The sequence below is a fragment of the Microbacterium sp. LMI1-1-1.1 genome, from assembly GCF_040815675.1.
Taxonomy (GTDB): Bacteria; Actinomycetota; Actinomycetes; order Actinomycetales; family Microbacteriaceae; genus Microbacterium.
Genome location: NZ_JBFPNN010000008.1, coordinates 113,014 through 169,168, shown reverse-complemented (window position 1 = coordinate 169,168; position 56,155 = coordinate 113,014). Strand labels below are relative to the sequence as shown.

General features: G+C 71.9%; 54 protein-coding genes and 1 tRNA gene (2 of these 55 running past the window's edge). 16 read left to right on the top strand and 39 right to left on the bottom strand.

Annotation, left to right across the window (positions count from 1 at the left end; genetic code table 11):
- Positions 1-551 carry the 5' end (the start) of an MFS transporter gene (locus MRBLMI1_RS10485; RefSeq protein WP_367732253.1) on the bottom strand. Its footprint begins 958 nt before the window's first position, so 551 of the gene's 1,509 nt are visible here — the first part of the coding sequence; it begins with the start codon at positions 549-551; its stop codon lies beyond the left edge, outside the window.
- A 96-nt stretch (positions 552-647) separates the two neighbouring features.
- On the opposite strand from MRBLMI1_RS10485, the gene MRBLMI1_RS10480 reads away from it, so the two are divergent.
- Positions 648-1,715, top strand: coding sequence for a threonine aldolase family protein (locus MRBLMI1_RS10480; protein WP_367732244.1), 1,068 nt, complete (start codon positions 648-650; stop codon positions 1,713-1,715).
- 58 nt (positions 1,716-1,773) lie between these two features.
- Here the strand turns inward: MRBLMI1_RS10480 and MRBLMI1_RS10475 are convergent, their stop codons facing one another.
- On the bottom strand, positions 1,774-3,696 hold the full coding sequence (locus MRBLMI1_RS10475) for a M3 family metallopeptidase (RefSeq protein ID WP_367732242.1): 1,923 nt from the start codon (positions 3,694-3,696) through the stop codon (positions 1,774-1,776).
- Between the two features lie 71 nt (positions 3,697-3,767).
- Positions 3,768-4,382, bottom strand: a complete 615-nt coding sequence (locus MRBLMI1_RS10470; protein ID WP_367732234.1) for an NUDIX hydrolase family protein — start codon at positions 4,380-4,382, stop codon at positions 3,768-3,770.
- A 186-nt stretch (positions 4,383-4,568) separates the two neighbouring features.
- Here MRBLMI1_RS10470 and MRBLMI1_RS10465 point away from each other — a divergent pair, with 186 nt between their 5' ends.
- From MRBLMI1_RS10465 to MRBLMI1_RS10450, 4 genes are all read left to right on the top strand, one after another.
- Positions 4,569-5,228 (top strand): alpha/beta hydrolase, encoded by a 660-nt coding sequence (locus MRBLMI1_RS10465; protein WP_367732232.1) that lies wholly within the window; start codon positions 4,569-4,571, stop codon positions 5,226-5,228.
- 69 nt (positions 5,229-5,297) lie between these two features.
- Positions 5,298-9,986, top strand: coding sequence for an ATP-dependent helicase (locus MRBLMI1_RS10460; protein ID WP_367732230.1), 4,689 nt, complete (start codon positions 5,298-5,300; stop codon positions 9,984-9,986).
- Entirely contained in the window at positions 9,979-10,755 is a 777-nt protein-coding gene (locus MRBLMI1_RS10455; protein ID WP_367732228.1) for a DNA-formamidopyrimidine glycosylase family protein, read from the top strand. The genes MRBLMI1_RS10460 and MRBLMI1_RS10455 overlap by 8 nt, the downstream gene beginning before the upstream one ends.
- A 238-nt stretch (positions 10,756-10,993) precedes the next feature.
- Positions 10,994-11,401: a transferase gene (locus MRBLMI1_RS10450; protein ID WP_076673580.1), complete on the top strand. Its 408-nt coding sequence runs from the start codon at positions 10,994-10,996 to the stop codon at positions 11,399-11,401.
- A gap of 159 nt (positions 11,402-11,560) precedes the next feature.
- Here the strand turns inward: MRBLMI1_RS10450 and MRBLMI1_RS10445 are convergent, their stop codons facing one another.
- Positions 11,561-11,950 (bottom strand): DUF1304 domain-containing protein, encoded by a 390-nt coding sequence (locus tag MRBLMI1_RS10445; protein WP_367732225.1) that lies wholly within the window; start codon positions 11,948-11,950, stop codon positions 11,561-11,563.
- 32 nt (positions 11,951-11,982) lie between these two features.
- Here MRBLMI1_RS10445 and MRBLMI1_RS10440 point away from each other — a divergent pair, with 32 nt between their 5' ends.
- Positions 11,983-12,705, top strand: coding sequence for a LysR substrate-binding domain-containing protein (locus MRBLMI1_RS10440; protein WP_367732223.1), 723 nt, complete (start codon positions 11,983-11,985; stop codon positions 12,703-12,705).
- A gap of 8 nt (positions 12,706-12,713) precedes the next feature.
- Here MRBLMI1_RS10440 and MRBLMI1_RS10435 read toward each other — a convergent pair whose 3' ends face one another.
- Positions 12,714-13,034, bottom strand: coding sequence for a hypothetical protein (locus MRBLMI1_RS10435; protein ID WP_367732221.1), 321 nt, complete (start codon positions 13,032-13,034; stop codon positions 12,714-12,716).
- A gap of 63 nt (positions 13,035-13,097) precedes the next feature.
- On the opposite strand from MRBLMI1_RS10435, the gene MRBLMI1_RS10430 reads away from it, so the two are divergent.
- Both MRBLMI1_RS10430 and MRBLMI1_RS10425 read left to right on the top strand, forming a co-directional pair.
- Positions 13,098-13,823: a glutamine amidotransferase-related protein gene (locus MRBLMI1_RS10430; RefSeq protein ID WP_367732219.1), complete on the top strand. Its 726-nt coding sequence runs from the start codon at positions 13,098-13,100 to the stop codon at positions 13,821-13,823.
- A gap of 185 nt (positions 13,824-14,008) precedes the next feature.
- The gene (locus tag MRBLMI1_RS10425; protein WP_367732217.1) at positions 14,009-14,824 is read left to right on the top strand and encodes a tryptophan-rich sensory protein; all 816 of its coding nucleotides are present in this window, start codon (positions 14,009-14,011) and stop codon (positions 14,822-14,824) included.
- A gap of 61 nt (positions 14,825-14,885) precedes the next feature.
- Here MRBLMI1_RS10425 and treZ read toward each other — a convergent pair whose 3' ends face one another.
- The 8 genes from treZ to MRBLMI1_RS10385 all read right to left on the bottom strand — a co-directional run bounded on the left by treZ (position 14,886) and on the right by MRBLMI1_RS10385 (position 24,239).
- Positions 14,886-16,637, bottom strand: coding sequence for a malto-oligosyltrehalose trehalohydrolase (gene treZ, locus MRBLMI1_RS10420; protein WP_367732215.1), 1,752 nt, complete (start codon positions 16,635-16,637; stop codon positions 14,886-14,888).
- Between the two features lie 77 nt (positions 16,638-16,714).
- On the bottom strand, positions 16,715-19,120 hold the full coding sequence (gene treY / locus MRBLMI1_RS10415) for a malto-oligosyltrehalose synthase (RefSeq protein WP_367732213.1): 2,406 nt from the start codon (positions 19,118-19,120) through the stop codon (positions 16,715-16,717).
- A gap of 3 nt (positions 19,121-19,123) precedes the next feature.
- On the bottom strand, positions 19,124-21,346 hold the full coding sequence (glgX, locus tag MRBLMI1_RS10410; protein WP_367732210.1) for a glycogen debranching protein GlgX: 2,223 nt from the start codon (positions 21,344-21,346) through the stop codon (positions 19,124-19,126).
- A gap of 147 nt (positions 21,347-21,493) precedes the next feature.
- Positions 21,494-21,979, bottom strand: a complete 486-nt coding sequence (locus MRBLMI1_RS10405) for a glutaminase (RefSeq protein WP_367732208.1) — start codon at positions 21,977-21,979, stop codon at positions 21,494-21,496.
- On the bottom strand, positions 21,976-22,827 hold the full coding sequence (locus MRBLMI1_RS10400; protein ID WP_367732178.1) for a transposase: 852 nt from the start codon (positions 22,825-22,827) through the stop codon (positions 21,976-21,978). The genes MRBLMI1_RS10405 and MRBLMI1_RS10400 overlap by 4 nt, the downstream gene beginning before the upstream one ends.
- Positions 22,828-22,909: 82 nt before the next feature.
- On the bottom strand, positions 22,910-23,587 hold the full coding sequence (locus tag MRBLMI1_RS10395) for a GTP pyrophosphokinase (RefSeq protein WP_367732176.1): 678 nt from the start codon (positions 23,585-23,587) through the stop codon (positions 22,910-22,912).
- Between the two features lie 60 nt (positions 23,588-23,647).
- Positions 23,648-23,791: a hypothetical protein gene (locus MRBLMI1_RS10390; protein ID WP_367732174.1), complete on the bottom strand. Its 144-nt coding sequence runs from the start codon at positions 23,789-23,791 to the stop codon at positions 23,648-23,650.
- A gap of 130 nt (positions 23,792-23,921) precedes the next feature.
- Positions 23,922-24,239 carry a hypothetical protein gene (locus tag MRBLMI1_RS10385; RefSeq protein WP_055959437.1) on the bottom strand — a complete coding sequence of 106 codons (318 nt, stop codon included), beginning with the start codon at positions 24,237-24,239 and terminating at the stop codon, positions 23,922-23,924.
- Between the two features lie 107 nt (positions 24,240-24,346).
- Here MRBLMI1_RS10385 and MRBLMI1_RS10380 point away from each other — a divergent pair, with 107 nt between their 5' ends.
- Positions 24,347-24,670: a hypothetical protein gene (locus MRBLMI1_RS10380; RefSeq protein WP_367732172.1), complete on the top strand. Its 324-nt coding sequence runs from the start codon at positions 24,347-24,349 to the stop codon at positions 24,668-24,670.
- On the opposite strand, the gene MRBLMI1_RS10375 is transcribed toward MRBLMI1_RS10380, so the two are convergent.
- Entirely contained in the window at positions 24,671-24,928 is a 258-nt protein-coding gene (locus tag MRBLMI1_RS10375) for a hypothetical protein (protein WP_367732170.1), read from the bottom strand. It abuts the gene before it with no gap.
- An 89-nt stretch (positions 24,929-25,017) separates the two neighbouring features.
- Positions 25,018-25,551, bottom strand: coding sequence for a MarR family winged helix-turn-helix transcriptional regulator (locus MRBLMI1_RS10370; protein WP_367732168.1), 534 nt, complete (start codon positions 25,549-25,551; stop codon positions 25,018-25,020).
- A gap of 147 nt (positions 25,552-25,698) precedes the next feature.
- Here MRBLMI1_RS10370 and MRBLMI1_RS10365 point away from each other — a divergent pair, with 147 nt between their 5' ends.
- Positions 25,699-26,187 carry a MarR family winged helix-turn-helix transcriptional regulator gene (locus MRBLMI1_RS10365; protein WP_367732164.1) on the top strand — a complete coding sequence of 163 codons (489 nt, stop codon included), beginning with the start codon at positions 25,699-25,701 and terminating at the stop codon, positions 26,185-26,187.
- Between the two features lie 24 nt (positions 26,188-26,211).
- Here the strand turns inward: MRBLMI1_RS10365 and MRBLMI1_RS10360 are convergent, their stop codons facing one another.
- Positions 26,212-26,451 (bottom strand): DUF3072 domain-containing protein, encoded by a 240-nt coding sequence (locus MRBLMI1_RS10360; protein ID WP_367732156.1) that lies wholly within the window; start codon positions 26,449-26,451, stop codon positions 26,212-26,214.
- 107 nt (positions 26,452-26,558) lie between these two features.
- On the opposite strand from MRBLMI1_RS10360, the gene MRBLMI1_RS10355 reads away from it, so the two are divergent.
- Positions 26,559-27,521 carry an alpha/beta fold hydrolase gene (locus MRBLMI1_RS10355; RefSeq protein WP_367732154.1) on the top strand — a complete coding sequence of 321 codons (963 nt, stop codon included), beginning with the start codon at positions 26,559-26,561 and terminating at the stop codon, positions 27,519-27,521.
- Positions 27,522-27,635: 114 nt separating this feature from the next.
- Here MRBLMI1_RS10355 and MRBLMI1_RS10350 read toward each other — a convergent pair whose 3' ends face one another.
- Positions 27,636-28,751: a PQQ-dependent sugar dehydrogenase gene (locus MRBLMI1_RS10350; RefSeq protein ID WP_367732152.1), complete on the bottom strand. Its 1,116-nt coding sequence runs from the start codon at positions 28,749-28,751 to the stop codon at positions 27,636-27,638.
- Positions 28,752-28,931: 180 nt separating this feature from the next.
- Between MRBLMI1_RS10350 and MRBLMI1_RS10345 the strand changes: the two genes are divergently transcribed.
- Entirely contained in the window at positions 28,932-30,014 is a 1,083-nt protein-coding gene (locus MRBLMI1_RS10345) for an FUSC family protein (protein ID WP_367732150.1), read from the top strand.
- Between the two features lie 99 nt (positions 30,015-30,113).
- Here the strand turns inward: MRBLMI1_RS10345 and MRBLMI1_RS10340 are convergent, their stop codons facing one another.
- The 3 genes from MRBLMI1_RS10340 to MRBLMI1_RS10330 all read right to left on the bottom strand — a co-directional run bounded on the left by MRBLMI1_RS10340 (position 30,114) and on the right by MRBLMI1_RS10330 (position 32,002).
- Positions 30,114-30,923: a DUF1206 domain-containing protein gene (locus MRBLMI1_RS10340; protein ID WP_367732148.1), complete on the bottom strand. Its 810-nt coding sequence runs from the start codon at positions 30,921-30,923 to the stop codon at positions 30,114-30,116.
- Between the two features lie 4 nt (positions 30,924-30,927).
- A complete protein-coding gene (locus tag MRBLMI1_RS10335; protein WP_367732146.1) occupies positions 30,928-31,740 on the bottom strand; it encodes a phosphatase PAP2 family protein in 813 nt (270 codons plus the stop codon).
- Positions 31,741-31,912: 172 nt separating this feature from the next.
- Positions 31,913-32,002: transfer RNA gene (locus tag MRBLMI1_RS10330), tRNA-Ser, on the bottom strand.
- A gap of 289 nt (positions 32,003-32,291) precedes the next feature.
- Between MRBLMI1_RS10330 and MRBLMI1_RS10325 the strand changes: the two genes are divergently transcribed.
- From MRBLMI1_RS10325 to MRBLMI1_RS10315, 3 genes are all read left to right on the top strand, one after another.
- The gene (locus MRBLMI1_RS10325) at positions 32,292-33,242 is read left to right on the top strand and encodes an L-lactate dehydrogenase (protein ID WP_367732144.1); all 951 of its coding nucleotides are present in this window, start codon (positions 32,292-32,294) and stop codon (positions 33,240-33,242) included.
- A 156-nt stretch (positions 33,243-33,398) separates the two neighbouring features.
- The gene (gene radA / locus MRBLMI1_RS10320) at positions 33,399-34,763 is read left to right on the top strand and encodes a DNA repair protein RadA (RefSeq protein WP_367732142.1); all 1,365 of its coding nucleotides are present in this window, start codon (positions 33,399-33,401) and stop codon (positions 34,761-34,763) included.
- A 1,037-nt stretch (positions 34,764-35,800) separates the two neighbouring features.
- Positions 35,801-36,205, top strand: coding sequence for a dehydrogenase (locus MRBLMI1_RS10315; RefSeq protein ID WP_367732140.1), 405 nt, complete (start codon positions 35,801-35,803; stop codon positions 36,203-36,205).
- Positions 36,206-36,743: 538 nt separating this feature from the next.
- On the opposite strand, the gene MRBLMI1_RS10310 is transcribed toward MRBLMI1_RS10315, so the two are convergent.
- From MRBLMI1_RS10310 to MRBLMI1_RS10285, 6 genes are all read right to left on the bottom strand, one after another.
- On the bottom strand, positions 36,744-37,406 hold the full coding sequence (locus MRBLMI1_RS10310; protein WP_367732138.1) for a hypothetical protein: 663 nt from the start codon (positions 37,404-37,406) through the stop codon (positions 36,744-36,746).
- 46 nt (positions 37,407-37,452) lie between these two features.
- The gene (locus tag MRBLMI1_RS10305; protein WP_367732136.1) at positions 37,453-37,962 is read right to left on the bottom strand and encodes an amino-acid N-acetyltransferase; all 510 of its coding nucleotides are present in this window, start codon (positions 37,960-37,962) and stop codon (positions 37,453-37,455) included.
- Between the two features lie 71 nt (positions 37,963-38,033).
- Positions 38,034-40,559 carry an ATP-dependent Clp protease ATP-binding subunit gene (locus MRBLMI1_RS10300; RefSeq protein WP_367732134.1) on the bottom strand — a complete coding sequence of 842 codons (2,526 nt, stop codon included), beginning with the start codon at positions 40,557-40,559 and terminating at the stop codon, positions 38,034-38,036.
- Between the two features lie 177 nt (positions 40,560-40,736).
- Positions 40,737-41,447 carry a hypothetical protein gene (locus MRBLMI1_RS10295; RefSeq protein ID WP_367732131.1) on the bottom strand — a complete coding sequence of 237 codons (711 nt, stop codon included), beginning with the start codon at positions 41,445-41,447 and terminating at the stop codon, positions 40,737-40,739.
- A 71-nt stretch (positions 41,448-41,518) separates the two neighbouring features.
- Positions 41,519-42,985 carry a cardiolipin synthase gene (cls, locus tag MRBLMI1_RS10290; RefSeq protein WP_367732129.1) on the bottom strand — a complete coding sequence of 489 codons (1,467 nt, stop codon included), beginning with the start codon at positions 42,983-42,985 and terminating at the stop codon, positions 41,519-41,521.
- Between the two features lie 63 nt (positions 42,986-43,048).
- Positions 43,049-43,246 (bottom strand): hypothetical protein, encoded by a 198-nt coding sequence (locus MRBLMI1_RS10285; RefSeq protein WP_367732127.1) that lies wholly within the window; start codon positions 43,244-43,246, stop codon positions 43,049-43,051.
- A 131-nt stretch (positions 43,247-43,377) separates the two neighbouring features.
- On the opposite strand from MRBLMI1_RS10285, the gene MRBLMI1_RS10280 reads away from it, so the two are divergent.
- The gene (locus MRBLMI1_RS10280) at positions 43,378-44,511 is read left to right on the top strand and encodes a DUF4192 family protein (protein WP_367732126.1); all 1,134 of its coding nucleotides are present in this window, start codon (positions 43,378-43,380) and stop codon (positions 44,509-44,511) included.
- Here the strand turns inward: MRBLMI1_RS10280 and lysS are convergent.
- The 13 genes from lysS to tilS form a co-directional block, all read right to left on the bottom strand.
- On the bottom strand, positions 44,462-45,982 hold the full coding sequence (lysS, locus tag MRBLMI1_RS10275; RefSeq protein WP_367732125.1) for a lysine--tRNA ligase: 1,521 nt from the start codon (positions 45,980-45,982) through the stop codon (positions 44,462-44,464). The two genes, MRBLMI1_RS10280 and lysS, sit on opposite strands and share 50 nt — an antisense overlap.
- Before the next feature lie 114 nt (positions 45,983-46,096).
- On the bottom strand, positions 46,097-46,951 hold the full coding sequence (panC, locus tag MRBLMI1_RS10270) for a pantoate--beta-alanine ligase (RefSeq protein WP_367732124.1): 855 nt from the start codon (positions 46,949-46,951) through the stop codon (positions 46,097-46,099).
- A complete protein-coding gene (locus MRBLMI1_RS10265; protein ID WP_367732066.1) occupies positions 46,948-47,667 on the bottom strand; it encodes a DUF2520 domain-containing protein in 720 nt (239 codons plus the stop codon). Before MRBLMI1_RS10265 ends, panC begins: the two co-directional genes overlap by 4 nt.
- Entirely contained in the window at positions 47,664-49,403 is a 1,740-nt protein-coding gene (locus MRBLMI1_RS10260) for a PH domain-containing protein (RefSeq protein WP_367732064.1), read from the bottom strand. Before MRBLMI1_RS10260 ends, MRBLMI1_RS10265 begins: the two co-directional genes overlap by 4 nt.
- Positions 49,400-49,984, bottom strand: coding sequence for a PH domain-containing protein (locus MRBLMI1_RS10255; RefSeq protein WP_367732062.1), 585 nt, complete (start codon positions 49,982-49,984; stop codon positions 49,400-49,402). Before MRBLMI1_RS10255 ends, MRBLMI1_RS10260 begins: the two co-directional genes overlap by 4 nt.
- A gap of 76 nt (positions 49,985-50,060) precedes the next feature.
- A complete protein-coding gene (locus tag MRBLMI1_RS10250) occupies positions 50,061-50,558 on the bottom strand; it encodes a DUF3180 domain-containing protein (protein WP_367732060.1) in 498 nt (165 codons plus the stop codon).
- Positions 50,555-51,082 carry a 2-amino-4-hydroxy-6-hydroxymethyldihydropteridine diphosphokinase gene (gene folK / locus MRBLMI1_RS10245; RefSeq protein WP_367732057.1) on the bottom strand — a complete coding sequence of 176 codons (528 nt, stop codon included), beginning with the start codon at positions 51,080-51,082 and terminating at the stop codon, positions 50,555-50,557. Before folK ends, MRBLMI1_RS10250 begins: the two co-directional genes overlap by 4 nt.
- Positions 51,079-51,447, bottom strand: coding sequence for a dihydroneopterin aldolase (folB, locus tag MRBLMI1_RS10240; RefSeq protein WP_367732055.1), 369 nt, complete (start codon positions 51,445-51,447; stop codon positions 51,079-51,081). Before folB ends, folK begins: the two co-directional genes overlap by 4 nt.
- Entirely contained in the window at positions 51,447-52,247 is an 801-nt protein-coding gene (gene folP / locus MRBLMI1_RS10235) for a dihydropteroate synthase (RefSeq protein WP_367732053.1), read from the bottom strand. The genes folB and folP overlap by 1 nt, the downstream gene beginning before the upstream one ends.
- A complete protein-coding gene (gene folE, locus MRBLMI1_RS10230) occupies positions 52,244-52,831 on the bottom strand; it encodes a GTP cyclohydrolase I (protein WP_367732050.1) in 588 nt (195 codons plus the stop codon). Before folE ends, folP begins: the two co-directional genes overlap by 4 nt.
- 6 nt (positions 52,832-52,837) lie before the next feature.
- Positions 52,838-54,841, bottom strand: a complete 2,004-nt coding sequence (gene ftsH / locus MRBLMI1_RS10225) for an ATP-dependent zinc metalloprotease FtsH (RefSeq protein WP_367732048.1) — start codon at positions 54,839-54,841, stop codon at positions 52,838-52,840.
- A 188-nt stretch (positions 54,842-55,029) separates the two neighbouring features.
- Positions 55,030-55,581 (bottom strand): hypoxanthine phosphoribosyltransferase, encoded by a 552-nt coding sequence (gene hpt, locus MRBLMI1_RS10220; RefSeq protein ID WP_367732046.1) that lies wholly within the window; start codon positions 55,579-55,581, stop codon positions 55,030-55,032.
- 9 nt (positions 55,582-55,590) lie between these two features.
- A protein-coding gene (tilS, locus tag MRBLMI1_RS10215) for a tRNA lysidine(34) synthetase TilS (protein WP_367732044.1) crosses the window boundary here: on the bottom strand, positions 55,591-56,155 show its 3' portion. It continues 458 nt past the right edge of the window; 565 of the gene's 1,023 nt are visible here — the last part of the coding sequence; its start codon lies beyond the right edge, outside the window — the gene reads right to left on this strand; it ends in the stop codon at positions 55,591-55,593.

The window sequence follows — 56,155 nt, the reverse complement described above, 5'->3', positions numbered from 1 at the left end:
CCGAGGAACCCGACGGACAGCCCGCTGAAGACGCTCGTGACCACGAAGGCGAGTCCCTGCACGGTGCCGACGAGCCCGTTGGCGTTGGCGTGCCGTTCCACCGGGACGAGCAGCGTCACGGTGGTGGACAAGGCGATGTTGCGCATGTTCTCGACGACCGCGCCGGCCAGGATGATCCCCGCGAAGAGCCAGAACCACGGCGCCCCGAGGTCGAGGAGGACCGCCTCCGGGAACGACAGCCACAGCGCTCCCGCCAGGAGGAACGCCGTGAGGGTCACCAGGCCCGAGAAGACCATCACCCGGTGCTTACGATGCCGGTCGACGAGGGAGCCGAAGACCATCGCGAAGACGGCGAGCAGCAGCATGTAGGCGCCGCCGACGATGCCCGTCGCCAGGACCGACCGGGTCTCCAGGTACACCCAGAAGGTCAGCGCGAACCAGAGGAAGCTCGTCGTGACGTTCGCCGCCGCCGTGTTGACGAGCACCGCGAGGAACGTGCGCCCTCCGCCGGCGGGGGCCGTGCGCGCCTCGGCGTGTTGCGGATCGGTCATGGGGCCCAAGGTAGACCCGGGCTCCGACATTGGCGAGGCCCCCGGCGCTCCCCGGCTCGCGGCGGCGACGTCCGCGGCCGTGACTACGCTGGAACCGTGACCTCCCTGCATGACACCGCGGTGCGCGGCTTCGCCTCCGACAACTACTCCGGCATCCATCCCGACGTCCTCGCGGCGATCGCGGCGGCCAACGAAGGCCACCAGGTGGCCTACGGCGAGGACGTCTACACCGCGCGCCTGCAGGAGCTCTTCGTCTCCCTCCTCGGCGACGGCGTCGAGGCCTACCCGGTGTTCAACGGCACCGGCGCGAACGTCGTGGGCCTGCAGTCGATGCTCCCCCGGTGGGGTGCGGTCATCTCGGCGTCGACCGCGCACATCAACGTCGACGAGGGTGGAGCGCCGGAGCGCGTCGGCGGCATCAAGCTCCTCACCGTGCCGACGGACGACGGCAAGCTCACCCCCGAGCTCGTCGACCGCGAGGCGTGGGGCTGGGGCGACGAGCACCGCGCCCAGCCGCTGGTCGTCTCCATCACGCAGTCGACGGAGCTCGGCACCCTCTATTCGGTCGAGGAGATCCGCGCCCTGGCGGACCACGCGCACGGGCACGGCATGCGCCTGCACATGGACGGCGCCCGCATCTCCAACGCGGCCGCCGCGCTCGACGTCCCGCTGCGGGCGTTCACCCGCGATGCGGGCGTCGACGTCCTCAGCTTCGGCGGCACGAAGAACGGCGCGATGATCGGCGAGGCCATCGTCGTGCTGGACCCGGCGGCATCCACTGGTCTCACCTACTTGCGCAAGCTCGACATGCAGCTCTCGAGCAAGATGCGGTTCGTGTCCGCGCAGCTGGTCGCGCTCCTCGAGGACGACCTGTGGCTCCGCAACGCCCGCCACTCCAACGCGATGGCGCAGCGCCTGCGCGGGGGCGTCGAGGCGGGCCTGGCCGACGGCTCCATCCGGGGCGTCGAGTTCACCCAGCCGACGCAGGCCAACGGCGTCTTCGCGATCCTCCCGCCCGGCGTCGCGGACCGGCTGCGCGAGAGCTTCCGCTTCTACGACTGGGACGAGCTGCGCCGCGAGGTGCGCTGGATGTGCTCGTTCGACACGACCGAGGACGACATCGACGCCTTCGTCGCCGCTCTGGCCCGCGAGACCGCGGCCTGAGCCCGACGCACGGCAGGGGGCCGCGGCATCCGATCCGGGATGCCGCGGCCCCGTCGTCTCAGGACCCGGCGAGCCAGTCCCGGTAGGCCTCGAAGCGAGTCGGGCGGCCGAGGAACGCCTCGACGAGGTCGACGGCGTCGCGGGACCCGCCCTGCTCGAGGATCTCGGTGCGGTAGCGGCGGGCGACCTCGGCGTCCATCAGATCCCCGGCGAAAGCGGTCAGCAGGTCCCGCGCGATCACCAGGCTCCACTGGTACGTGTAGTAGCAGGCGCCGTAGCCGGTGAGGTGGCCGAAGCCGGCGTAGGAATGCGAGCCGGGCAGGGGCTGGACCGGGCTGGTCTCACGGTAGTACCGCTCGGTGGCGGCGGCGATGTCGTCGGGGCGGTCGACGTGCAGGTGGTACGAGGTCTTGGCGTGACCGAGCTGACGCCGGACCTCGAGCGCGCGCCCGAACGCGTCGGCGGTGCGCATGCGGGCGACGAGGTCGGCGGGGATGGGCTCTCCCGCGGCGTTGACCGCGAAGGACGCGAGCACGTCGGCATCCCACGCCCACTCCTCGAGGAGCTGGCTCGGCGCCTCGACGAAGTCCCACTCCGTCTCGATGCCGGTGAACCGCGCCCACCGCTGGTGCCCGCCGAGGATGTCGTGCACCAGGTGCCCGAACTCGTGGAAGAACGTGACCACCTGATCGTGCTCGAGCAGGCCCCGGGGGAGGTTGCACAGCAGCACGGCCTCGGGCAGGGTGCGGCCACGGACGCCCGGGACCAGGCCGAAGCAGGCGGCGTGGTTGTATTTGCCGTCGCGGGGGTGCAGATCGAGGTGGATGCGGCCGAGCCGTCGTCCGTCCCGGACCACGTCGTAGGTCCGCACGTCTTCGTGCCAGGACGGCGCCGAGACGGGCACGTAGTCGATCTCCAGCAGCCGGCCCGTGACCCCGAGCACGCCGTCGAGCACGCGCGGGAACGGGAAGTACGACCGGACCTCCTGGGCGTCGACGTCGTACTCCTCGCGCTTGAGCGTGCCGAGCAGGTACCAGAAGTCGGCGATCGCGACCTCGGATGCCGCCGGCTCGTCCTGCTGCAGACGTCGCAGGACCCGCGTGTACTCGTCCTGCGCGGCCGCGGCCGAGGCCTCGTCGACCTGTGCGAGGAAGGCGGGGATCGCCGCACCGGAACCGATCATGCGGGTGTCGGCCTCGTAGTCGGCCCAGTCGGTGAAGCCGAGCAGGCGGGACAGCTCTTCCCGCACCGCGAGCAGCTCGGCGAGGACCGCCTCGTTCTCGGGCCAGGCGAGGTCGTTGTAGGCGGACACGAGCGCCGTGCGCGTCCGGCGGTCGCGTGCGTATTCCCGCACCGGCATGAGGTCGGTGTACTCCGTCGTCAGCGTCACCATGCCCTCCTCGTCGGCGGGGTGCGCGGCGCGGAAGTCGTCGGGGAGGCCGCCCAGGCCGTCGACCGGGACGCGGATCTCACGGCGTCCCTCCCGGATGTTGCGCGAGAAGGCCTGCGAGAGCTCGGTGTCGCGCTCGGTGAGGAGACGGACCCGCTCCCGCGCGTCGTCATCGAGGTCCACACCGCCGCGCCGGAAGTCGCGGCGGATCTTCTCGAGCAGCCGCAGCTCGTCCGCGGCGAGCCCGGCGGGGTCGGCGTCCGCGAAGGCCCGCCAGAGCGCGCGGTCGAGCAGGCGGCCGGCCTGCAGCGCCTCGAGCTCGCGGACCTCCGCCTCGGCCGCCGCGCGGATCTCGGCGTCCGGGTGGGACTCGCTCACCAGATGCGACGGCGCCAGCGCCTCGCCGAGCGCCAGGTCGGCGTCGTTCCACAGCTGCAGGCGCTCGGACGTCGACAGGTCGTCCGCGCGGGACAGGCGCTCGTCGATCGCCGCCACCCGGGCGCGACGCTCGGCCGGCCGGTCCGTGACGAAGGTCCGCCAGCCGGCGGCGTCGGCGGGGAGCGGAAGAGGGGCGGGCTCGGAACTGGTCATGCCTCGACCCTAGGCAGGGCCCGCGACACCGGCAACGACGACGGGGCGGGTGCCCGTGGCATCCGTCCGCGTCAGCGCAGCGCGCCCACGGACGCCAGCGCGAGGCGGATGAGCGTGCCGCGGCCGCCCTCCATCTCTTCGGCCAGAGCGTCGGATGCCGCCTCCTGAGGCGACAGCCAGGTGACCTCGAGCGCATCCTGGCGCGGCTCGCACGTGCCGGTGACAGGGACGACGTACGCCAGCGAGACCGCGTGCTGGCGATCGTCGTGGAAGGCGCTCACGCCGGGGAGCGGGAAGTACTCGGCGACCGTGAACGGGGTCGGCTGCGCAGGCAGCAGCGGGAACGCCATCGGACCGAGGTCGTTCTCGACATGGCGGAAGAGGGCGTCGCGGACCGTCTCGCCGTAGCGCACGCGGCCGGAGACCAGCGTCCGCGTCATCTCGCCCAGCGGCGTGGCTCGCAGGAGGATGCCGACCTGCGTCACGATGCCCATGCCGTCCGTGCGGACGGGCAGGGCCTCGACGTAGAGCATCGGCAGGCGCCGCCGGGCCTCGGCGAGCTCGACCTCGCTGAGCCACCCCGGGTTGCTGTTGGAGCTCCGCGCCCCCGCGGGGAAGGACGCGGCGAGCGGGTCGCGCTCCTCGCCGTCGTCGGCGGGATCGGGATCGGGGGTGCGGACGGCCATGCGTCCTGTATATCAACGGACGACCCCGGATGCCGCATGTACGCGGCGGTCCGGTCCGCGGGGAGGGGAGGAGATGTCGCGGAGGGAGGACGTCAGGAGGCCGGGGCGCCCTCCGCCGGCGGCATCCCCTCCCCCGGCCCCGGACGGCGCCGCGCCGATGTCGGGGGTCGCTGCCACAATGGCCGCATGAGCGCGCTCCCCCCGATCGACTCCGCCGTCGTGCAATGGTCGGCGCCGCCCGGGGAACGCGACGACCGGCCCGTCCTGATCCTCCTGCACGGCTACGCCGCCGACGAGCGCGACCTCTTCGGGCTCGTCCCGTACCTCCCCGACGACTTCGTCGTCGCGAGCGTCCGAGCCCCCCTCACCCCGCCGTGGCCGACGCCCGGGGCCTCCTGGTACCCCATCGAGGGTCTGAACGGCCGCGATCCCGCCGCGGTCACGCGCGCGGCGGAGACACTGCTGACCTGGATCCGGGATGCCGTCGGCGAACGCCCCGTCGGCCTCCTGGGGTTCTCGCAGGGCGGCGCCGTGGCCCTGCAGACCCTGCGCGCCGACCCGGACGCGGTGTCGTTCGTCGTCGTGCTCGCGGGCTACGCCGCCGGCGGCGACCTCCCCGGCGACGCGGTGCTCGCCGAGCGGCGCCCGCCCGTGTTCTGGGGGCGCGGCTCGCGCGACGACGTCATCCCGCCCGCCCTCGTCGACATGACGGCGCAGTGGCTCCCCGCCCACAGCGATCTCAGCGGGCGCGTCTACGCGGGCCTCACGCACTCGGTGTCGGAGGAGGAGCTCGCCGACGTGCGCGCCTTCCTCGACGCGCGCCTGACCGCCGCCACGGCCGGCTAGCGCACCCCGTCCGCGGCGGGCGAACGTCAACCCCGGCCCGATGTCGGAGGGGCGGGCCAGGATGGAAACATGGCGGACGTGCTGGAGCGTTTCGGTCCTGCGACGCAGGACTGGTTCCGTGGCGCCTTCGCGAGCCCCACCACCGCGCAGAAGGGCGCCTGGGAGGCCGTCTCGTCCGGGCGGAACGCCCTCGTCGTCGCACCGACCGGGTCGGGCAAGACGCTGTCCGCGTTCCTCTTCGCCATCGACCGCGTCTTCCGCGAGAAGGCGCCCGAAACGCCGGATGCCGCCCCCGCCCGCCGCGGCCGCCGTTCCACCCCCGCGGCCCCCTCCACGCGGACGCGCATCCTCTACATTTCGCCGCTGAAGGCCCTCGGCGTCGACGTGGAGCGCAACCTCCGCTCACCGCTCGTGGGCATCGGCCAGTCGGCCCGCCGTCTCGGCATCGACGTGCCCGCGGTCACGGTGGGCGTCCGCTCGGGCGACACCAGCTCCAGCGACCGCCGCAAGCTCGTCACCGACCCGCCCGACATCCTCATCACGACGCCCGAGTCGCTCTACCTGATGCTCACGAGCCAGGCGGCCGAGACGCTGCGGGGCGTCCACACCGTCATCATCGACGAGGTGCACGCCGTGGCCGCCACCAAGCGCGGCGCGCACCTCGCCGTCAGCCTCGAGCGGCTCGACGCCCTGCTGGAGCAGCCCGCGCAGCGCATCGGGCTCTCGGCGACCGTCCGACCCATCGACGAAGTCGCCCGGTTCCTCGGCGGGGCGCAGCCGGTCGACATCGTCGCGCCCAAGGCCACGAAGGCCTTCGACCTGTCCGTGGTCGTCCCGGTCGACGACATGCTCAACCCGCCTCCGCCGCCGGGCTCCCCCGCCCCCGACGAGGCGGTCGACGGCGAGTGGTTCTCGGAACGCCCCGAGAGCACCGAGATGGCCGGCTCGGTGTGGCCGCACGTCGAGGAGGCGATCGTCGACCGCATCCTCGAGCGACGCTCCACCATCGTGTTCTCCAACTCCCGTCGCCTGGCGGAACGCCTGACCGGCCGGCTCAACGAGATCTACGCCGAGCGGCAGGGCATCGACGTGCCGGAGCCGACCGTGCCCGCGGGGATGATGGCCCAGGCCGGGTCGTCCGCCGGCGTGCCCGCGATCCTGGCCAAGGCGCACCACGGCTCGGTATCGAAGGAGCAGCGCGCCCAAGTGGAGGACGAGCTCAAGTCGGGCACGCTGCGGTGCGTGGTCGCCACGAGCAGCCTCGAGCTCGGTATCGACATGGGCTCGGTCGACCTGGTCATCCAGGTCGAGGCCCCGCCGAGTGCGGCATCCGGACTCCAACGCGTCGGACGCGCCGGGCACCAGGTCGGCGAGGTCAGCCGCGCCGCCCTCTTCCCGAAGCACCGCAGCGACGTCCTGCACACCGCGGTCGTCACGGAGCGCATGCTGTCGGGGCGGATCGAGGCGATCTCGGTCCCGCAGAACCCGCTCGACATCCTCGCGCAGCAGACGGTGGCGGCCTCCGCGCTCGGCTCGATCGACGTCGAGGAGTGGTTCGAGACGGTCAAGCGGAGCGCGCCGTTCCGCTCCCTGCCCCGGTCCGCCTACGAGGCCACCCTCGACCTCTTGTCGGGCCGCTACCCGTCGGACGAGTTCGCCGAGCTCCGCCCGCGCCTGGTGTGGGACCGCGACGCGGGCACGCTCACCGGGCGACCGGGCGCCCAGCGGGTGGCCGTCACCAGCGGCGGCACGATCCCCGACCGCGGCCTCTTCGGCGTCTTCGTGGCGGGCGAGTCGCAGAACGCCCGCGTCGGCGAGCTCGACGAGGAGATGGTCTACGAGTCGCGCGTCAACGACGTCTTCACGCTCGGAACCACCAGCTGGCGGATCGTCGAGATCACCCATGACCGCGTGAACGTCGTCCCGGCCTTCGGGCAGCCCGGCAAGCTGCCCTTCTGGCACGGCGACGGCATCGGCCGCCCGGCCGAGCTGGGCGAGGCGCTCGGCAGGTTCTCGCGCGACATCGCCGCCGCCGACCCCGCCAAGGCGGAGGACCGTCTGCGCGAGTCGGGTCTCGACGACAACGCCATCACCAACCTGCTCGCCTACCTCGCCGAGCAGCGCGAGGCCACCGGCAGCCTCCCGACCGACCGGACCCTCACCGTGGAGCGCAGCCGCGACGAGGTCGGGGACTGGCGCATCATCCTGCACTCCCCCTACGGCATGCAGGTCCACTCGCCGTGGGCGCTCGCGGTCAACGCCCGCATCCGGGAACGACTGGGCGTCGAGGGTGCCGCCGTCGCCAGCGACGACGGCATCATCGCGCGAGTCCCGGATGCCGCCGCCGAACCGCCCGGCGCCGACCTCTTCGTCTTCGAGCCGGACGAGCTCGAGCAGATCGTCACCGACGAGGTCGGCGGCTCGGCGCTGTTCGCCTCGCGGTTCCGCGAGTGCGCCGCGCGGGCGCTCCTGCTCCCGCGCCTGAACCCCAACCGCCGCTCGCCGCTCTGGCAGCAGCGGCAGCGCTCGGCGCAGCTGCTCGAGGTGGCCCGGCGGCATCCGGCCTTCCCGATCATCCTCGAGACGCTGCGCGAGGTCCTGCAGGACGTCTACGACCTGCCCGCGCTGCTGCGCGTCGCGCGGTCGATCGGCGATCGACGGATCCGGCTGGTGGAGACCACCACGAGCCAACCGTCGCCGTTCGCGCGCGACCTGCTCTTCGGGTACGTCGGCGCGTTCATGTACGAGGGCGACTCGCCGCTGGCCGAGCGCCGCGCCGCCGCGCTGTCGGTCGATCCCGCGCTGCTCAGCGAGCTGCTGGGCAAGGTCGAGATGCGGGAACTGCTCGACCCCGACGTCATCGCCCAGTTCGAGCGCGAGGCGCAGCGACTGGACCCCGAGCGTCGCGTGCGCGGTGTCGAGGGCGTGGCCGACCTGCTGCGGCTGCTCGGCCCGCTGGACGCCGGCGAGGTCGCCCTGCGCCTGGACACCGACGGGGATGCCGCCGTCGAGGCCGCCCGGCACCTGCAGACCCTCATCGAGGACCGCCGCGCCATCCCCCTCACCATCGCCGGGGTGTCCCGCGTGGCCGGCATCGAGGACGCGGGACGACTGCGCGACGCCCTCGGCGCGGCCCTGCCCGTCGGCATCCCGAACGCCTTCCTCGAACCCCTCGCCGACCCCCTGGGCGACCTCGTGGCCCGGTACGCCCGCACGCACGGGCCGTTCCCGACCGAGGCTCTGGCCGAGCGGCTCGGCGTCGGCGTGGCCGTCGCGCGCCTGACCCTGCAGCGCCTCGAGTCGCAAGGCCGGCTGTCGAGCGGGTTCTTCCTGCCGGAGGCGGCGAACGGCGGTCGGACCGGCGACGCGCGCGGCGACGACACGGAGTGGTGCGACACCGAGGTGCTGCGGCGCCTGCGCATGCGCTCGCTCGCAGCGATCCGCGGCAGCGTCGAGCCGGTCTCCCCCGCCGCCTACGCCCGCTTCCTCCCCGTCTGGCAGCACCTCGGCCGCCCGTTGGAAGGCGTCGACGGTGTGCTCGCCGTCGTCGAGCAGCTCGCGGGCGTCCCCATCCCCGCGAGCGCCTGGGAGTCTCTCGTGCTCCCCTCGCGCGTCGCCGACTACACGCCCGCCATGCTCGACGAACTCACCGCGACGGGCGAGGTGGTCTGGTCCGGACACGGCACGCTCCCCGGCCGTGACGGATGGATCGCCCTCCACCCGGCGGAGGCCGCCCCGTTCACGTTGCAGGATCCGGACGATCCCGACGACCCCGCCCCCGACTCGCTCGAGGCGCGCGTCCTCGCCGCCCTCGCGGGAGGCGGAGCGTACTTCGCCGCCCAGCTGAAACAGCTCGCCGGGGCCGAGAACGAGCAGTCCGTCAACGACGCGCTCTGGGCGCTGACGTGGGCGGGCCGGGTCACCAACGACACGTTCTCCCCCGTCCGGACGCTTCTGGGCGGAGGAGGACAGGCCCACCGCACCGCGCGCCGTGCGCCACGTGCCCGTATGTACCGCGGCGCCACGATGCCCCGCGCGGTCTCGGCGCCCCGACCCCCGTCGCTCGGCGGACGGTGGTCGCTCCTGCCGGAGCGGGAGCCGGATGCCGCGGCTCGGGCGACCGCCACCGCCAGCCTGCTGCTCGACCGGTACGGCGTCGTCACGCGCGGCGCCGTCCAGTCCGAGGGCGTCCCCGGCGGGTTCGCGCAGGTCTACCGGATCCTCGCCGGCTTCGAGGAGGCCGGACACTGCCGCCGCGGCTATGTGATCGAGAAGCTCGGCGCCGCGCAGTTCGCGGCATCCACGACGGTCGACCGCCTGCGGGAGTTCGCCGCCGTCGCGGACCCGCCGCCGCTCCGCGCGGTGACCCTCGCGGCCACGGATCCTGCGAACCCGTACGGGGCCGCGCTGGGATGGCCCTCGCTGGAGGGGGTGTCCCATCGACCCGGGCGGAAGGCCGGCGGCCTCGTCGTCCTCGTCGACGGCGAGCTCACCCTCTATCTCGAACGCGGCGGACGCACCGCCCTGGCGTTCACCGACGACGAGGCGCGCCTCACCGCGGCGACCGCGCACCTCGCCGAGACGGCCAAGCGCCGCCGGCTGGACACCCTGACGGTCGAGCAGGTGAACGGGGAGTTCGTGTACGGCACCCCCGTCGGCCGGGCCCTCCGCGCCGCCGGGTTCGTCGAGTCGCCCAAGGGGCTCACCCTCCGTCGTGTCACGGCCGGCGACGCCCTGCGGGAGGCCGCCCGTGCCTGAGGGCGACACCGTCTACCGCGCCGCCGCCAAGCTCACCGCGGCCTTGACCGGGCACACCGTGACCCGCTTCGACATCCGCGTGCCGGGCAGTGCCACGGCCGACCTTCGCGGCGAGAAGGTGCACGAGGTCGCCGCCCGCGGCAAGCACCTGCTGCACCGGATCGGCGAGTACACCCTCCACTCGCACCTGAAGATGGAGGGCCGGTGGGACGTCTACCGGCCTGGCGAGCGGTGGCGGCGCCCGGCCTTCAAGGCCCGGGCCATCGTCGGGGTCCGCGGGGCGGATGCCGTCGGGTTCGACCTCGCCATGGTGGAGGTCCTGCCCACGCGCGAGGAGGACCGGGTCATCGGCCATCTCGGCCCCGACCTGCTCGCCGACGACTGGGACGAGGCGGAGGCCGTCCGCCGGGTCTCGGCCGACGACCGCCCCGCGCACGTCGCCCTCCTCGACCAGCGGAACGTCGCCGGGTTCGGGAACGTCTACGCCAACGAGCTGCTGTTCGTGCGCGGCATCGCCCCGACCACGCCCGCGTCGGCGATCGACGTGCAGGCCACCATCGCGCTCGGCGAGCGCATGATCCGGGCCAACCTGCCACGGCCGGAGCGCACCTTCACCGGCGACAGCCGCCCGGGCCGGCGGTTCTGGGTGTACGGCCGCGAGGGCGCACCCTGTCGACGCTGCGGCACGCCCATCCGCGCCACGACGCTCGGCGCCTCGGCCACGAGCGAGCGCAACGTCTTCTGGTGCCCGCGCTGCCAGCCCGAGTGATGCGCCGCGCGCGCCGGCGATGAAGTCCCGCGGACCAGGCTGTCAACCCATGAGTTCCGATCGGTCGCGCATGCGAGAACGGTCGTACACAAACACGGCGAACAGCGAGCATCCCCCTCCCGCGGGCTGAGGAATCCGAAGCGGCAGGGGCGACGAACAACCATGCGAGGGAATGAGAACCGTCCCTCGACGGTTGTCACATATGTCGGCCCGACCCGTTGGCCGACCGGAGGGGATCGTGGGAAAGAACTACATCGACATCGAGAACGACCACGGCGAGACGCTGCGCTACCGCAAGCACGTCAACGGTCGCGGACTCGTCGCGCACGGCGCGAAGGTCCACCCGTCCGCGCTGGTCGAGAACGGCGCGTACGTCGAACCCGGCGTGCAGATCGCGGCGGGTGTTCGAGTCGGTCGCGGCGCCTGGATCGAGTCGGATGCCGTCATCGGACCCGAGGCCCGCATCGAGCCGCACGCGCACATCTGCGCGGGCGCGGTGATCGGGGCCGGCGCGCACATCGGCGTCCGCACGCAGGTCGGCCACAACGCGCGGATCGCGGTCGGCTCGCTCATCGGCGACGACGAGATCATCAACGACGGCGAGGCCGTCGCCACCGACCGTCGGGGTCTTCGCCTGGCCGCCTGACGCGTCATCATCCACGACCCGCACGTCTCCTCGGAGCGTGCGGGTTTTTCCTTGCTCGCTGCACGTCCGTAGGGCGCTGACTTGCCGCGAATGCACGCTCACCACCCCCGCCGGCGTACATTCGCGCCAACTCACGGCACGCAGAGGGGCAGGGATGCCTCAGGCCAGCAGCACCAGAACCACCCCGAGCAGCGGCAGCGTCCCCTGGACGGCCGCCGGCCGCACGTACTTCCTCCCCGAGGTCACCAGCACCAGCGCCGCGGCGAGCATCGAACCGAGCGAGAACAGCAGCAGGGTGCGGCCCGCGACGTCGCCGGTGCCGTTCACGGCCCAGAGCACGACGCCGAGCAACGCGCCCACCGCGAGGAACAGGTTGTAGAACCCCTGGTTGTACGCCATCGGACGGGTGATGTCGGCGGCATCCTGGCTGGCCACGCCGAACCGCCGCCACACCGCCGGACGCGTCCACCGGATGCTCTCCATCACGAAGATGAGGACGTGCAGCACGGCGGCGAGCGCCGCCACGATCAGAGCGAGGATGCCGGGCATGCCCCCACGCTAGCCCCGGATACCCTGGATCCATGGCCTCCGGAAAGAGCTCCCGCGGACGCGCCCCGCGCGGCGGACGTCCGGCCGCCTCGCGGACGTCCAAGCCGGCACCGGCGCGACGCCCCGCCCCCGCCAAGAAGCCGGCCGCGGTCTCGCCGGCGGAGGAGCCGCGCGACTTCGTCCTCGGGGCGGTTCCGGGCGCGACGCCGGGCAAGTGGATCGGCCTGTGGCGGGAACGGATGCCGCACGTCGCCCTCGACCTGCGCGCGATCACCGTGGCCGAGCAGCGCGAGGCCCTCGACGGTCTCGATGCAGCCCTCGTCCGTCTGCCCGTGGCAGCGCCCGACGACCTGCACCTGATCCCGCTCTACGACGAGCTCCCGGTGGTCGTGATGGCGGCCGAGAGCGACCTGACCGCGGGCGAGGACCTGGAGCTGGCCGACCTGGCGGGCGAGGTCGTCATCACGCCCCTCGACGACACGCTCGGACTGAGGATCCCGGATGCCGCGGAGCCGCGCTTCGCGCCTCCGGCCGACGCGGCCGAGGCCATCGCGACGGTGGCCGCGGGGGTGGGGGTCGTCGTCGTCCCGATGTCGATCGCCCGGGCGAACCCGCGGCGCGACGTGGAGTTCCGCGTGCTGCGCGACGGACCGACCTCGACGGTCGCCCTCGCCTGGCTGCGGGAGCGGACGACGCCGGACGTCGAGGCGTTCGTCGGGATCGTCCGCGGCCGCACCGCCCGCTCGTCCCGGTAGCGGCCGCCTCAGCGCTTGTGCGTGCGGCGCACCTCGTCGACGGTCGCGCCGCCACGGAGACCCTGCGCCCGCGCCGCCCGCAGGACGGCCTCCGCGTCGGCCCTCGCCTCCTCCGTCCGCGCGGTGAGGTCGACGCGGACGGGGGTGGGGAGCCGCTTGCGCTCCCGGTCGCGCACCGCCGCCGCCATCACCTCGGCGACATCGACGGGGTCCCCGGCCAGGCTGCGCACGTCGGCGCCGCAGCCGAGCTCGTCGGCGGCGGCCCGCAGCGCGGTCATCACCTCGTCGAGGTGTTCGACGTCGGTCACGAGCAGCGTGGCGGAGGTCATATCTCCATTGTCCGCCCGACGCCACCGCCGGGGGGCCGGCCGGGCCGCGCATAGAATTTCGGGGTGTCCGGTCGTCTGCTCTACGTCTGCGCGCGCCCGCAGCGCGACGCCGCCGTCGCCGAGTGGGCGTCCTTCCGGGACGGATTGGGCGTCTCCGACGAGGACCTCGTCCACCACGACCTCGTGCGCGAGCCGCTTCCGGACGACCTCGAGCGCTTCTCCGGCGTCGTCGTCGGCGGAAGCCCCTTCAACGTGACGGACCCGGACAAGACGCCGACGCAACTCCGCCTGGAGGGCGACCTGGAGCGTCTCGCCGCCGCGGCGATCGACGGCCGGACGTCGGCGATGTTCACCTGCTTCGGCATCGGCGTGGTCACGCGCCTCCTCGGCGGCGACGTCACCCTGGACCACCCCGAAGACACCGGCCCGACCGACGTCGAGCTGACCCCGGAGGGGCGCACCGACGACCTCTTCGGCCTGCTCACGCCGCGGTTCCAGGCCCTGACCGCCCACAAGGAGGCCTCGGCATCCGTCCCGCCCGGCGCGACCCTCCTCGCCTCGAACGACCTGTGCCCCGTGCAGGCGTATCGCGCAGGCGACGCGCTGTGGGCGACGCAGTTCCACCCCGAGCCGACGACCGACGCGTTCGTCGCGCGGATGGCGGTGTACCGCGAGGCGGGGTACTTCGACGCCGACGCCTTCGACGAGGTGTCGGCCTTCGTCCGGACGGCCTCCATCGAGCAGCCGACGCTCCTGCTCCGGTCATTCGCCGCGCGCGTCCTCGCCTGAGCGGACCGGCAGCCACGTCGGCAGGGCGCGGCCCCGCCGCCTCCCCAGACGGGCGCAGCCCCGCCGCCTCCTCCGGCGGGCGCGGCCCCGCCGCCTCCCCGGCTGGGCTCGGGGCCGTCCCCGGACGGGATGCCGCCGTGTCAAGCCCTCCACCCCAAACTCGCTAGCTTTTCTAGTGTTCTCGCATGAGTGCAACAGGGAAGGCGCGGGGCGCGGACCTCGCGCGGCAGATCGTCGTCCTCTCCGCCGTGTCGTTCATGCTCATCGCGGCGGTCGTCGGGGCCGGGGCGTTCAACAGCACCGCGGTGCAGGATCAGCAGGGCGGCGCTCTCGACACGGACGGCTCCTACCTCGCCCCCGCCGGTCCGGCGTTCTCGATCTGGTCGGTCATCTACGCCGGGCTCATCGCCTACGCCGTCTGGCAGGCGCTCCCGCGCCAGCGCGCGAACCCTCGCCAGCGCGCCCTCGGCTGGCCGATCGCGCTGACCATGGCGCTGAACGGCCTGTGGCTGGTCGCAGCACGCTTCGGGACCCTGTTCCTCACCGTCGTCGTCATCGTCCTGCTCCTCGCGGCGCTGGGCTACGCCTTCCGGATCGCGGTGATCACGCGCGAGCCGCGGGGCGGCGTGCTCGACTCCGTCCTCATCGACGGCGTCACGGGCCTCCACCTCGGCTGGGTGACCCTCGCGACCGTCGCCAACATCGCGGCGTGGCTGACCACGGTCGTCCCCGCGGAGTGGGAGCAGGGGGCGGATGCCATCGGCATCGCCGTCCTCCTGGTCGTGGCGGTCGTGGGTCTGGCCATCGCGTGGCGGAGCGGCTGGCGCGTGACCCCCGCGATCGCCCTGGCGTGGGGCCTGTCGTGGCTCGCGGTCGAACGGTTCACGGGCGAGCCGCAGAGCGGACCCATCGGCGTGGTCGCGATCATCGTCGCCGCCGTCGTCCTGCTCCCGCCCCTCACGGTCTCGACTCTCCGCCTCCTCCGTCCCGGCGGGGACTGATCGCGCCCGCACGACCGACGGCCCCCGCTCCGTGGAGCGGGGGCCGTCGGTCGTGTCGAGGTCAGAGCGGCGGTGCGGCGATCGCGCTCGCCCCGGCCGGCACGGTGACCGACCCGTCCTCGAGCGTCACGCCGTCCGCGGTCGCGAGCAGGACGCGGACCCCGGATGCCACCGGCACCGACGCCGCGGCCTCAGACAGGTTCACGATGACGACCAGGTCCTGACGGCGCAGCTCGTAGACCCGCCCGCCGTCGCCCTCCGTCGTCCGCGCCGACAGTCCGTCGCGGGAGGGGTCGGTCAGCTCGGGACGCGTCCGCCGCAGCTTCGCCAGCTCGCGGTAAAGCGCCAGCAGCGTCGCATGCCCGTCCTGGTCCGGCTCGTCCCAGTCCAGCTTGGAGCGCTCGAACGTCGCCGGGTCCTGCGGGTCGGGGACCGTCGACTCGTCCCAGCCCATCTTCGCGAACTCGGCGATGCGCCCCTCGGCCGTCACCTTGCCGAGCTCGGGCTCCGGGTGCGAAGTGAAGAACTGCCACGGCGTCTTCGCCCCCCACTCCTCGCCCATGAAGAGCATGGGCGTGCCGGGCGCGGTCAGCGTCAGCACGGCGGAGGCGGCGAGCCGGTCGAAGTCCAGGGTCTGCGAGAGACGGTCGCCCGCGGCCCGGTTGCCGATCTGGTCGTGGTCCTGCGCGAACGTCACGAGGCGCCAGTTCGGCACGGCATCCGGGATGGGGTGTCCGTGCTTCTCCTCACGGAACGACGAAAAGGTGCCGTCGTGGAAGAAGCCGCCCTCACTCACCTTGCGGAACGCGTCCGCGTCGGCGAAGTCCTCGTAGTAGCCGATGGTCTCGCCCGTCAGCGCGACGTGCGCCGTGTGGTGCCAGTCGTCCGACCACTGCGCCGTCAGCCCATATCCGCCGGCCTCGCGGGGCAGGATGAGCTTCGGATCGTTCATGTCCGACTCGGCGATCGTCGTCAGCGGCACGCCACGGTGCGCTGACAGCGCGTCGGTCCGCTCGGCGATCTCCTGAAGGATGTGCACCGGTCGCTCATCGAGCAGCGCGTGCACGGCATCCAGGCGGAGACCGTCGACGTGGTAGTCGCTCATCCACATCAGCGTGTTCTCGAGGATGAAGGCGCGCACGGCGTCCTCGTCCAGGTTGACCGAATCGCCCCACGTGTTGCGGCTGCCTTCGCGCAGGTACTCGCCGAACTCCGGCAGATAGTTGCCCGACGGTCCGAGGTGGTTGTAGACGACGTCCTGGATGACCGCGAGACCGGCCGCGTGGGCGGCGTCGACGAAGCGCTGGTAGGCCTCCGGCCCGCCGTACGCCTCGTGCACGGTGTACCAGAGGACCCCGTCGTAGCCCCAGTTCCACGTCCCGTTGAAGCCGTTCACCGGCAGCAGCTCGACGTGCGTGACCCCCAGGTCGACGAGGTGGTCGAGGCGCCCGATGGCGGCATCCAGGGTCCCCTCCGGCGTGAAGGTCCCGAGGTGCAGCTCGTAGATGAGACCGCCCGGCAGCTGGCGGCCCGTCCAGGCGGCGTCGTTCCAGCTGTAGACCGACGGGTCGAACCAGGCCGAGGCCTCGTGCACGCCCCCGGGCTGACGCCGCGACCGCGGGTCGGGGCGCAGGTCGTCCCCGTCGCCGAGGACGAAGCCGTACCGTTCGCCGTCGGCGAGGTCGACGGGAGTCGACCACCACCCGTCGGCGGCGGCCGTCATCTCCACGTCTTCGACGACCGTGTCGCCGCTGTCGTCGAGCCGGCGCAGCCGGACGCGCTCTGCCTTGGGTGCCCAGACGTCGATGCTCATCAGAGGTGTTCCCTTCGTATGGGAGAGATCGGGGGGGGGATGCGGGGCGACCGGGTGGGCCGCCCCGCGCGTGACGATCAGAAGATCAGAAGGGCCACGGGGTAGACCGCCAGCAGGTCGGCCAGCGGCACGGCGCCGCCCGCGAACGAGCGACCGGTCAGCACGTCGATGACGGGCGTGTCCGGCAGCAGCACCACCGTGTCGCGCCAGCCGCCCGAGGCTTCCAGACCGTGGGGCAGACGCGTCGCGACGGCGAACACCCCGCCGCGATCGAACGCGATGACGTGGTCCGCCGCCACTCCGGCGGCCTCCAGCGGACGGTAGATCCCGAGCGGGTGCTCCCGACGCAGGCGCAGCGCACGCGAGGTCACGAGCAGCTTCGCCGCACCCGTGGCATCCACGGCCGGAGCCGGTGCTCCGGGGGCGTCGATCGCGGCGAGGAGCCGGCGCCGCTCGGCGAAGTCGACCGCACGACGGTTGTCGGGATCGACGAGCGACTGCTCCCACAGCTCCGAGCCCTGGTAGACGTCGGGAACGCCCGGGCCCAGGATCTGCAGCAGCTTGGCCGACAGGCCGTTCGACCAGCCCGCGGGCGAGATCTCGTCGACGAACGCGCGGACGCGCTCGGCGGCGGGGCCGGTCGCGGCGTCGACGACGGCGTGCATGCGCTCTTCGAACGCCTCGTCCTGCTCCCACCATCCGGTGACCTCGGACGCCTCGCGCGCCGCCTTCTCGGCGTAGGCGTGCAGGCGCTCGTGGTAGTCCTTCAGACCCTCCGCGGTGTCCGCGGTAGCCGGCCACGCCCCGACGATCGCCTGCCACAGCAGCGCGTCGAACGGCCCGTGGCCGGTGGAGGCGATCCCGCGGAACTCCCCCAGGACGGCGGACCAGCGCTCGGGGATCTCGGCGAGGACGGTGATGCGGGCACGCGTGTCCTCGCCGCGCTTGGTGTCGTGCGTCGACAGCGTCGTCATGGCGCTGGGCCACGACGCGTGACGCAGTGCCTGCGCGGTGTGGAAGCCCGCGACGTCGAGGGAGAACTCCCCCGGATCGCCGCCCACCTCGGTGAGCGAGCCCAGTCGTGTGTAGCGGTAGAACGCCGTGTCCTCGACGCCCTTGGCCATCACGGGCCCGGTCGTCTGCTGGAAGCGCCAGGCGACCTCGAGGCTCGTGTCGGCGAGCACCGGGACGAGCTTCTCGATGACGTCGCCGAGCTCGGGACGGCGGACCTCCGCCTCGCCCGCCGCGGCGTCGAGGTGCGCGCGGCCGGCGGGCAGGTAGGAGCGGTAGACGGGGAAGCACGCGAGGATCTCGGCCAGCGCGTCCTGCAGCGCCTCGGCGTCGAACTCCTGGCGGAGCTCCGCGGGGAGACCGCGCACGAGACGGCGGATCTCCGACACCTGGATCGAGTCGGCGATCTTGCGTTTCGTGTCGTGGATGAGGTCGTGCCAGCCGGTGAGCGGCTCCAGGTCGCTGTCGGCGCGCAGGCGCGCGTCGAGAGCGTCCAGCGCCGCCTCTCCCGCAGGGTCGGTCAGCACCCGGTCGATCTCGGCGAGAGCGTCGTAGCCCGTGGTCCCGGCGGTCTTCCACCACGAGGGCAGCGCCTCGCCGTGCTCGAGGATCTTCTCGCCGAGGACGTAGCCGACGTCGCCGTCGCCCGCTTCCTCAAGGGCGACCGCGAGCTGGTCGAGGTACCCGCCCGGATCGACGAGGCCGTCCGGGTGATCGACGCGCAGACCGTCCGCGAGGCCCTCGCGCACCCAGCGCAGGATCTCGGCGTGGGTCGCCTGGAACACCTCCGGCAGCTCGACCCGGACGCCCGCGAGCGTGGTGACCGCGAAGAAGCGACGGTAGTTCAGGTCGGCCGCCTCGTCCTGCCAGAAGCGCAGCTCGAAGTTCTGCGCGGCCAGCAGGGCGCGGATGCCGTCACGGGACGCGGAGGCCGTGGCATCCGGAGCCGTGCCCGGCGCGACCGGGAAGGCGTGGTCGAAGTAGCGGATGAGACCGTCGGGAGCGTCGTCCGCGGGTGTCGGGTCGTAGGTGATCTCGTCGATCACCGCGTCGAGCTGGTCGCCGAGGACGGGGAGGCGCACCTTGCCGTCGCCGAACTCCCAGTCGATGTCGAACGCCCCCGCGTGGGCCGAGGCACGGCCGAGCCGGAGGACGTCCCACCACCAGGCGTTGGTCCGGGGCTCGGAGACGCCCATGTGATTGGGGACGATGTCGACGAGGATGCCGAGACCGTCCGCGCGCGCCGCCGCGGCGAACCGCTCCAGACCCGCGGCACCCCCGCGGGCCGGGTCCACCCGGCTGACGTCGACGACGTCGTAGCCGTGGTCCGACCCGGGCGTGGCCTCGAGGATCGGCGAGAGGTACGCCCACGAGACCCCGAGGTCACGGAGATATCCCGTGACCTCGGCGGCATCGCCGAGGGTGAACGACTCGCGGATCTGCAGGCGGTACGTCGACAGCGGCGCGCGCACCGGTCAGAGCTCCGGCTTCGGGGCCTGCGCGGGCAGGTCGTCCGCGCCGGCGGCGAGGACCTGCGCGGTGAGCGACGCGGCGACCGAGTGGTCCACCTCGGGCTCGGGCACGTGGTGCTCGCGCAGCACGATGAGCGACTTCGGCTCCAGCGGCAGCGTCTCGCCGGGCTCGAGAGGCTCGGTGTTGGCGCGCTCCCCCGCGGTGTCGACGTAGGCATCCCACTTCGGGGCGTAGTCGAAGGCCGGGAGCTGGAAGTCCACCTGCTCGTCACCCGCGTTGAAGAGGACGAGGAAGTGGTCGTCGCTGATCGACTGGCCCCGACGGTCGCGCTCGCGGATGCCCTGACCGTTGAGGAAGACCCCCACCGCGCGACCGAAGCCGCTGTCCCAGTCCTCGGGCTGCATGACCGAGCCGTCCGGACGCAGCCAGACCACGTCGGGGATCGGCGCCCCCTCCTCCATCTTCACCGGGCGGCCGTCGAAGAACCGGCTGCGGCGGAAGGTGGGGTGCTGCTTGCGCAGACGGGCGAGCGCCGCGGTGAACTCGATCAGCGGGGTGTCCACGGTGGACCAGTCCACCCACGTGATCTCGTTGTCCTGCGCGTATCCGTTGTTGTTGCCGCCCTGCGTGCGTCCCAGCTCGTCGCCGTGCAGGAGCATCGGGACACCCTGGCTGAGCAGCAGCGTCGCGATGAAGTTGCGCTGCTGCTGGGCCCGGCGCTTCAGCACCTCGGGGTCGTCCGTCGGACCCTCGACGCCCATGTTGCTCGAGCGGTTGTGCGATTCGCCGTCGTTGTTGTCCTCGCCGTTGGCCTCGTTGTGCTTCTCGTTGTACGACACGAGGTCGCGCAGCGTGAACCCGTCGTGGGCGGTGACGAAGTTGATGGATGCCACCGGCGCACGGCCGGAGTGCTCGTACAGGTCCGCCGAGCCGGTCAGGCGCGAGGCGAACTCGGCGAGAGCCTGCGGCTCCCCCCGCCAGAAGTCGCGGACCGTGTCGCGGTACTTGCCGTTCCACTCGGTCCACTGGGGCGGGAAGTTGCCGACCTGGTAGCCGCCGGGACCGACGTCCCACGGCTCCGCGATGAGCTTCACCTGCGAGACGATCGGGTCCTGCTGCACGAGCTCGAAGAAGGCCGCCAGGCGGTCGACCTCGTAGAACTCGCGGGCGAGCGTCGACGCGAGGTCGAAGCGGAAGCCGTCGACGTGCATCTCCAGCACCCAGTACCGCAGCGAGTCCATGATCAGCTGCAGCGTGTGCGGGTTGCCCACGTTCATGCTGTTGCCGGTGCCGGTGTAGTCGGTGTAGTACCGCTTGTCGTCGTCCTCGAGGCGGTAGTACGCCTCGTTGTCGATGCCGCGCATCGACAGGGTGGGGCCCATGTGGTTGCCCTCGGCGGTGTGGTTGTAGACCACGTCGAGGATGACCTCGATGCCCGCCGCGTGCAGCGCCTTGACCATGGCCTTGAACTCCTGCACCTGCTGGCCGTGGTCGCCGGTCGAGGAGTAGGTGTTCTGCGGGGCGAAGAAGGCGATGGTGTTGTAGCCCCAGTAGTTCGACAGCCCCTTGTCCTCGAGGGTGGAGTCGTTGACGAACTGGTGGACCGGCATGAGCTCGATCGCGCTGACGCCGAGCTTCTTCAGGTGGTCGATGACGGCCGGGTGAGCGATGCCGGCGTAGGTGCCGCGCAGCTCTTCGGGGACCTCGGGGTGCAGCTCGGTGAGGCCCTTCACGTGGGCCTCGTAGATGAAGGTCTCCGCGTACGGCGTCTTCGGCTGACGGTCGCCCGACCAGTCGAAGAACGGGTTGACGACGACGCCCTTCATCATGTGGGGCGCGGAGTCCTCGTCGTTGAACGAGTCCGGGTCGCCGAACTCGTAGCTGAAGACCGGCTGGCCCCAGTCGATCTGCCCCTCCACGGCCTTCGCGTAGGGGTCGAGGAGGAGCTTCGCGGGGTTGAAGCGCTTGCCGTTCGCGGGGTCGTACTCCCCGTGCACGCGGTACCCGTACCGCTGCCCGGGGAGGATGTTGGGGAGGTAGGCGTGCCAGACGAAGGCGTCGACGTCGATCAGCTCGTAGCAGGTCTCCGTTCCGTCCTCGTCGAAAAGGCAGAGCTCTACCTTCTCCGCTCCTTCACTGAACAGGGCGAAGTTCGTCCCATTACCGTCGTAAGTGGCCCCGAGGGGATAACTGGATCCTGGCCATACCTGCTGCACGTCGCTCACGATAGACCAGCGTTGTTTCCGCGGAAGACCGCCGTCATCGCTGTTGACACCCGCATCCCCCGCGACTATGCGCGCGCATCGCGCGCCGACCGGTCGCGCCGTCCAGGTGCGTTCGACCGGTTGCTGCAGCAGGTCGATCCGTTCGTCTCAGGCGCGTTCGGGCGGGTGCTGCAGCAGGTCGATCCGTTCGTCCAGATAACGGTCGAGCGGCATCAGCCCACCGGCCGCGCTCCAGCGGACGACGACGGCACCGCCGCGCAGGGCGACCGGGGTCGACCGCTCGTCGAGCGCATCCGCGTCGACGGGATGCCACCCGATGTGCACGACCGCCCCCTCCGGGACGCCCCCGCGTGCGGCGGCCGCGGCGAGCTCGGCGCGGCGCCGTTGCGACTCGGCGGCGAACCCCCGGCGGACTTCGGCGCGGGACCGGACGATGTCGCCGGTGGCGAGCAGCGCGTCCTCGGTGAGCAGCAGGACGCCGAGGTGCCAGGCCGTCGTCGTGGGCACGATGCGGGGAGCGCGGGGGAAGCCCAGCAGCCGTCGCCCCTCCTGCAGCTCCCCGATCCTCTCCCGCGGCGCGTCGGTCAGACGTGCGCGGGCCGCGTCGAGCAGGTCGTCGAGCGCATCGGTCACCGGTCGTCTCCCTCGTCCCGCGCGGCGACGGCCCGTTCCAGGGTCTTCGCCGCCTCCCGTGCGCTGCGCTGCGCCTCGACCCGGTCCGCCTCCCGGCGCTCCACCTCGCCGTCGGCCGCAGCCGCGTCCTTCTCGACCCTGGCGAGCTCGGCCCGCAACGCGGCCACGCGCTCGTGCACCCGATCGGCGTGCTCCCGCGCTGTCGTCAGATGACTCTCGGCCGACGACACGGTGCGGTCGGCCTCGGCCTGCGCGCGCTCCGCCTCGCGGACGGCTCGCTCGGCGGCCTTCCGTGCGCGGCGGGCGGCGAGGTCGTCGCGCGCCGGCGCGGCGGGAACGGCGTCCGGGGCGCCGCCGGCGACCGCCGCGCCGAGCGCGTCGCCGTCCAGGGCCCCCGCCTCGATCGTCGTGACGAGCCGTCCGGTCAGGACCGCGGCGGCGGCCGCCGCGTCCACGACGGCCGCGTTGACGGTGTGCTCCACCGCCTCGGTCATCGCCGGGCTGAGCGTCGTGCCGGCCTCCGCCGCGAGCTCGGCGGCGCGACGGGCCAGAGCCGAGACCAGTGCGCGCCGCTGCTTCCCCAGACGCGCCAGCTCCGCGGCATCCAGGTCGTCCTGCGCCTCGTGCAGCGCGGCCGAGAGCTCGACGGCCTCCCCCAGCTGGCCGTCCCGCACGAGCAGGTTGACGGCCCAGGCCGCGACGGTGGGCTTACGCAAGCGTTTGACGCGCGTCGCCAGGGACCCGGACACCTCCGCCGCTCGGGCGTTGCGCGACGCGGTGAACGACGCCGGCGGTTCCGCGTACAGCGCGACGGCGATCTCGTCGAGGCGGGCGTCGTCGTCGCTCATCCCTCCATTGTGGCGGTGCGGGCAGGACACCCGTCCTGGCAGGTCGTTCGGGGCCCGGCGGACGCACGCGCCCTGCGTGCTGTCAGAGCGCGACGACGTCGATCCCAGAACCGCGGATCTCCCGGTGCAGTCGCTCCATGCGCGCGTCGAGCTCCGCGGCGGTGTCGGCGGCGTCCTTCAGCTGCGCGAGCAGCTCGTCGGGGACCAGGCGGTCGTACTTGTAGTAGATCTTGTGCTCCAGGCTCGCCCAGAAGTCCATCGCGATCGTCCGGAACTGCACCTCGACGGGCACGTGCACCCGCCCGGTGGAGAGGAAGACGGGCACCTCCACGATCACGTGCAGGCTCTTGTACCCGTTGGCCTTGGGGGTGGCGATGTAGTCCTTGACGTCGCGCACGCTGATGTCGTCCTGCTGGGTGAGCAGGTCGAAGAGCCGGTACGCGTCGGCGACGAAGCTGCACGTGATCCGGATGCCGGCGATGTCGGTGATCGAGGCGCGGATGGAGGCGAAGTCCGGCTCGACGCCCTTGCGGCGGACCTTGTCGACGAGGCTGTCCGGCGACTTGACCCTGCTGGACACGTGCTCGATCGGGTTGTAGGCGTGCATCTCCTGGAACTCCTCGCGGAGGATCGAGATCTTCGTCTCGACCTCGGCGAGCCCGAAACGGTACTCCATCAGGAACCGTTGGAACTCGTCGCGCATCGCACGCAGGGCAGAGCCCGACACCGTGATCTGCTGCTCCTCCAGCGGGTCGGTCATGCCTCCGACGCTACAAACGCCGGCTACGAGGCCGCTGAGAGACCGCGTCGGTCCATCGCCTCAGCGGTGCGGGCGCGCGCTCACCCGCGGCACGAGCTCGCCGTCGATGACGTCGATCCCGATGAGGCCGTCGAAGACGTCGGGAAGATCGTTCCACCCGTCGCCGTCGGGCACAGGGAGAAACGGGGGGACATGGTTCGTCACGGCTCGACTCCTTCCGTGCGTTTCCTCCACGATGGCAGACGCACGCGACGACCGAGTCGCGTCTTGACAAGCTCCCCTGTCAGACCTATCTCACACGGCCGACCGACGTTCGTCGGCGCGCTGCGGAGGGTCAGCCCTCTTCGACGTGGGCGTCCTCGGACGGCTCCGGCGTGATCGCGAGACCGTTGGGACCGGATGCCGCCAGCATGAGGTCCTCGACCCAAACGCGGTTGATGCGCGGCTGACGGCTGCCGTAGAAGTGGAACTGGATCGGCACCGACGGGTGCATCCAGAAGCTGCGGCGACCACTGCCGTCGCCCACCTCGACGTCGAACATGAACGACTCGGAGCGACGCAGCTTGTTCATCACGACGATGCGCAGGTGCGCCAGCGTACGGTCATCGATGTCGACGGCGTTCGCGACGGTGTCGTAGATGAATCGTCCCATGCGATGAGCCTAATGGAGGTTGGTCCGCCTCGAATCCCGGATGCCACGGCGGCCCTTCCGACGCAACCCCCGCATCCGTGGCTCCGACCCGGCGGTACCGTGCTCGGGTGGGAACGCTCTACTACGGCGACGCTGCCTCGCCGATCGAGATCGAGGACCGTGCCCTCGCGCACGTCAAAGTCGTCATCGCGACCAAGCTCCGCCGCGGCGAGAGCTTCACGCTGTCGTGGGCGCACGGCGAGGGGCAGGAGCCGGGCCGCAGCACGGTCTGGCTGCACCCGTCCATCCCGCTGAGGTTCGCGTTCACCGAGGCGGAGCCGGCTCTGCTCAGTCGTGCGTGGATCGAGGAGCTCGCGACGTCCGCCAACTCCTCGGGGGGTCTGATGATCGTCCCCGAGCCGGAGCGCGGCGGCGAGACGGGCCCGCGCTGACTAGAAGCGGCTCTGGTCGAGGATCTCGCGCGCGCCCTCTTCGACGGCGGCGGGGATGACCGTGGGCTTGCCGGCGGTGAACGCCTCCCACTCGCGCAGGACGACGGCCTCGATCCTGGCCGGGTCCTCGCCCGGGTAGTCGGTCCGCAGTCTGGACAGGACGCCCTCGAACGAGGTCACTTCGACACCCTCAACCACCACGATCGCGGGGTCGAACGCGGACACGTCGGCGCGCGCGTCCACGATGTCGTCGTCCATGCGCCCATGGTTTCACGGACTCCGCGCGGTTCCTAATACTCGGAATGAAAGTAGGCTGCCGAGTTTCTTAGTCGGATGCGCGATCGTCTTCAGGCGTCGGCGGAGGCCTCGACCGGAGCCGGGTGCGGATCGACCTGGTCGACCGCGTCCTGCAGACGCGAGAGACAGGCGATGACGACGGAGCTCTCCTCGGGCGTCATGTCGACGACGGCCGCCATCATGCGGGAGTGCATCTCGCCCAACGTCGCGCGGACCTCGGCGTCGCTGGCCGCCGTCGCCACGACGTGGATGCTGCGGCGATCGGTCGGGTGCGGCACACGCGTCACGTGACCGGTCTTCTCCAGACGGTCGATGATGGCCGTGGTCGAGGCGGTCGACACCCCGAGGTAGCGAGTCAGCTCGCTCGGGGACACGAGACGGTTCTCCCCGGTCGCGCGCAGAAGATAGCGGAGGACGAGCAGCTCGTTCTCACCCATCGACATGGACTCGCGGGTGCGACGGCGCATGGCCACCTCGGCCGCGCGGTAGACGCGGAAGGCTTGCAGGACGTCCACGGCACGACGGCGGCGGTCCTCTTCGGCGGCGCCGTACCAGTAGCGCGACGATTCGGGCCCGGTTTCCACGTCGAAGATCCTATGTCAGCCGATCGCGGCCGAGCCCCTGCCGCTCCCGGCTCACGGCCGGTAACATGCTAAGAAGAACAGTTCTCCACTTGGTAGGCAGCAGAGACACTAGCGAGACGAGACACAATCCCGCGCTCGGGAGGTGACATGAGACACACAGCGACCGCAGACGACGTCGTGAGGGCGCTGAGCGAACTCACCGACTCGAGCGCCTCGATCGAACGGACCGCCCTCCACTCCCTCGGCATCGGACCGAACGACGCACGGGTGCTGCGGTTCCTCATCGATCGCACCCCGGACGACGACCCCGTCACTCCCCGCCTTCTGACGGAGATGCTGGGGATCTCCTCCGCCGCCACGACGGCACTGATCGACCGGTTGGCGGACGCCGGGTGGGTCGAGCGGGAGCCGTACCCGGGCGATCGTCGTTCGATCGTCGTGCGCGCCACGATCGACCCCGCGTCGCCGGCGCGTCGATTGCTCGCCGTCAGGCACGCGTCGGTGGCGCTGGCGGCATCCAAGCTCGGGGCCGGAGATCGGCGGGTGGTCGCGGACTTCCTCGACGAGATCGCGCGGGCGGAGAAGCAGCACCTCGACGAGCTCGCTCCCGAGGACACCGCGTCGCGCACTTCCTGAGGCGCGCGACGCGGCGACGGCGGGTCAGTCGGACGAACGACCGGTCTCGGACTGCAGGCGCTCGATCTGCTCGGACGCCTCGGCCTTCGTCAGATCCGCCGGGATCTCCTCGCCTGCCTGGCGGGCGAGGGTGTCGAGGTAGCTGCGCTGGGGCGCGGTCATCGGCTCGTCGCCGGTGACCCAGTCGGACGGGTCCTTCTCGGCGGGGTTGTCGCTCTCGCGAGCGGCGCCGAGGGTTTCTTCTTCACGCGGAGCATCGGTCATGGTGTCGAGGCTAGGCCGCTCCTCCGACACCGGCCCCGGTCTTGACAGCGCCGCGGGGACCGGGCGCGCACCGGCGCCCGTCCAGGCCGATGCGGCATCCTGGACCGATGCCCCCCGCGATCGCTCCCGCAGACGTCGATGTCCAGACGGTCGTCAACGACGGCGCACGGACCCGCGTCACCCGCATGTCGACCGGGACGGGCGGGCGGCCCTTCGTCCTCGTCGCCGGCATCGGCGTCGCAGCGACCTACTTCGAGTTCCTCGCTCCTCTGCTCGCCCAGGAGGGAGAGGTGTTCGCCCTCGACCTCCCGGGCTTCGGCGGCATGCCGCACCCGGGTGAGGCCCCCACCCCGGCGTTCTTCGCCGATCAGGTGGAGGCCGTGATCGCCCGGTACGGCCTAGAGGACCCGGTGCTGATCGGCCATTCGATGGGGACGCAGGTCGTCACGGAGGTGCTCGCGCGCCGTGACGACCTCCGCCATGCCGTGCTCGTCAGTCCCGTCGTGGACGAGCAGCACGCGACGGTGCTCGAGCAGGGCGTGCGGTTCGCCCAGGCCACCGCGCGCGAGTCGTTCCATCTGGCGATGACGGCGCTCTCCGCGTATCTCCTGTGCGGGATGCTGTACTTCCTCGAAGTGCTCCCGCACATGCTGCGCTACCGCATCAGCGACCGGATCGGGCTCGGTTCGGCGCGTCTGCTGCTCATCCGCGGCGAGTTCGACCGCCCGTCGCCACGGCGCTTCCACTCCCGGCTCGTGGCGGCCGCCCCGTCGGCCGCGCGCTGGGAGATCCGCGGGGCCGCCCACTCCATCATCAACGGGCACGCCGTGGGTGTGGCGCGACTGGTCTCGCGTCATCTCGCCGGAGACCTCCCCGCGCGCGGGCGTCTCTCCAGCGAGGATGCCGCCGTCCCGCCCGCGGACCATGCCGACGCGCGGATGGTCCTCAGCGCGATCGGCAGCCGGTTCGCGGAGTGGTTCAGCGCGCTCCGCCGCGACGAGGACGGCGTCGAGCGCGCCAAGGCGCGGCACGCGCGCCTCCTCTGGCGCGCCTACGTCTCGCCCCGCTGACTCCCCGTCCCCATAAACGCTTCCTGCACTCGGAAACGCTGTCACCCGGCGTTTCCGGGCGCGGAGAGCGTTTATCGGCCCCGAAAAGGCGCGGCAGGCGTCGCCGACGCCGGATCACCCCGCGGTCAGCGGCACCCGCAGGATGTCGTCGACACCGCCGTTCCCGCGGTCCGTGTCGCTCGTCACGACGTACAGCTCGCCGCCCGGGCCGACCACCGCGTCCCGCAGGCGTCCGAACTCTCCGACGAAGTACTCGGTCGACGTCGTCGGATCGCTCGTCGGGATGCCGCGCAGCCGCTCCCCCCGCAGATTGGCCACGAACACGGTGCCCTCGACGACGGTCAGACCGCTCGGACTCGCGTCCGCCGGTGCCCACTGCTGGACGGGGTCGACATAGCGGGGGTCTCCGCCGACGCCCTCGACCGTCGGCCACCCGTAGTTCCCTCCGGGCTCGATGATGTTGAGCTCGTCCCACGTGTCCTGCCCGAACTCGGACGCGAACATCGTGCCGGCGGCATCCCATCCGATGCCCTGCGGATTGCGGTGACCGAGGCTCCAGACCGGCGACCCCGCGAACGGGTTGTCGTTGGGGATCGACCCGTCCGGTGCGATGCGCAGGATCTTGCCCGCGAGCGAGTCCGGGTCCTGAGCGAGCTCGGGGTCGGACGCGTCTCCGGTCGTGACGTAGAGCATGCCGTCCGGACCGAACGCCAGCCGCCCGCCGTTGTGGATGTTCGAGGCCGGGATGCCGTCGACGAGCGTCCGCGGCTCGCCCAGCGCGAACGCGCCCGCCGCCCCGTCGAGCGGGAATCCCACCACGCGGTTGCCGTCCGGCGTGGTGACGTAGGCGAACAGCTCGCCGTCCGCCACCGCGATCCCGAGCAGCCCGCCCTCGCCCCGGGCCGCGACGTCCGGCACCTCCCCCACCGTCCGCAGTCCGCCGTCGACGACCTCGAGGATCCGCCCTGTGTCGCGCTCGCTGACCAGCATCGCCGTGTCGGCGAACGCCACCGACCAGGGGGTCACGAGACCGGATGCCACGCCCTCGGGGGCACCGTCGGGCATCACGGCCTGCGGTGCGCCGGGAGTCGGCGGGGCCGCAGGGGCGCTCGGCGACGGCGGCGAGGCAGCGGCATCCGGGGTCCGCTCCTCCGCGCACGCGGACAGGGCGAGCAGAGAGACGGCCATCGTGGCGAGCGCACTCGCCCGTCGCGGCAGGGGGATCGGCATGAGGGCTCCTCGTGTGGCGGTCGAGGTTCCGGCCTACCCGGCGGACCTGCGAGGTCGAGAGGGGTTGCGATCGGCCCGGGGGCGGCTATCGGCTGCCCGGGATCCCGGCAACCCCCGCGCCGGACGAGCGCCGTTCGCGGAGCATGAGGGGGTGCTGCTCCTCGTCGTCCGGGCACTGTCGTGACCCCTCGTCCCCGGCTGGATCCCCGTTCCTGGTGGGCCGATGCCGTCACCGGCGAGCGTCTGCTGCTCGCGGGCAAGACGGCCGCGGCGGCCGTTCTGGCCTGGTACCTCGCGCCGCTCGTGCCGCTGGCCTCGAGCGAGTACTCCTATTACGCCCCGCTGGGCGTGCTGGTCAGCATGTACCCCACGGTCGCCCGCTCGGCGATGAGCGGGGCGCAGGCGATCCTCGGTCTCGCCGTCGGGATCGGGCTGGGACTCGGCTCGCTCGCCCTCGTCGGCGCCGGGATGCCGCGCGGTGCGGCCGTCGCCGTCGTGATCGGGCTCGGGGTGCTGCTCTCGGGCGTGCGCGCGCTGGGAGTGGGGCGCGACTGGGTCGCGATCGCCGCCCTGTTCGTGCTGCTGCTGGGCGGCGCGGATCCGGACGGGTACTCGATCTCGTATCTCTTCACGATGGCCTTCGGCGTGCTCGTCGGCGTCGCGGTGAACCTGCTCGTCTTCCCGCCCTTGCGTGTCCGCACCGCCGACCGACGGCTGACGCAGCTGCGCGACGACCTCGTGTCGGACCTCGACGAGATGGCCCGCGCGCTGGCTCACCGGCAGTTCGATCCTCATCGCGCCGGCGCCGCCACGCAGAACCTCGCCCGGACGCTCGACTCCGTCCGGGCGGAGGTAGATGCCTCGGACGAGAGCCGTCGGTACAACCCGCGCGGGCGCCGGGTGCGGGACCAGGGCGCCCTGCACCGGCGCCGACTCGACACCCTCGCCGCGTCCGCGGAGGCGACACGGACCCTGACCGTCGCGTTGACCCGCCTGCTGACCGACGCCGGCGTGGACGCGCGTCTTCCCGGCGGCGCGCGCACCGCGCTGGCCGATGCCATCGCCGCGCAGAGCCGGCTGATCGAGGCCCCTTTCGACGGGTCCGACGGGCCGCTCGCCGAGGCCGCCGACACGCTCGACCGCTACATCGACAGCCTCGGCCGGTCGGAGGTCGCCACGACGGTCGAGACGCTCGACGGATGGGACGCAGCGATCAGCCTGCGGCGCATGACCGAGGCGTCGAGGGAGTTCGCCGGTCGTTGAGAGGGGCGGGATGCCGCCGGGTGGCATCCATCGTCCTTTTCCTCACATGCGCGTACCGCGCCCGGGCCCTCACATGCGCGCGTACCGCGCACGGGCCCTTCACATGCGCGCGTACCGCGCCCGGGCGAAGCAGAAGAGGCCGTAGACGACGAGGCCGACGCCGACGAGCCAGAGCACCACCTGACCCAAGGGCAGGGCGGCGAGCGACCGCAGTCCGGCGTCGATGCCGCCGGCCGCCTCGGGATCGTTCTTCAGCGCGGCGACGACGAAGAGCACGCCCGCGACGCCGACCGCGATGCCCTTGGCGACGTAGCCGACGGTCCCGAAGGTGCGGATGCCGCGTCCGGCCGCACCGCTCGGGAGGGAGAGGTGCTTCGTGAAGGCCCGCGTGATCCCGCGGATGACGAATGCGACACCGACCGCGGCGACGGCGAGACCGACGAGGACGAGGAGGAAGACGCCCGCGGGGACGGCGAGGAGCCGCGCGCTCAGCGTCTGGGTCGACTCCGCGGAGTCCGAGCGCGCGCCCAGCGCGATGCTCAGGGCCGTGCCGGCGATGGCGAGATAGGCCACCGCCGTGCCGATGAACTTCGCGCGGTGGCCCCAGGCCTTCTTGGCATCCGGGTCCCGTTCGAGGATCGCCTCGGCGATCTGCCACACGGCGAGCGCGGCGAGTCCGAGGACGACGACCCACAGCAGCAGAGCGCCGGCGGGCGCGTCGTGCACCCGCTGCAGTGCGCCGCTCTGGTCGGCGTTCTCCCCGCCGCCGGCGCCTCCGGTGGCCACGGCGACGGCGACGACGCCGATGAGGAGATGGATCAGGCCGAGGACGACGTAACCGATGCGGGCGGCGACGCGGAACGCGGTGGAGTCCTGGGCCTTGTCGGCGGCGGCGGAGGCGGAGCTCATGGCGTCACGCTAGCGGGGCGGGCGGGAGGTGCCGGGAACCGTTGACTTCGGCCGTCGCGCTCGTCTGCCCGGCGGAGCGAAGGGCCCGTCGCTCACGGAACACCTCCACCGCGGACCACACCAGCGTCGCGACGACGATGCCCTCGAGCGCACCCGCGACCACGTCCGACAGCCAATGCGCGTGCAGGTACGTGCGGCTCCACATCATCAGCAGCACCCACACCGTCGTGAGGACCCATACCCACCGTCGCCGCAGGATCAGCGCGAGGGTCACGGCGACGGTCGTCGCCACCGCCGTGTGCCCCGACGGAAAGGACGTCGCCATCGTCTCGGCCAGCGACCCGGCGGGCCGGTGGCGGGCGATGACGGCGGCCATCGGCGCCCCGATGGCCACGACGAGGACGATGGATGCCGCCACGTTCACGGCATCCCCGTACCGGCGCCGCACGGCGAACACCGCGATCAGCACGACCCCCGCGACGATCATCCCGATCGTGCCGCCGGCCACCGCCGGCACCCACGCGACGATGACGAGGACCGGATTCGCGAGGTCTGCCATGGCCTCGTCCCACCACAGGTCGGGGGCCAGCGGCTGATGCCGGCCCAGCGCGACGACGAGCCGCAGCACCACGAAGACGACGGTCGCCAGCACGCCGACGGTGAGTGCGACCCCGCGGCGCGCGTCGGCGGCGGGGGTCGGCGCGTCCGTCTCCGGAGCGAACGGCGGTTCCTTTCCGGGCGGGCCGCTGCGCGAGGGCGGCTTCTGCGCGGGCGGGCCGCTGCGCGGGATCGCGGCGTCGGGGGACGAGGCATCCATAGGGAGATTGTGCCCATACGCGTTCCCCGTGTGGAGCCGTTGCGCGGCCGCGCCGATGTCCTCTCGGGGCGCGGTTTCCACGACCGCGGATGCGGCCCGAAGCCGCGCTCGCCTCAGCTCCACAGAAAAAGCGAAACCCCCGCGGTCCTGAGGCAGGACCCGGGGGTTTCGGTGGCGGTGACGGTGGGATTTGAACCCACGGTAGGGGTGAACCTACACAACATTTCGAGTGTTGCACCTTCGGCCGCTCGGACACGTCACCGCCCACTAGCTTACGACAACCCGCGGCCCGCCGCGAATCGGGCGGTCCCCCCGCGACCGGCGGTCGCCGCGGCTGCCGGCCAGGGCTCGCCGAACTCCGGAGAACCGGCGCGTCCGACCCGAAACCTGCGCCGTACGGCCCCGGAATCGCGGCAAACTCCGGAGCCCGGCACACCGGAACTCAGGAGTTGAGCGACCCGTCGGGCGCGAGCCGTGACCCCTGGCATCCGTTCATCCACCGTCGAACGACCCCGCTGGATGCCGTTCTCCCCCGCTGTCAGGATCGAGCCATGAGCGTGATCGAGAACTCGAAGCTGACGGTCGTGGGCGCGGGCAGCGTCGGGGCGAGCGTCGCGTACGCGGCGCTCATCCGCGGCTCGGCCCGGCACGTCGCGCTCTACGACATCGCGACGGAGAAGGTCGAGGCCGAGGTGCTCGACCTCGCGCACGGCACGCAGTTCACCGGGTCGAGCGACATCGTCGGAGGCAGCGACGTCGCCGTCGCCGAGGGCTCCCACGTCGTCGTCATCACGGCCGGCGCGAAGCAGAACCCCGGTGAGACGCGCACCGAGCTCGCCGCCACCAACGCCGCCATCCTGCGCGACATGATGCCGCAGCTGCTCGAGGTCGCCCCCCACGCGATCTACGTCATCGTCACCAACCCCTGCGATGTGCTCACCGTGCTCGCGCAGGAGGCGACAGGGCTGCCCGCCGCGCGCATCTTCGCGTCCGGGACGGTGCTGGACACGTCCCGCCTCCGCTGGAAGCTCGCGCAGCGCGCGGGCGTCGCCACCTCGAGCGTGCACGCGTGGATCGTCGGCGAGCACGGCGACACGGAGTTCCCGCTGTGGTCGACGGCGACGATCGGCTCGGTCCCCATCACGGAGTTCGACCTCCCCGGCGGCGGACGCTTCGGCCAGGACGAATTGGATGCCATCGCGATCGACGTCCGCGACGCCGCGTACAAGGTCATCCAGGGCAAGGGCGCGACCAACTACGCCATAGGGCTGTCGAGCGCGCGCATCGTGGAGGCCGTCCTCCGCGACGAGCACGCGATCCTGCCCGTCAGCACGGTGCTCCAGGGTTTCCAGGGCATCGACGGGATGGCGCTCTCCGTCCCCTCGATCGTCAGCGCATCGGGCGCGGTGCCGCTGGCCGGCACGCCGTTCTCCGACGCCGAGCGCACCCTCCTGCACCGCTCCGCCGCGGCGCTGACGTCCGTGGCGTCCTCGCTGCGCTGAGGTTCCGCCCCCGCTTCTAGCCGAGAAACGCTCTCTGCACCGAGAAACGCCGTCACCCCGCGTTTCTCGGGGCAGGGAGCGTTTCTCGATGGGGCCGGAGAGGGGATGCCACCACCTCGCGCCGGCGATGTCGGAGGGGCCGCGTAGCCTGGGCGCATGGCATCCCGTCGTCCCGTCACCGCCGCTCCCTACCGGTGCACCGAGTGCGGCTGGACGACCCTCAAGTGGGTCGGCCGGTGCGGCGAATGCCAGCAGTGGGGCACCGTCGTCGAGGCTGCGGACCAGACCGGCATCACCCGCTCGGTCACGCCCGTCGCACCGGGTGCGGCGCGGGCGGCGCGGCGCATCACCGAGATCGACACGCAGGACGCACCCCGACGCACGAGCGGGGTCGGCGAGTTCGACCGCGTGCTCGGGGGCGGCGTCGTCCCGGGAGCGGCGATCCTCCTGAGCGGCGAGCCGGGCGTCGGCAAGTCGACGCTGCTGCTGGAGGTCGCGGCGCAGAGTGCACGGGCGGGCCGTCGGGTCCTGTATGCGAGCGGCGAGGAGTCCGCCGCGCAGGTGCGGCTGCGCGCCGAACGGACGGGGGCGTTGCACGACGAGCTGTTCCTCGCCTCCGAGACCGACCTCGCCACCATCCTCGGCCACATCGACGAGGTCCAGCCGGAGCTGCTCATCGTCGACTCCGTCCAGACGGTGTCGTCCGGTCTGAGCGACGGCGCCGCCGGCCAGCCGAGTCAGGTGCGGGAGGTGGCATCCACTCTCATCCGTGTCGCGAAGGAGCGCGGGCTGCCCGTCATCATCGTCGGGCACGTGACGAAGGACGGGTCCATCGCCGGTCCGCGGATCCTCGAGCACCTCGTCGACGTGGTGTGCCACTTCGAGGGCGACCGGCAGACGTCGCTGCGGTTCGTCCGCGCGCTCAAGAACCGCTTCGGCCCCACCGACGAGGTCGGCTGCTTCGACATGACCGGCAGCGGCATCGCCGAGGTGTCCGATCCGAGTGCTCTGTTCCTCGGACACGGCGACCCCGAGCCGGGCACATGCGTCACGATCGCCATGGAGGGCCGCCGCGCCCTGCCAGTCGAGGTGCAGGCTCTCGCCGTCAAGCAGACGGCCCCGAACCCCCGGCGCATCGTGAACGGCGTCGATGCATCACGCGTGGCCATGGTGCTCGCCGTGCTCGAGAGCCGGGTGGGCGTCTCGCTCGCCGACAAGGACGTGTACGTGTCGACCGTCGGCGGGGTGCGGCTGGTCGAGCCGGCCGCGGACCTCGCCATCGCCATCGCCGTCGCCAACGCCGTCAAGGGACGGGTCGTGTCGAAGCGGTTGGCCGCGATCGGCGAGCTGACCCTGACCGGCGAGATCCGCAACGTCACCCACGCCCCGCAGCGGGCGTCCGAGGCGGCGCGCCTCGGGTACCACACCGTCCTCGACTCGTCGTCGAAGAAGCTCGCCCGCGCGCTGAACGAGCTGCAGGCACGCGGCCTGCCCCGCGAGGCGGAGCAGCCGGGGTTCTGACCTCGGGTGTGACCACCCCTCCGCCGCACGTCCTCCTCCGCCGCCCGACGGCGCGGTGGGAGCACGCTCTGCGGCGGCGCCGGCGGGGCTGTGCCGGCGAAGTGATGGTGGCGACGGGAGGAGATGTCGCGAAGGGAGGACCCCTGCGGCATCCATCCCCCTCCGCCGCCCACATCTCCTCCGCTCCGTCGCGGACGTCGCGGCCGGACGGCGGCGCCGGCGGCGCCGGCGAACTAATGGCGGCGACGGGAGGAGATGTCGCGAAGGGAGGACCCCTGCGGCATCCATCCCCCTCCGCCACCCACATCTCCTCCGCTTCCCGCGGACGTCGCGGCGGGACGCGGCGCCAACGACGCCGACGCGGCGCCGGCGAGCTGTGGCGGCGAAGAGATGGCAGCGAAGGGAGGTGATGTCGCGAAGGGAGGACCCCTGCGGCATCCATCCCCCTCCGCAGCCCACATCTCCTCCGCTCCCCGCGAGACGTCGCGGCGGGACGGCGGCGCCGGCGAACTAATGGCGGCGACGGGAGGAGATGTCGCGAAGGGAGGACCCCCGCGGCATCCATCCCCCTCCGCCGCCCACATCTCCTCCGCTCCCCGCGGACGTCGCGGCGGGACGCGGCGGGAGCGAGGCGCCGGCGAGCTGTGGCGGCGAAGAGATGGCAGCGAAAGGAGTGGATGTCGCGAAGGGAGGACCCCCGAGGCATGAATCGACCTCGGCGAGTCCCCTCCGCTCGGCGACGGTCAGCGCCCGGGCGGGGCGGTCCGACGACGGCGGTGAGGCGAGGTGTAGCCGAGCACCGCGGGGATCACGAGTCCGGCGGCGCACACGGCGCCGGCGATCAGGAACTCCATGCCGTCGAGTCTGTCACGCGACCATCGTAGGCGCGAGTCGCCCCCGCGCCCCCGCCCGAGCCGCGCGGCTCGCGCCCTCCCGACGGCCGTGGGCCGTGGCATCCCTTCGCCGAGAACACGCCATCTCGCGCGAGCGGGACGCGGGACGCGGGGCGGCCGCGGCGACCCGGCTAGGCTCGGAGGATGGCCGGCGGAAAGAAGCGCAAGGGACCGAGCGTGGAGTTCAAGAACACCGCCCTCACGGACGCCCTCCAGACGCAGGACATGGCCGCGATCGCGTTCGCGCTGCGTCACGGCCCGACCGTCGTGCCGCTCATGCGGGCCGGCGACCCGGACAACCCGCTCGACACCGGCGAGGTGTGGACCTACCGCGACCCGAACACGGGCCAGGTCGCCCTGCTGCTCTTCAGCGACGCCGCGCACAAGCCCGAGACCCTTCCGCCGCACGTCGCCCTGCAGTCCCCGCAGTGGCTGCGCGCGTTCCTCGGTGCGCACGAGGCCGAGATCACGACGGTGTTCATCGACATCGCCGGGCCGCACCCCATCCAGGCCTCGCCGACCGACGTCATCGCCGCGCTCGACGCCTGACCAGCTACGCACGCGCCCGCACCGGCAGCGCACCCGCCCGCACCGGCGGCGCACCCAAGCGCTCCAAGCCCGCCCGCCCGGCGCACCCGCCCGGCGCACCCGCCCGGCGCACCCGCCCGGCGCACCCGCGGCGACCGAACCGCGGCGGTCACCGCGACAGGCAGTGCGCCCGCACCATGCGGAATTGCCGCGAGACAGCCTGTCCTCGCACCGTCGCCTGCCCCGACGTCGCCCACCCGGCACCGGCCCGCGCCCGGACATGACAAAGGCCCTCTCGAGAACTCCAGTTGGGGGCTGGGGATCTCGAGAGGGCCCACATCCTCGAGGCCGCATGCCTTCTGTGCTTGGGGAACACTCCGGCACGTCGCTGGGGACGACGCTTGCGACCTTTCTTCGAGGACATCTCCAGGCTACGTGCCCGCCCTCGAACCGTCTGTCCTCTCTTCGGGGGACATTCTCCCGGTCACAGCCGATTCCTTGGACATGTCCGACGGCGCGAAGGGCCCGCAGCGCGTCCGCATCGCGCGGACACGGACCCTCACTGCAGGATGAACGTCGCCGTTCCGGCCGACGGGATGCCGCCGATCGAGACGCTCAGGTGGTACGTCGCTCCCCCACCGGGCGCGAACGGACGCTCGCCGTCGCAGGAGTCGACCGAGGAACGCGTCCGGTCCCAGGTCAGCGGCGCCGCACTCGTGACCTCCTGCCCCGCGGTCAGGACGACCTCCATGTCGCTCGGCTCGGTCTGGCAGTCGGTCGACCGCCACCACACGTCGGACCCGCTCGTGACGGTGAAGGACTGGGCGCTCGTGCCGACGTTCATCCGGCAGTCGCTGGTCCCGGTGTTGGCGAGACGGATGGACAGCTGCGGGTTCTGCCCCTGCGCGTACTCGGCCTGGTCGGACAGCGCCTCGACGCGGATGTCCGCGGGCGAGCACTCGACGGGCCCGGCGTCGACGGCGGCGGAGGGCGTCTCGGACGGTACGGGTGCCGGAGTGGAGGCGGACGGCGACGGGGCGTCGGGGGTGCTGGAGGAGGCGGGGGCCGGCGTCGTCGCATCGGCGGTCGGGGCGGCACGCCACGGCGGCGCGGCCACGAGCCAGACGACGAGGCCGATCACCGCGAGCGCGAGCAGCACGGCGACGAGGCGGCGCCGGCGGTAGACCGCCGGAGAGTGCCGCCTGCGGGGGGCATCGGTCATACGTCCAGGGTAGGCGGCGCGCCTGTGCACGCCCTCCGCGGCGCGCTCAGAGGTGCTTGAGCATGCGGGTGTTGCCCAGGGTGTTGGGCTTCACGTGCGCGAGGTCCAGGAACTCGGCGACGCCCTCGTCGGGGCTGCGCAGCAGCTGCGAGTAGACGTCGGGGTCGACCACCTGCTCGCCGATCGGCGCGAAGCCGCGGCGCGTGAAGAACTCGACCTCGAACGTCAGGCAGAACAGACGATGGATGCCGAGATCTCGCGCCTGCTGCTCCAGTACCTCGACGATGGCGCGACCGATGCCATGGTGCAGCCATTCGTCGTGGACGATGAGCGTCCGGATCTCGCCGAGGTCCTCCCACATCACATGCAGGGCACCGCATCCGACGATCTGGCCGTCCACCTCGGCCACGACGAACTGCTGGACCGACCCGAACAGCACGGCGAGATCTTTGCCGAGCAGGATGCGCTTCTGCACGTACGGCTCCAGCAGCGCGTGGATGCGTCGCACGTCCGCGGTGGTCGCGGGTCGGACGACGAACGGCGCGGGATCGGTCATCGTCCCAGCGTACGCCGGGGACGCGGAAGGGCCCGGATGCCGTAGCATCCGGGCCCCTCAGGCGTCGGCGGTCAGTTGCCGGCGACGATATCCGGCGTCGCGGTGATCTCCCCCGCGGTGCCGACACCGATCGCGACCTTCTCACCGCGCGGGCTGGTCTCGAACGAGAACTGGCCGTTCTCGACGCCGACCTTGACGTGGTCGCCCGACTCGAGCTCGCCGTGCAGGATCTTCTCGCTGAGACGGTCCTCCACCTCGCGCTGCATGGCGCGACGCAGGGGGCGAGCACCGAGCGTCGGGTCGAAGCCGATCTCGATGAGCTTGTCCTTCGCGTCGTCCGAGAGCTCCACCGTCATGTCGCGGTCGAGCAGGCGGTCGGCGAGGCGCTTCACGAAGAGGCCCACGATCTGGCGGAGCTCCTCCTTGTTCAGCTGCGGGAAGACGATGACGTCGTCGACGCGGTTGAGGAACTCGGGCTTGAAGTGACGCTTGAGCTCCTCGTCGACCTTGCCCTTCATCCGCTCGTACGAGGTCTGCGCGCTGCCCTCGACCTGGAAGCCGACCGGACCACCGGCGATCGCCGACGAACCGAGGTTCGTCGTCATGATGATCACGGTGTTCTTGAAGTCGATGACACGACCCTGACCGTCGGTCAGGCGGCCTTCCTCGAGGATCTGCAGCAGCGAGTTGAAGATGTCGGGGTGGGCCTTCTCGATCTCGTCGAAGAGCACGACCGAGAACGGCTTGCGGCGCACCTTCTCGGTGAGCTGGCCGCCCTCTTCGAACCCGACGAACCCGGGAGGGGCACCGAACAGACGCGAGACGGTGTGCTTCTCACCGAACTCCGACATGTCGAGGGAGATCAACGCACCCTCGTCGTCGAAGAGGAACTCGGCGAGGGCCTTGGCCAGCTCGGTCTTTCCGACACCGGTGGGACCGGCGAAGATGAACGAGCCCGAGGGGCGCTTGGGGTCCTTCAGGCCCGCGCGCTGACGACGGATCGTGCGCGACAGGGCGGCGATCGCCTCTTCCTGGCCGATGACCCGCTGGTGCAGGGCCTTCTCCATGAACATGAGGCGGCTGGACTCCTCCTCGGTGAGCTTGAACACCGGGATGCCGGTCGCCTGGGCGAGCACCTCGGCGATCAGGCCCTCGTCCACGACCGCGTGCGACGCGACGTCACCCGAGCGCCACTGCTTCTCGAGGCGCAGACGCTCGGCGAGCAGGGACTTCTCCTCGTCGCGGAGCGACGCGGCCTTCTCGAAGTCCTGCTCCTCGGAGGCCTGCTCCTTCTGCTCGCGGACCTTCGCGATCTTCTCGTCGAACTCGCGCAGCTCCGGCGGGCTCGACAAGATCGACAGGCGCAGGCGGGCACCGGCCTCGTCGATCAGGTCGATGGCCTTGTCCGGCAGGAAGCGATCGCTGATGTAGCGGTCGGCGAGGTTGGCCGCGGCCACAATGGCGCCGTCGGTGATCTGCACCTTGTGGTGCGCCTCGTAACGGTCGCGCAGCCCCTTCAAGATGTTGATCGCGTGGGGCAGGCTCGGCTCGGCCACCTGGATCGGCTGGAAGCGGCGCTCGAGCGCGGCGTCCTTCTCGAAGTGCTTGCGGTACTCGTCGAGCGTGGTGGCGCCGATGGTCTGGAGCTCGCCGCGCGCGAGGAGGGGCTTGAGGATGGATGCCGCGTCGATCGCACCCTCGGCGGCACCCGCACCCACGAGGGTGTGGATCTCGTCGATGAAGACGATGATGTCGCCGCGCGTGCGGATCTCCTTGGTGACCTTCTTCAGGCGCTCCTCGAAGTCGCCGCGGTAGCGGGAACCGGCGATGAGCGAGCCGAGGTCGAGCGAGTAGACCTGCTTGTCCTTGAGCGTCTCGGGCACATCGCCCTTGACGATGGCCTGGGCGAGGCCTTCGACGACCGCCGTCTTTCCGACACCGGGCTCGCCGATGAGGACGGGGTTGTTCTTCGAGCGGCGCGACAGGATCTGCATCACGCGCTCGATCTCCTTCTCGCGCCCGATGACGGGGTCGAGCTTGTTGTCGCGCGCGGCCTGTGTGAGGTTGCGGCCGAACTGGTCGAGCACGGCCGACCCGCCCTGCGCACCCTGCGAGGTCTGCTCGCCGGCACCGGAGGCGACGCCCGCGGGCTCCTTGCCCTGGTAGCCCGAGAGCAGCTGGATGACCTGCTGGCGCACCTTGTTCAGGTCGGCGCCGAGCTTGACGAGCACCTGGGCGGCGACGCCCTCGCCCTCACGGATGAGGCCGAGCAGGATGTGCTCGGTGCCGATGTAGTTGTGACCGAGCTGCAGCGCTTCGCGCAGCGACAGCTCGAGGACCTTCTTCGCACGGGGCGTGAAGGGGATGTGGCCGGTCGGCTGCTGCTGCCCCTGGCCGATGATGTCCTGCACCTGCTCGCGCACGGCGTCGAGCGAGATGCCGAGCGACTCCAGCGCCTTGGCAGCTACACCCTCGCCCTCGTGGATGAGGCCCAGGAGGATGTGCTCGGTGCCGATGTAGTTGTGGTTCAGCATCTTCGCCTCTTCTTGGGCGAGCACCACGACACGACGGGCACGATCGGTGAATCTCTCGAACATCCTCAGTCCCTCCAAAAATGGGCTGACAGGCACGCCTCCGCGCGCCGTACATCGAGAGTAACCAGCGCCCGGATGCCACGGCCCCGTGTTCGCCGTGGGCATACGGACGTCCGTGCGCGAGCCGGCCACCGCCTCGCGAGCGACCCGGGAGCCGCTTCCGCCGGCTCCCGACGCGGGTCAGCGGACGCCGAGCACCGGCACGGGGCCGTCGGCGGCGACGTTCCCGCCCGACAGCGTGAGGCTCACCTCGCCGGAGCCGGCGACGCCGCCCACCTCGGCCAGGGTGACCCGCGGGGCGATGTCCATGGTGCAGACCTGGTCGGCCGGCGGTGCGGCGAAGGTCAGGGCGATGGACTCCCCCTCCGCGGCGACGGTCTCGACCGCGGGACGGCAGCTCGAGCTGCCCCACGTCAGGACCGCGACGTGGGTGCTGTCGACCCACCCGGCGCTGGGGGCGAACTCGGCCACGGTCTCGGGCGCGGCGGGCAGCCCGGCGAGGATCGCCTGCCCCGTCACGGCGCCCTCGACGGAGATCTCGAGACCCTGCGTCGGGTCGACGCCGGCGGGGAGCACGACGGCGGTCGCCCGCGGGGCCATGTCGCGCGTGCACGCGGTGTCGGCGCTGTCCGCCAGAGTCACCGTGAGCACGCGTCCGTCGAGGGTGGGCTCGCCCGCCGCCGTCGGCACGCAGGACGAGCTCCCGTACGTGACGAGCGCGACCATGCGGCCCCCGTCGAGCCACCCGGCCGTGATGTCCGACGCGGGCGCCGAGGAGGCGGCATCCGGAGTCTCAGGAGACGTCGCGGCACCGGACGCGCAGCCGGTCAGCGCACCCGCGGCCAGCAGACCCGCACCGAGCAGACCGAGGAGCGTGTATCGACGGGACATGGGGGACCTCCAGGGGACGACGGGCTTCCATCCTGGCGAAGAATCCTGGATGCCACCGGCGAGCGGCCGCCTTACTGGAGGGCGGAGGTCAGCCGGGCGAGGTTGTCGAGGATCGTGGAGCGCAGCGGCTGGCGGCGCCACTCCTCGATGGTGAGCTCACGGCTGAGGCCGCGGTACACGTCCTCGACCGCGCGCATGTCGCGGACGAACTCCTCGCCGCGCACGAGCATAGACACCTCGAGGTTGAGACCGAACGAGCGCATGTCCATGTTGCTGGAGCCGATGACCGCGACCTCGTCGTCGATCGTGAGGCTCTTGGAGTGGAGGATGAACGGCTTGCGGTACATCCAGATGATGACGCCCGCGTTCAACAACGCTTCGTAGTAGCTGCGCTGGGCGTGGTAGACCATCGCCTGGTCGCCCTCTTCGGAGACGAAGAGCTCGACGTGGACGCCGCGCTGACACGCCGTGGTGATGGCCAGGAGCAGCGCCTCGTCGGGGACGAAGTAGGGGCTGACGATGATGATGCGCTCGCGGGCGGCGAAGAGCAGGCCGAGGAACAGCTTGAGGTTGTTCTGGAAGTCGAAGCCCGGACCGGACGGAACGATCTGGCAGTCGAGGTCGCCCGGCCCCGAGCTCACGTTGAACAGGTCGATCTCGTCGCTCAGCGTCTCGTCCGTCTCGCTGTACCAGTCGCTGAGGAAGACCGCGTTGATGCTCGCGACGACGGGCCCCTCGACCCGCACCATCATGTCGACCCAGTGCAGACCGCGGCGGATGTTGCGGCGCAGGTTGTAGGACGAGTCCGTGACGTTCTGGGAGCCCATGAACGCGACGTCGCCGTCGATCACGAGGAGCTTGCGGTGGTTGCGGAGGTCCGGGCGCTGCCACCGCCCGCGCAGCGGCTGCACGGGGAGGAGGAGGTGCCAGTGCGCCCCCATCGCGTCGAGGCGGCGGAGGGTCTGCTTGTAGAACGGCTTGCCGCGATTGGCCCAGTGGTCCAGCAGCACGCGGACGACCACGCCTCGGGCGGCGGCCTCCTCCAGCGCGCGGAAGAAGTTGTCGGTCGAGTCGTCGGTCTGCAGGATGTAGAACTCGACGTGCACGTAGCGTTTCGCCTGGCGGATGGCGTCCGCCATGGCATCCAGGCTCTCCTGGTAGTCCGCGATGAGCGTGGCGGCGTTGTCGCCCGCGATCGGCATGGCCCCGAGGTTGCGGTTCAGCCGGACGAGGGCCCGGAACCAGTCGGGGGCGTGCGGGCGCAACGTCCCGAAGTCGAGCGAGGCGCTGGTGTCGTGGATGTAGTGGTTGATCGCGGTCTGCTTGCGCCGGCGCACGCGTGGGAGGCGTGGGTTGCCGATGAGCAGGAACAGGAACACCCCGACGAACGGGATGAAGTAGATCGCGAGCAGCCAGGCCATCGCGGCGGTGGGCCGACGGTTGCGCGGGACGATGATGATCGCGGCGATGCGCACGACCAGGTCGACCACGAAGAGCGTGATGACGAGCCAACTCGCTTCGAAGGTGGCGTCGAACACGGGTCCTCCTGGACGGTCGGTCTCCCCAGCGTAGTGAGTGGGTCCGACGGAGCCCGACGCGGGCTAGCGGCTTGACGTCTCGGTGGTCGGTGCTACCGGGGGCAGACCGCGCTTCGCCCGCTCCTGCGCCTCGACGCGCGCGTACGCCTTGCGCTCCGTGCGGTCCATGCGCAGGACGCCGCGGAGGATCAGGTAGAACGTCAGCGACACCACGATGGTGGGCAGGATCGCCCAGAGGACTGCGACCCAGTAGTTATCCACCCCGCAAGGATACCCGCGGCGCCTGAGCGAAGGACGGGAAGTCTCCTCCACACGCAGCGGATCTCCGGATCCGTCCCCGGACGAGCCGATCGGGCCGACGGGCGACGGCCCCGCCGGAGCAGGGTGCTGGCATGTCCACCATCATCCGTGCCGCCACATCGGCGGAGTTCCTCTCCCTCGTCCCCCATCTGCTCGGCTGCACCCCCGTCCGCAGCCTCGTCCTCGTGCCGTTCGTCGGCTCCCGGACCCTCGGCGCCCTGCGCGCCGATCTGCCCGTCGAGGGCGACACCGACGATCTCGACCGGATCGCCTCCACGCTCATCGGACTCGTGTGCAAGGTGTCGCACGTCGACGCGCTCGCCGTCGTCGTCTACACCGACGACCCGGTCGGGACGACGCCGCGTCCGCACGCGGCCCTCATCGACGCGCTCCTGTCCCGCGCGGACATCTGCGGGCTCGAGCTCCGCGACGCGCTCGCCGTCGGACCCGACGGGTGGACGTCGTACCTCGATGACGCGGGTGCCCGACCGCACGCGGAGCCGGCCCCCGTCGGAGGCCCTGATCACCCGCTCGACGCCGACCAGTTCGTCCGGGCGGAGCTCCCGGAGCTGGGGCTCCTCCGCACGGAGCATCTCGCGCGGGTCGGGCTGGAGCTGGAGAACGGGCTGGCGGACACCTGGAGCGCCTCCGCGGCCACCGCCGCGCTGCACCTGTCCGACCCCTGCGTGCTCTTCGAGGACCTGGTGGACGCGGAGCCCGACCCGGACGACGTCCCGCGCCTGGCCGGGATGCTGTGGGCGCTGCAGCGCCCGGCCCTCCGCGACGTCGCCCTCACCCAATGGGCCACCGACCTGCCCACCGGCGACCGCGCCCTGGACGCGCAGCTCGCCTTCCTCGACGGGGATCCGATCGACGAGGATCTGGCCGAGACCCTCCTCGGCGAGGGCGAGGTGCCGGACGTCCGTCGCCTGACCCGCGGCCTCGACGTCTGCCGACACGTGGCGGCCGCCGCGCCGCCCGCGCTGCGACCGGGGCCGCTGGCCGCCGCCGCCTGGCTGTCCTGGGCCCTCGGCCGGTCCACGCACGCGGGGACCTATGCGGCTCACGCCCGGGCGATCGACGACGAGCACGGACTCGCCGGCATCGTCCTCGCCCTCGTCGCGGGTCAACGACTGCCCGAGTGGGCGTTCCGGCGCGAACCGCCGGTCGCGGCGGCTACTTCACCAGCGGGAACAGGATGGTCTCGCGGATACCCAGGCCGGTGATGGCCATGAGCAGCCGGTCGATGCCCATCCCCATGCCCCCGGTCGGCGGCATGCCGTGCTCGAGCGCGCGCAGGAACTCCTCGTCGATCGGCATCGCCTCGACGTCGCCGCGGGCGGCGAGCTTGGCCTGCTCGGTGAAGCGCTCGCGCTGGATGACCGGGTCGATGAGCTCCGAGTACCCCGTCGCCAGTTCGAAACCGCGGACGTACAGGTCCCACTTCTCCACGACGCCGGGGATCGACCGGTGCTCGCGGACCAGCGGGCTCGTGTCCACGGGGAAGTCCATGACGAAGGTCGGCCGCGTCAGCCCGCCCTTGACGAAGTGCTCCCACAGCTCCTCGACCCACTTGCCGTGGGTCTCCTGCGGCGGGGCGTCGACGCCGGCCTCGGCACCCAGGGCGCGCAGCTCGTCCAGGGACGTCTGCGGGGTGATGGCGTGACCCGAGGCCTCCGACAGCGAGTCGTACATCGAGATGCGGTCCCAGTCCCCGCCCAGGTCGTACTCGGTTCCGTCCGCCCAGGTGACGGTCGTCGAACCGGCGACCGCGACCGCGGCGTCCTGGATGAGGGCCTGGGTGAGGTCGGCGATCCCGTTGTAGTCGGTGTACGACTGGTACGCCTCGAGCATCGCGAACTCGGGGCTGTGCGTGGAGTCGGCACCCTCGTTGCGGAAGTTGCGGTTGATCTCGAAGACGCGGTCGATACCGCCGACCACCGCGCGCTTCAGGTAGAGCTCCGGGGCGATACGCAGGAAGAGCTCGGCGTCGAACGCGTTCGAGTGGGTGACGAAGGGACGCGCGCTGGCGCCGCCGTGCTGAACCTGCAGCATCGGCGTCTCGACCTCGACGAAGTCCCGCTCCGCGAACGTGCGACGCAGGCTCGCGTTCACCTTGGCGCGGGCCAGGACGGTCTCGCGGGCGCGATCGCGCACGATGAGGTCGAGGAAGCGGCTGCGGACGCGGCTCTCCTCGCTCAGCTCCGTGTAGAGGTTGGGCAGGGGCAGCACGGCCTTGGCCGCGATGGCCCAGTCCGACACCATGATCGACAGCTCGCCGCGGCGGCTGGAGATGACCTCGCCCGAGACGAACACGTGGTCGCCGAGGTCGACCAGGTCCTTCCACTGCTGCAGCGACTCGTCGCCCACGTTCGCGAGCGACACCATCGCCTGGATGCGACTGCCGTCACCGGCCTGCAGGGACGCGAAGCACAGCTTGCCCGTGTTGCGGCTGAACACCACGCGACCGGCGACCCCGGCGGTCGTCCCGGTCTCCGCGCCGGCCTCGAGGTCGCCGTAGCGCTCGCGCAGGGCGGGGATGGTGTCCGTCACCGGGACCGTCACCGGATAGGGACCGCCCGCGGCGTCGGCGCGCTCGGCGAGCAGGCGCTCGCGCTTGGCGAGGCGGACCGCCTTCTGCTCGAAGACGTCGTCTTCGGGGGAATCGGCGGCGTCGTTCGCGGGCGCGTCGGTCATCGTGGAGGCTCCTCGGGGTCGGCATCCAGTCTATTCGCCCGGCCCCTCGGCCCCCGCGCCGCGGACGTCGTCGCCCCACCGCCGCCGGACGGCCGGGGCGAGGCGGATCCCGGGTCAGCGCAGGGCGATCTCCGCGTTGTCGATGAACCGGTGACCGCCGACGGTCGCCGCGATCAGGGCGAGGGCGCGGCCGGTGTGGTCCTCGTCCACCGAGAGGAACGTCTCGGGGTCGACGACCGAGAGGTACTCGAGACGGATGCGCGGCTCGCCCATCAGCGCCGACTGCGCGGCGGCGATGCAGGCGTCCACGCCACGGTCGGCATTGGATGCCGCCGCCTCGAGGGCCTGCGGAAGCTTCGACGCGGCACGACGATCGGCCTCGTCGAGGAGCGCGACCCGGCTCGAGACCGGCAGGCCGTCCTCCGTCCGCACCGTCGGGACCGTGATCACGTCGATGCCGAAGTCGAGATCGCGCACCATGCGCTGCACGAGGAAGGCGCGCTGAAGGTCGCGCTCCCCGTAGACGGCGACGTCCGGGCGCACGAGGTGGAACAGCTTGGCCTCGACGGTGAGCACGCCGTCGAAGTAGAAGGGACGCAGGCGCCCCTCGTACCGGAGCCCGACGTCTCCGGCGGCGACGCGCATGCTCCCCGTGCCCGCGGGCAGGAACTCCGCGGCCGTGGGGGCGAAGACGATGTCGACCTCCAGATCCCGCAGGATCTCGGCGTCGCCCAGCGGCGAGCGCGGATAGGCCGCCGTCTCCTCCGCTGTCCGGAAGCGCAGCGGATTGACGAAGGTCGAGACGACGACGACGTCGGCCGCGTCGCGCGCCGCGCGGATCAGGTCGACGTGACCGTCGTGCAGGGCGCCGAGTGTCGAGACCAGGGCGACGCGCGGCCCTCGTTCCAGCTGGTCTGCGCCTCGGATCTCGCCGAGTCGGGTGCGCAGATCCCGGGTGGTGCGGATCATTGGTCGATCGTAGCGTCGCGATCGTCGCGCGGCCGACCGGCGCCATCCGCGAGCGCCTGGTCCACGCTCGAGCGCACGAGTGCCGACAGGTATCCGCCGGGATTGTCGACGCCGACGTCCGACAGGAGCGCGCTCGCCTGCCGCACGATGGACCGCGAGAACTCGGTCGCCGTGCCGATGGCCTCGGCGTACGCGACGCGGTCGGCTTCGGCGATCACGACGGGCTCGCAGCCCAGCTCGACGGCGAGGGCCTGCGCGATCGGCAGGACGGGGCCCGGTGCCGTCACCGCCGCGTACCCCTGCGCGAGCTGCCGCAGGTCGATCGAGGTCCCCGTGAAGGTGATCGCAGGATGGATCGCCAGGGGGATGGCCCCCGAGCGCAGGGCGGGAGTCAGCACGTCCGTGCCGTACGCAGGATCGGTGTGCAGGACCAGCTGTCCCGGCTGCCACGCACCCAGCTCCGCGAGACCGCCGACGAGCCCCGGCAGCTGGTCGTGCGGCACCGCCACGACGACGAGCTCGCTCCGACGCACGACCTCCTCCGCTGTCAGCACGGGCAACCCGGGGAGGACCGCCTCCACCCGGTCGTCGTCCGAGCCCGACGTGATGCCGACGAGCGCATGGCCCGCTCCGGCCAGGGCCGCTCCGACGACGGGGCCCACCTTGCCGGCGCCGATGATGCCGACGCCGAGGCGTCCGTCCCGCCCCGGGCTCATCCGGCCCACCGGTGGCTGCGGTCGCCCGCCGCCGCGGCGACGGCACTCGCAGACGTGTCGTCCAGGAGCCGCACGGCGTCATCTCGGTCCAGCACGCCCACCGACGTGGGGACCGAGCCCGGGATGACGTGGGCGGTCACCGTCGCGGTCCGCATCGCACGGGCGAAGGGGCCCTGACGGACGCCGACGGACTGGAGACGCGCGAGCGGGAAGACGGAGAGCGAACGCCAGAGCCACCCGCGACGCAGGAACAGGGCGTCATGGGTGAGCAGGAACCCGTTGCGCCGCCACGAGAACAGGCGCAGGAGACGGGCGCGAGCGGGCGTCGTCGTGAACGGATCCGTCGGACGGGGACCGAGGACACCGTCCTCGAAGAGCGCGGCCCATTCCTCGGGTGGGAGTCCGGGCGCCAGCACGCCGAGCACGCGCTCGACGTCCGCCCGCGTCCCGACCGGCAGCACCGCCGCGAACTGGTCGGTGCTCGTGTCCGTGGCACCACGCCCGGACAGGCGGTTGACGGACACGGCCCACCAGCCGAACGGCCGCCAGAGCAGCGGCTGACGCACCTCCACGGCGTGGATGCGTCCGGGCGGCACGACCTCGCTCACCGTGGTGAACAGTCCGAAGGTGACCCGGACGCCGTCGGGGGTCGGCGCGATCGAGTACCGCAGGCCGCGCGCCAGCGAGCGCACGTAGTAGGCCGCGAAGCCGAGGAACGCCGGCACGACCGAGAACAGGACCCACAACGTCGACGTGGAGGCCGCGACCACGGTGACGACGACGAAGACGAGGAGGAGCACGGTGGAGCCGCCCAACAGACGGGATGCCGCCAGCCGACCGACCGGGATGCGCACGACGCTCTCGGGCTCGGCGTCGGACAGGTCCTCGCCGACGACGATGCCTTGGACGCCGTCGCCGACGACGCCCGCGGCGCGCTGCGCGAGGGAGCCCGGGCCGGCCGCGGCGGGCGATGCGCCCCGCGTGGACGCGGCCGCGAGCCGTCGCCCCGACGCCAGCCGCAGGATGTCGCCGCGCACCGTGTCGGCGTCGCGCGTGCCGAGGTACTCGAGCTTGACGTTCGCGTCCAGCCCCGCGCCGACGACCTCGAGCTTCGCCATCCCCAGGAGCCGCGCGATCATCGGCCGGGTGAGGTTGACCCCCTGGACGCGGTCGAGCGGGGCACGGCGGTGCGTGCGGAACAGGACACCCGACCGCACCTCCACGTCGTCGGCGCCGATGCGGAAGGTGTGGAAGCGCCACGACAGCCGGAACGCGACCAGCAAGACGATCAGAACGGCCAGGACGCCACCCCCGGCGATGAGCAGCAGGTTGTTGCCGAGGATGAAGTCGATCGGGTCCGGCGGGTACTCCCCCGGGGGGACCTCCGAGAACGCCGGGACGAAGAGCTCGAGCAGCCGCTCCCGTGCGTTCGCGATGAACACTCCGATGATCACGAGCAGGAACAGCCCGCCGCGGAGCAGGGGGGTGAGCGGGTGAAGGTGATGCCATTCCCCGTCGCTGAGGGGCGATCGGACGCCGGGGCGCTCGGGCCCGTTCGGCTGCGGTGCACGGTCCTGCCCGTCCGGCTGCGGTATCACCGGGGTCGGCACGTCCGCCCGCGACACCGGGGTCGGCACGTCCACCGGCCCCGCCGGGGCCGATGCGTCCGGCTGCGGAGTGAGAGACGGCCCCACCGGCGCGGCCCACCCCGGCTCGGGCGGACGGGAGTCGGTCACAGTCCGGTCCGTCGGGTCTCGGCGACCTCGATCAGGGTGTCGCGCAGCTGCTCGGCCGCCCGCTGGGTGAGGCCCGGGATCGTGACGCCGGTGGACGCGGCGGCGGTGACCAGCTTGAGCTGCGCGATCCCGAACCCGCGATCGAGAGGGCCGTGCGTGATGTCGACGAGCTGCATGCGCCCGTAGGGCACGGCGACCACCCGCTGCCACAGGATGCCGCGGCGGAAGACCAGATCGTCCCGGCGCAGCTGATACCCGAAGGACCGCGCTTGCCGCGGGGTGATCGCGAGACCGAAGGCGGTGACGAGCAGCACGACCCCCGCGGGGATCCAGTGCCACGAGAAGCCGAAGACGACCTGGACGACGATGGCCGCCGCGAGCACCAGGAGGAGCACGGCGCCCTGCGAGATCACCTGGACGAGGACGTAGGCGCGTGCGAGCTGGTGCCAGGTGCCGTCGCCGAGCGGCAGTCGGCCCTCGCCGCGCGGCTCCGGGATGCGGGAGAACGTGCGATCGTCGAGCGCATCGACCTCGCCGGACGGCGCGACCACGACGGGCGCCTCCCCCGACGGCGGAACCATCGACGCTTCCGGCGCCTCCCCGGCAGAAGACTCCTCCGCAGACACGACACGCACCGACGCCTCCCCCGGCGTCACGTCACCGGACGGGCGGAAGGGACTCGGGGCGCTCTCCGGAGGACCCGGGGTGTTCGTCATCATCGTCCTTCCGAAGGGTGCACAGCTGCTCGGCGACGAGCCCCGCGACGACGAGCAGTGCTCCGCACACGGCCGTCGCGATGATCGATCCCAACGAGCCTAGCGACGGGGTGACGGGACGGGTGAGAACGAAGGCGAGAAGACCGAGGGCGAAGCCCGTGGCCGCGGCGCCCAGGATCGAGGACGCCTTGGCGAGCACGGCGATGCGCAGAGCGCGGAACGGGTCCACCCGCCGCGTCGACCGTCCCCGGCTCCCGCGGAACACCGGAACGGCGAGCGCCACGACGATGCCGCCGAGCAGCACTAACAGGATGGGCAGGCTCACCGCGGGCGAGAACGTCGCCCGCCCCATCGAGGTCAGCATCATGTCGAGCAAGAACCCGGCCGCACCGCCCACGATGGCGGCCGCGACGAGGATGCTCGGTCCCGTGCGCCTCATCGCGTCTCCCCGCGCACCTGGGCCAGCAGAGCCGCGACCCGTCCGCGACCCGGGATGGTGGCATCCGGATCCACCTCCGCCCACGGGGCGAGCACGAACTCGCGCTCGTGCGCCCGCGGATGGGGGACGGTGAGCTTCTCCGTCGCGACCTGCAGATCGCCGTAGGCGATGAGGTCCAGGTCGAGCGTACGATCCCCCCAGCGCTCGCGGCGCACGCGTCCGTGACGCGCCTCGATGCCGTGCAGGTGGTCGAGGAGGGATGCCGCGCTCAATCTCGTCCGCACGAGGGCGACGGCGTTGAGGTACCGGGGGGCGTCGACGTCCTCGCCGTGCAGCGTGACGGCGACGGTCTCCAGGGGGGCGGACACCCGCACATCGGACGTGAGCGGCAGACGGCGCAGCTCGCCGACGGCGGCGTCGAGGGTCTCGGCGCGGTCGCCGAGGTTCGCGCCGAGGGCGATGACGGCGGGCACGGGTTCCGCGGCCGGCGGCTCGCCGACGCCGTGCGCCAGACCGAGGCTCACGCGCGCCCCCGACGGATGGTCACGGACACGTCGCCGAAGGGGACGGCGATCGGCGCCTGCGGCTTGTGCACCGTGATCGCGGTGAGACGGACCCGGTCGTCGGCGAGGACGACGTCTGCAATCCGCTGGGCGAGGGTCTCGAGGAGGTCGACGGGGTCGCCCGTCACGACCGCCGCGATCCGCTCGGCCAGCTCGCCGTAGTGCACCGTGTCCGCCACGTCGTCGGTCTCGGCCGCGCGCTGCAACGACAGGAAGAGCGTGGCGTCGACGACGAACTCCTGTCCGTCGCGTCTCTCGTCCGGATAGACGCCGTGGTACCCGCGGGCGCGGATCCCCGTCAGCGTGATCTCGTCGGCGAAATCCATCAGCCCTCCCAGGCGCGGGCGACGGCGAGCGCGTCGCGAGTGGTCGGCACGTCGTGCACGCGGACGGCCCACGCCCCGGCGCGAGCCGCGAGGACGCTCGTGACGGCGGTCGCGAGGTCGCGGCGCGGCAGCGTGAGCTCGTCGCCGTCGGCGTCCAGGACATCCGCGAGGAAGCGCTTGCGGCTGGTTCCCACGAGCAGTCGCGGGCCGAGGGCGCCGAGGGCCGGCAATGCCCGCAGCGTGGCCCAGTTCTGGTCGCCGCGCTTGCCGAACCCGATGCCCGGGTCGAGGACGACCCGCGACGGGGCGATGCCCGCGGCCGCGGCGGCCTGCAGACGGGCCGACAGCTCGGCGGCGACCTCGCGGCCGACATCGCCGTACTCCGCGTGGGCGTACATCTCCGACGAGGGCCCGCGCCAGTGCCCGAGGGCGATGTCGGCGTCGGTCCCGGCGACGGCGACGAGCATGTCGGGGTCGGCGAGACCGCCCGATACATCGTTGACGAGGCGCGCTCCCGCGCGCACCGCGGCCGTCGCGGTCGACGCGTTCATCGTGTCGATGCTCACGTACGCCCCCTCGGCCGCGAGGGCCTCCACGACGGGGAGCACCCGCTCCTGCTCGACCCGCGGGGCGACCCGCTCGGCGCCGGGGCGCGTCGACTCGCCGCCCACGTCGAGCAGGTCGGCGCCCTCCGCGCGCAGCCGACGCGCGTGGGCGATCGCCGCGTCCGGGTCGAGGTACCGGCCGCCGTCGCTGAAGGAGTCGGGCGTCACGTTGACGATGCCCATGATCAGGGTCACGCGCGCCCGCCGATCAGGGACACGAGCTCGGCGCGAGCGACCGGCTCGGTGTAGACGCCGCGCGCCGCGATCGTCACCGTCGAGGCATCCGGCTGGCGCCCTCCGCGCATCGTGACGCACTCGTGGACCGCGTCGAGGATGACGAGCACCCCGCGGGCGTCCAAGGCGGTCGCGATGGCGTCGGCGACCTGCTCGCCGAGGCGCTCCTGCACCTGGGGCCGCGCGGCGAGGATGTCGATCACCCGCGGCAGCGCGCCGAGGCCGACGACCTCCTCCCCCGGCAGGTACGCCACGTGCGCGTGTCCGCGGAAGGGAAGCAGATGGTGCTCGCACATCGAGCGGAAGGAGATGTCGCGGACCATGACGGCCCCGGACGGGAGGGTGTCCGGAGCGGGACCCCGGCTCACCGAGATGGTGTGCGCGAGAGGCGCGCCCGCGTCCTCGCCGACACCGGAGAAGAACTCCGTCCACGAGTCGGCGACGCGATCGGGAGTCTGACGCAGCCCGGGGCGATCGGGGTCCTCCCCGATCGCCTCGAGCAGCTCGCGGACGAGGGCGGCGACGCGTGTGCGGTCGACGGCCACGGCGCCCTAGGCGGTCGCCGGACGCGTCTGCCCGCTCGGACGACGCTGACCCTGCGGCGAGGTCTGCGGCTCGGCCTCGACGGACGCGGCGACACCGGCCGGGGCCTGGCGACGCGGCACGTCCACGGGGGGCAGCGACGACACCGGACGGTCGCCCGACGACAGCCACTGGGGGCGCGGGGGCAGACGCTTGACGTCCGTGAAGATCTCGGCGAGCTCGAGGTGGTCGAGCGTCTCCTTCTCGAGCAGCGCGAGCGCCAGGCGGTCGAGCACCTCGCGGTTGTCGTTGATGACCTGGTACGCCTCGTTGTGCGCCTGCTCGATGAGACCGCGCACCTGCGCGTCCACCCGCTCGGCGATGCGCTCCGAGAAGTCGCGCCCGTGGCCCATATCGCGGCCCATGAACACCTCGCCCGACGAGGAGCCGAGCTTCACCGGACCCACATCGGTGGTCATGCCGTACTCGGTGACCATCTTGCGGGCGATGCTCGTCGCCTTCTCGATGTCGTTCGACGCACCGGTGGTCGGGTCGTGGAACACGATCTCCTCGGCGACGCGACCGCCCATGGCGTAGGTGAGCTGGTCCTGCAGCTCGTTGCGGGTGACCGAGTACTTGTCGTCGAGCGGCAGCACCATCGTGTAGCCGAGCGCCTTGCCGCGCGGGAGGATCGTGACCTTCGTGACGGGGTCGGTGTGGTTCATCGCCGCGGCGGCGAGGGCGTGGCCGCCCTCGTGGTACGCGGTGATGAGCTTCTCCTTCTCGCGCATCACCCGGGTACGACGCTGCGGTCCGGCGATCACGCGGTCGATGGCCTCGTCCAGAGCGCGGTTGTCGATCAGCTGCGCGTTCGAGCGCGCCGTGAGCAGGGCCGCCTCGTTGAGGACGTTCGCCAGGTCGGCACCGGTGAAGCCGGGCGTCTTGCGGGCGACGACCTCGAGGTCGACGGAGTCCGACAGCGGCTTGCCGCGGCCGTGCACCTCGAGGATGCGCTGGCGACCCTTGAGGTCCGGCGCGTCCACGCCGATCTGGCGGTCGAAACGGCCCGGACGCAGCAGCGCCGGGTCGAGGATGTCGGGACGGTTCGTCGCCGCGATGACGATGACGTTGACCTTCGGGTCGAAGCCGTCCATCTCGACGAGCATCTGGTTCAGCGTCTGCTCGCGCTCGTCGTGACCGCCGCCCATGCCGGCGCCGCGGTGGCGGCCGACGGCGTCGATCTCGTCGATGAAGATGATGGCCGGGGAGCTCTCCTTGGCCTGGTTGAACAGGTCGCGGACGCGGCTCGCACCGACACCGACGAACATCTCGACGAAGTCGGATCCCGAGATCGAGTAGAACGGCACCCCGGCCTCACCGGCGACGGCGCGCGCGAGCAGGGTCTTGCCGGTCCCGGGAGGGCCGTACAGCAGCACGCCCTTGGGGATGCGCGCGCCGACCTCCTCGAACTTCTTCGGGTCCTTCAGGAACTCCTTGATCTCGTCGAGCTCCTCGATCGCCTCGTCCGACCCGGCGACGTCCTGGAAGGTGACCGTCGGGGTCTCCTTCGTGACGAGCTTGGCCCGCGACTTGCCGAACTGCATGACCTTGCTGCCGCCGCCCTGCGCGCTGGACAGCAGGAACCAGAACAGCAGGCCCAGCAGCACGAGCGGGAGGATGAGCGAGAGGAAGCCGTCGAACCAGCTCGGACGCGGCACGACGTCGTTGAAGCCGTCGGACGGCGCCGCGGCGTTGATCGCGCTGACGACCTCGTCGGCGCGGGCCGTGCCGTAGTAGAACTGCACGTCGTTCGCGCCCTCGAACGGCTGCGAGAGCACGAGGTCCACGCGCTGATCCGTGTCGTTCGTCGTCGCCGAGGTGACCGTGTCGCCCTGGAGCAGCTGCAGGCCCTCCTGAGTGGAGATCTGACGCGCCCCGCTCAGGTTGGAGATGAGGGAGAACCCGATGACGAGGAGCAGCACGACCAGCAGCACGTAGACGATCGGATTACGCGTGATCTTCTTGAAGTCCATGGTGTGGGCGAGCCCAGCCCTTTCGTGAACCGCCCGGGGAAAGCGGTGGATTCAGGGTAACGCGGTCGGGCTATGCCGGGACTGTGCGTTCGTCATGGGCGTACGCGACCTCCCGCCGGGCGGGGCCGGGAGGGCGCGGCATCCCGCAATCATCGAGACGAATGGATGCCGCTCCCTCGCTGCCGAGGTCAGGAGTACACGTGCGGGGCGAGGACGGCGACGTCCCGCAGGTTGCGGTACCGCTCGGCGTAGTCGAGGCCGTAGCCGATGACGAAGTCGTTGGGGATGTCGAACCCGACGTAGCGGCAGTCGACCTGCACCTTCATCGCGTCGGGCTTGCGGAGGAGGGCGAGGACCTCGACGGAGGCCGCGCCGCGCGACGCGAAGTTCTCGAGCAGCCAGCTGAGGGTCAGGCCGGAGTCGATGATGTCCTCGACGATGAGGACGTGCTTGCCGGTGATGTCGGTGTCGAGATCCTTGCGGATCTGGACGACGCCGCTGGACCGGGTGCTCGCACCGTAGGACGACACGGCCATCCAGTCCATCGAGACGTGCACGGGGAGGTGGCGGGCGAAGTCCGCCATGACCATGACGGCGCCCTTGAGCACGCCCACGAGGACGACCTCGCGGCCGGCGTAGTCGCTCACGACCTGCTCCGCGAGCTCGGCGAGCTTCGTGTGGATCTGCTCCTCGGTGAGGAGGACTTCGCTGATGTCGTCGGAGATGTCGGCCGCGCGCATCCCCCGAGTCTAAGCGTCGTCTCCCGCGCCGCCGACGGACGACGACCGCGCGACGATCTCCACCCGGGCGCCGATGCGGCGGGCGAGGCATCCGGGCAGGTCGATCGGGCCCTGTCCGCGCCAGTCCGTCGCCAGCCGCGCGACCTCGAGCGTCTGCGAACGGGTCAGCCCCACGCCGAACTCGCTCTCGACGACGTACCGGATGACGCGGTTGCGGATCGCGGCGGGGTTCGCGACGAGGGCGGCGACGGAGATCGAGATGCCGGCGTCGGCGTGCTCCACGATGTCCTCGATCGTCTCGTCGATCATGTCCTGGAACGCCTCGGCGTCCTCCCGCAGCTGCTCCGCCGTCCGGGCCAACGCCTCGGCCACACCGGGTCCGAGCTCGCTTTCCAGCACGGGGAGCACCCGTTCGCGCACGCGCACCCGGGCGAAGGACGGATCGGCGTTGTGCGGGTCGCTCCACGGGTCCAGACCTTCGGCCGCACAGGCCGCGACCGTCGTGCGACGCCGCACGGACAGGAGGGGACGCAGCCACCGCACCCCGGCGGCATCCCGTCGCTCGGCGGCCATG

Bases quoted from the DNA above. Each gene is read 5' to 3' on its own strand.
- MRBLMI1_RS10375 (WP_367732170.1), bottom strand. From the start codon at position 24,928: ATGGACGACGACATCGTGGACGCGCGCGCCGACGTGTCCGCGTTCGAC.
- panC (WP_367732124.1), bottom strand. From the start codon at position 46,951: ATGATCCGCACCACCCGGGATCTGCGCACCCGACTCGGCGAGATCCGA.
- MRBLMI1_RS10315 (WP_367732140.1), top strand. From the start codon at position 35,801: ATGGCCGGCGGAAAGAAGCGCAAGGGACCGAGCGTGGAGTTCAAGAAC.
- MRBLMI1_RS10365 (WP_367732164.1), top strand. From the start codon at position 25,699: ATGAGACACACAGCGACCGCAGACGACGTCGTGAGGGCGCTGAGCGAA.
- MRBLMI1_RS10310 (WP_367732138.1), bottom strand. From the start codon at position 37,406: ATGACCGATGCCCCCCGCAGGCGGCACTCTCCGGCGGTCTACCGCCGG.
- MRBLMI1_RS10460 (WP_367732230.1), top strand. From the start codon at position 5,298: ATGGCGGACGTGCTGGAGCGTTTCGGTCCTGCGACGCAGGACTGGTTC.
- MRBLMI1_RS10305 (WP_367732136.1), bottom strand. From the start codon at position 37,962: ATGACCGATCCCGCGCCGTTCGTCGTCCGACCCGCGACCACCGCGGAC.
- MRBLMI1_RS10250 (WP_367732060.1), bottom strand. From the start codon at position 50,558: ATGAGGCGCACGGGACCGAGCATCCTCGTCGCGGCCGCCATCGTGGGC.
- folB (WP_367732055.1), bottom strand. From the start codon at position 51,447: ATGGATTTCGCCGACGAGATCACGCTGACGGGGATCCGCGCCCGCGGG.
- MRBLMI1_RS10265 (WP_367732066.1), bottom strand. From the start codon at position 47,667: ATGAGCCCGGGGCGGGACGGACGCCTCGGCGTCGGCATCATCGGCGCC.
- MRBLMI1_RS10360 (WP_367732156.1), bottom strand. From the start codon at position 26,451: ATGACCGATGCTCCGCGTGAAGAAGAAACCCTCGGCGCCGCTCGCGAG.
- MRBLMI1_RS10325 (WP_367732144.1), top strand. From the start codon at position 32,292: ATGAGCGTGATCGAGAACTCGAAGCTGACGGTCGTGGGCGCGGGCAGC.
- MRBLMI1_RS10340 (WP_367732148.1), bottom strand. From the start codon at position 30,923: ATGAGCTCCGCCTCCGCCGCCGCCGACAAGGCCCAGGACTCCACCGCG.
- treZ (WP_367732215.1), bottom strand. From the start codon at position 16,637: ATGAGCATCGACGTCTGGGCACCCAAGGCAGAGCGCGTCCGGCTGCGC.
- MRBLMI1_RS10425 (WP_367732217.1), top strand. From the start codon at position 14,009: ATGAGTGCAACAGGGAAGGCGCGGGGCGCGGACCTCGCGCGGCAGATC.
- MRBLMI1_RS10435 (WP_367732221.1), bottom strand. From the start codon at position 13,034: ATGACCTCCGCCACGCTGCTCGTGACCGACGTCGAACACCTCGACGAG.
- MRBLMI1_RS10400 (WP_367732178.1), bottom strand. From the start codon at position 22,827: ATGAGCGACGACGACGCCCGCCTCGACGAGATCGCCGTCGCGCTGTAC.
- ftsH (WP_367732048.1), bottom strand. From the start codon at position 54,841: ATGGACTTCAAGAAGATCACGCGTAATCCGATCGTCTACGTGCTGCTG.
- MRBLMI1_RS10300 (WP_367732134.1), bottom strand. From the start codon at position 40,559: ATGTTCGAGAGATTCACCGATCGTGCCCGTCGTGTCGTGGTGCTCGCC.
- MRBLMI1_RS10255 (WP_367732062.1), bottom strand. From the start codon at position 49,984: ATGGTTCCGCCGTCGGGGGAGGCGCCCGTCGTGGTCGCGCCGTCCGGC.
- MRBLMI1_RS10385 (WP_055959437.1), bottom strand. From the start codon at position 24,239: ATGGGACGATTCATCTACGACACCGTCGCGAACGCCGTCGACATCGAT.
- MRBLMI1_RS10395 (WP_367732176.1), bottom strand. From the start codon at position 23,587: ATGACCGACCCGCTGGAGGAGCAGCAGATCACGGTGTCGGGCTCTGCC.
- MRBLMI1_RS10475 (WP_367732242.1), bottom strand. From the start codon at position 3,696: ATGACCAGTTCCGAGCCCGCCCCTCTTCCGCTCCCCGCCGACGCCGCC.
- MRBLMI1_RS10470 (WP_367732234.1), bottom strand. From the start codon at position 4,382: ATGGCCGTCCGCACCCCCGATCCCGATCCCGCCGACGACGGCGAGGAG.
- MRBLMI1_RS10445 (WP_367732225.1), bottom strand. From the start codon at position 11,950: ATGCCCGGCATCCTCGCTCTGATCGTGGCGGCGCTCGCCGCCGTGCTG.
- MRBLMI1_RS10295 (WP_367732131.1), bottom strand. From the start codon at position 41,447: ATGTCCCGTCGATACACGCTCCTCGGTCTGCTCGGTGCGGGTCTGCTG.
- MRBLMI1_RS10335 (WP_367732146.1), bottom strand. From the start codon at position 31,740: ATGGATGCCTCGTCCCCCGACGCCGCGATCCCGCGCAGCGGCCCGCCC.
- MRBLMI1_RS10355 (WP_367732154.1), top strand. From the start codon at position 26,559: ATGCCCCCCGCGATCGCTCCCGCAGACGTCGATGTCCAGACGGTCGTC.
- MRBLMI1_RS10440 (WP_367732223.1), top strand. From the start codon at position 11,983: ATGGCCTCCGGAAAGAGCTCCCGCGGACGCGCCCCGCGCGGCGGACGT.
- lysS (WP_367732125.1), bottom strand. From the start codon at position 45,982: ATGACCGACGCGCCCGCGAACGACGCCGCCGATTCCCCCGAAGACGAC.
- hpt (WP_367732046.1), bottom strand. From the start codon at position 55,581: ATGCGCGCGGCCGACATCTCCGACGACATCAGCGAAGTCCTCCTCACC.
- radA (WP_367732142.1), top strand. From the start codon at position 33,399: ATGGCATCCCGTCGTCCCGTCACCGCCGCTCCCTACCGGTGCACCGAG.
- MRBLMI1_RS10465 (WP_367732232.1), top strand. From the start codon at position 4,569: ATGAGCGCGCTCCCCCCGATCGACTCCGCCGTCGTGCAATGGTCGGCG.
- MRBLMI1_RS10350 (WP_367732152.1), bottom strand. From the start codon at position 28,751: ATGCCGATCCCCCTGCCGCGACGGGCGAGTGCGCTCGCCACGATGGCC.
- MRBLMI1_RS10280 (WP_367732126.1), top strand. From the start codon at position 43,378: ATGTCCACCATCATCCGTGCCGCCACATCGGCGGAGTTCCTCTCCCTC.